At 53.0% G+C, this 57,671-nt stretch carries 51 protein-coding genes (2 of these 51 cut by a window edge); 38 read left to right on the top strand and 13 right to left on the bottom strand.

Annotated features, from left to right (window positions below; genetic code table 11):
- From DYE26_RS08425 to DYE26_RS08400, 7 genes are all read left to right on the top strand, one after another.
- On the top strand, positions 1–739 hold the 3' portion of the coding sequence (locus DYE26_RS08425) for a carbohydrate ABC transporter permease (protein WP_036623586.1). The gene continues 158 nt to the left of window position 1, outside the view; 739 of the gene's 897 nt are visible here — the last part of the coding sequence; the start codon falls outside the window, past its left edge; its stop codon occupies positions 737–739.
- Positions 740–867: 128 nt separating this feature from the next.
- On the top strand, positions 868–2,493 hold the full coding sequence (locus DYE26_RS08420; RefSeq protein ID WP_036623584.1) for an ABC transporter substrate-binding protein: 1,626 nt from the start codon (positions 868–870) through the stop codon (positions 2,491–2,493).
- Positions 2,494–2,516: 23 nt separating this feature from the next.
- Complete coding sequence (locus DYE26_RS08415) at positions 2,517–4,070, top strand: glycoside hydrolase family 32 protein (protein WP_036623582.1); 1,554 nt, start codon at positions 2,517–2,519, stop codon at positions 4,068–4,070.
- Positions 4,067–6,361 (top strand): GH32 C-terminal domain-containing protein, encoded by a 2,295-nt coding sequence (locus DYE26_RS08410; protein ID WP_036623580.1) that lies wholly within the window; start codon positions 4,067–4,069, stop codon positions 6,359–6,361. The genes DYE26_RS08415 and DYE26_RS08410 overlap by 4 nt, the downstream gene beginning before the upstream one ends.
- A 235-nt stretch (positions 6,362–6,596) precedes the next feature.
- Positions 6,597–7,043, top strand: a complete 447-nt coding sequence (locus DYE26_RS08405) for a hypothetical protein (protein WP_051985489.1) — start codon at positions 6,597–6,599, stop codon at positions 7,041–7,043.
- A gap of 57 nt (positions 7,044–7,100) precedes the next feature.
- A complete protein-coding gene (locus tag DYE26_RS34825) occupies positions 7,101–7,196 on the top strand; it encodes a hypothetical protein (protein ID WP_164815198.1) in 96 nt (31 codons plus the stop codon).
- 163 nt (positions 7,197–7,359) lie between these two features.
- Complete coding sequence (locus tag DYE26_RS08400) at positions 7,360–8,226, top strand: DegV family protein (protein ID WP_036623578.1); 867 nt, start codon at positions 7,360–7,362, stop codon at positions 8,224–8,226.
- A gap of 117 nt (positions 8,227–8,343) precedes the next feature.
- On the opposite strand, the gene DYE26_RS08395 is transcribed toward DYE26_RS08400, so the two are convergent.
- The 6 genes from DYE26_RS08395 to DYE26_RS08370 all read right to left on the bottom strand — a co-directional run bounded on the left by DYE26_RS08395 (position 8,344) and on the right by DYE26_RS08370 (position 15,360).
- Positions 8,344–9,342 (bottom strand): LacI family DNA-binding transcriptional regulator, encoded by a 999-nt coding sequence (locus DYE26_RS08395; protein WP_036623576.1) that lies wholly within the window; start codon positions 9,340–9,342, stop codon positions 8,344–8,346.
- Positions 9,343–9,387: 45 nt separating this feature from the next.
- Positions 9,388–10,476, bottom strand: a complete 1,089-nt coding sequence (locus tag DYE26_RS08390) for a glycoside hydrolase family 172 protein (RefSeq protein WP_082207809.1) — start codon at positions 10,474–10,476, stop codon at positions 9,388–9,390.
- 29 nt (positions 10,477–10,505) lie between these two features.
- The gene (locus tag DYE26_RS08385) at positions 10,506–11,339 is read right to left on the bottom strand and encodes a carbohydrate ABC transporter permease (RefSeq protein WP_036623573.1); all 834 of its coding nucleotides are present in this window, start codon (positions 11,337–11,339) and stop codon (positions 10,506–10,508) included.
- Positions 11,340–11,342: 3 nt separating this feature from the next.
- Positions 11,343–12,218 (bottom strand): carbohydrate ABC transporter permease, encoded by an 876-nt coding sequence (locus DYE26_RS08380; protein WP_036623571.1) that lies wholly within the window; start codon positions 12,216–12,218, stop codon positions 11,343–11,345.
- Between the two features lie 103 nt (positions 12,219–12,321).
- Positions 12,322–13,671 carry an ABC transporter substrate-binding protein gene (locus tag DYE26_RS08375; RefSeq protein WP_051985488.1) on the bottom strand — a complete coding sequence of 450 codons (1,350 nt, stop codon included), beginning with the start codon at positions 13,669–13,671 and terminating at the stop codon, positions 12,322–12,324.
- 219 nt (positions 13,672–13,890) lie between these two features.
- Entirely contained in the window at positions 13,891–15,360 is a 1,470-nt protein-coding gene (locus tag DYE26_RS08370; protein ID WP_036623569.1) for a glycoside hydrolase family 32 protein, read from the bottom strand.
- 198 nt (positions 15,361–15,558) lie between these two features.
- On the opposite strand from DYE26_RS08370, the gene DYE26_RS08365 reads away from it, so the two are divergent.
- The 8 genes from DYE26_RS08365 (at position 15,559) to DYE26_RS08330 (ending at position 25,711) form a co-directional block, all read left to right on the top strand.
- Positions 15,559–16,440, top strand: a complete 882-nt coding sequence (locus tag DYE26_RS08365) for an ROK family protein (RefSeq protein ID WP_036623568.1) — start codon at positions 15,559–15,561, stop codon at positions 16,438–16,440.
- Between the two features lie 62 nt (positions 16,441–16,502).
- Positions 16,503–18,110, top strand: coding sequence for a response regulator transcription factor (locus tag DYE26_RS08360; protein WP_036623565.1), 1,608 nt, complete (start codon positions 16,503–16,505; stop codon positions 18,108–18,110).
- Between the two features lie 7 nt (positions 18,111–18,117).
- Positions 18,118–19,899, top strand: coding sequence for a cache domain-containing sensor histidine kinase (locus DYE26_RS08355; RefSeq protein ID WP_036623562.1), 1,782 nt, complete (start codon positions 18,118–18,120; stop codon positions 19,897–19,899).
- A 188-nt stretch (positions 19,900–20,087) separates the two neighbouring features.
- Positions 20,088–21,503: an ABC transporter substrate-binding protein gene (locus DYE26_RS08350; protein WP_036623559.1), complete on the top strand. Its 1,416-nt coding sequence runs from the start codon at positions 20,088–20,090 to the stop codon at positions 21,501–21,503.
- Between the two features lie 91 nt (positions 21,504–21,594).
- Positions 21,595–22,530, top strand: coding sequence for a carbohydrate ABC transporter permease (locus DYE26_RS08345; RefSeq protein ID WP_082207808.1), 936 nt, complete (start codon positions 21,595–21,597; stop codon positions 22,528–22,530).
- Positions 22,527–23,360, top strand: a complete 834-nt coding sequence (locus tag DYE26_RS08340) for a carbohydrate ABC transporter permease (RefSeq protein WP_036623557.1) — start codon at positions 22,527–22,529, stop codon at positions 23,358–23,360. The genes DYE26_RS08345 and DYE26_RS08340 overlap by 4 nt, the downstream gene beginning before the upstream one ends.
- A gap of 30 nt (positions 23,361–23,390) precedes the next feature.
- A complete protein-coding gene (locus tag DYE26_RS08335) occupies positions 23,391–24,548 on the top strand; it encodes a glycoside hydrolase family 172 protein (protein WP_036623555.1) in 1,158 nt (385 codons plus the stop codon).
- Positions 24,549–24,739: 191 nt separating this feature from the next.
- The gene (locus DYE26_RS08330; protein WP_036623553.1) at positions 24,740–25,711 is read left to right on the top strand and encodes an alpha/beta hydrolase fold domain-containing protein; all 972 of its coding nucleotides are present in this window, start codon (positions 24,740–24,742) and stop codon (positions 25,709–25,711) included.
- A gap of 48 nt (positions 25,712–25,759) precedes the next feature.
- Here DYE26_RS08330 and DYE26_RS08325 read toward each other — a convergent pair whose 3' ends face one another.
- On the bottom strand, positions 25,760–26,029 hold the full coding sequence (locus DYE26_RS08325) for a CD3324 family protein (protein ID WP_036623552.1): 270 nt from the start codon (positions 26,027–26,029) through the stop codon (positions 25,760–25,762).
- A 231-nt stretch (positions 26,030–26,260) separates the two neighbouring features.
- Complete coding sequence (locus DYE26_RS08320; RefSeq protein WP_051985487.1) at positions 26,261–28,549, bottom strand: hypothetical protein; 2,289 nt, start codon at positions 28,547–28,549, stop codon at positions 26,261–26,263.
- A gap of 218 nt (positions 28,550–28,767) precedes the next feature.
- Between DYE26_RS08320 and DYE26_RS08315 the strand changes: the two genes are divergently transcribed.
- Both DYE26_RS08315 and DYE26_RS08310 read left to right on the top strand, forming a co-directional pair.
- Positions 28,768–29,610 carry a helix-turn-helix transcriptional regulator gene (locus DYE26_RS08315; protein WP_051985486.1) on the top strand — a complete coding sequence of 281 codons (843 nt, stop codon included), beginning with the start codon at positions 28,768–28,770 and terminating at the stop codon, positions 29,608–29,610.
- Positions 29,611–29,729: 119 nt separating this feature from the next.
- A complete protein-coding gene (locus tag DYE26_RS08310) occupies positions 29,730–30,695 on the top strand; it encodes an aldo/keto reductase (RefSeq protein WP_036623550.1) in 966 nt (321 codons plus the stop codon).
- A 61-nt stretch (positions 30,696–30,756) separates the two neighbouring features.
- Here the strand turns inward: DYE26_RS08310 and DYE26_RS08305 are convergent, their stop codons facing one another.
- Positions 30,757–31,884 carry an ankyrin repeat domain-containing protein gene (locus DYE26_RS08305; protein ID WP_036623547.1) on the bottom strand — a complete coding sequence of 376 codons (1,128 nt, stop codon included), beginning with the start codon at positions 31,882–31,884 and terminating at the stop codon, positions 30,757–30,759.
- Positions 31,885–32,023: 139 nt separating this feature from the next.
- On the opposite strand from DYE26_RS08305, the gene DYE26_RS08300 reads away from it, so the two are divergent.
- The 5 genes from DYE26_RS08300 (at position 32,024) to DYE26_RS08280 (ending at position 38,359) form a co-directional block, all read left to right on the top strand.
- The gene (locus tag DYE26_RS08300; protein ID WP_036623546.1) at positions 32,024–32,740 is read left to right on the top strand and encodes a response regulator transcription factor; all 717 of its coding nucleotides are present in this window, start codon (positions 32,024–32,026) and stop codon (positions 32,738–32,740) included.
- Positions 32,737–33,741, top strand: a complete 1,005-nt coding sequence (locus DYE26_RS08295; protein ID WP_036623544.1) for a sensor histidine kinase — start codon at positions 32,737–32,739, stop codon at positions 33,739–33,741. Before DYE26_RS08300 ends, DYE26_RS08295 begins: the two co-directional genes overlap by 4 nt.
- A gap of 171 nt (positions 33,742–33,912) precedes the next feature.
- On the top strand, positions 33,913–34,683 hold the full coding sequence (locus DYE26_RS08290; RefSeq protein ID WP_036623543.1) for an ABC transporter ATP-binding protein: 771 nt from the start codon (positions 33,913–33,915) through the stop codon (positions 34,681–34,683).
- Positions 34,658–36,592, top strand: coding sequence for an ABC transporter permease (locus DYE26_RS08285; protein WP_036623541.1), 1,935 nt, complete (start codon positions 34,658–34,660; stop codon positions 36,590–36,592). Before DYE26_RS08290 ends, DYE26_RS08285 begins: the two co-directional genes overlap by 26 nt.
- Before the next feature lie 333 nt (positions 36,593–36,925).
- On the top strand, positions 36,926–38,359 hold the full coding sequence (locus DYE26_RS08280; RefSeq protein WP_036623540.1) for a DHA2 family efflux MFS transporter permease subunit: 1,434 nt from the start codon (positions 36,926–36,928) through the stop codon (positions 38,357–38,359).
- Positions 38,360–38,421: 62 nt separating this feature from the next.
- On the opposite strand, the gene DYE26_RS08275 is transcribed toward DYE26_RS08280, so the two are convergent.
- The 4 genes from DYE26_RS08275 to DYE26_RS08260 all read right to left on the bottom strand — a co-directional run bounded on the left by DYE26_RS08275 (position 38,422) and on the right by DYE26_RS08260 (position 42,067).
- Complete coding sequence (locus DYE26_RS08275) at positions 38,422–39,345, bottom strand: copper amine oxidase N-terminal domain-containing protein (RefSeq protein ID WP_036623538.1); 924 nt, start codon at positions 39,343–39,345, stop codon at positions 38,422–38,424.
- A gap of 121 nt (positions 39,346–39,466) precedes the next feature.
- Positions 39,467–40,198, bottom strand: a complete 732-nt coding sequence (locus DYE26_RS08270) for a hypothetical protein (RefSeq protein WP_036623536.1) — start codon at positions 40,196–40,198, stop codon at positions 39,467–39,469.
- Positions 40,195–40,914 carry an ABC transporter ATP-binding protein gene (locus DYE26_RS08265; protein ID WP_051985485.1) on the bottom strand — a complete coding sequence of 240 codons (720 nt, stop codon included), beginning with the start codon at positions 40,912–40,914 and terminating at the stop codon, positions 40,195–40,197. Before DYE26_RS08265 ends, DYE26_RS08270 begins: the two co-directional genes overlap by 4 nt.
- A gap of 568 nt (positions 40,915–41,482) precedes the next feature.
- A complete protein-coding gene (locus DYE26_RS08260) occupies positions 41,483–42,067 on the bottom strand; it encodes a TetR/AcrR family transcriptional regulator (protein WP_036623535.1) in 585 nt (194 codons plus the stop codon).
- A 353-nt stretch (positions 42,068–42,420) separates the two neighbouring features.
- Here DYE26_RS08260 and DYE26_RS08255 point away from each other — a divergent pair, with 353 nt between their 5' ends.
- The 16 genes from DYE26_RS08255 to DYE26_RS08170 all read left to right on the top strand — a co-directional run.
- A complete protein-coding gene (locus DYE26_RS08255; protein ID WP_036623533.1) occupies positions 42,421–43,179 on the top strand; it encodes an SDR family oxidoreductase in 759 nt (252 codons plus the stop codon).
- 24 nt (positions 43,180–43,203) lie between these two features.
- Positions 43,204–44,133: an oxidoreductase gene (locus DYE26_RS08250; protein ID WP_036623532.1), complete on the top strand. Its 930-nt coding sequence runs from the start codon at positions 43,204–43,206 to the stop codon at positions 44,131–44,133.
- Between the two features lie 160 nt (positions 44,134–44,293).
- The gene (locus DYE26_RS08245; protein ID WP_218032574.1) at positions 44,294–45,286 is read left to right on the top strand and encodes an NADP-dependent oxidoreductase; all 993 of its coding nucleotides are present in this window, start codon (positions 44,294–44,296) and stop codon (positions 45,284–45,286) included.
- Positions 45,287–45,752: 466 nt separating this feature from the next.
- Positions 45,753–46,637: a hypothetical protein gene (locus DYE26_RS08235; RefSeq protein ID WP_036623529.1), complete on the top strand. Its 885-nt coding sequence runs from the start codon at positions 45,753–45,755 to the stop codon at positions 46,635–46,637.
- Positions 46,638–47,182: 545 nt separating this feature from the next.
- Complete coding sequence (locus tag DYE26_RS08225; protein ID WP_036623525.1) at positions 47,183–48,010, top strand: ParA family protein; 828 nt, start codon at positions 47,183–47,185, stop codon at positions 48,008–48,010.
- A complete protein-coding gene (locus DYE26_RS08220) occupies positions 47,958–48,905 on the top strand; it encodes a ParB/RepB/Spo0J family partition protein (protein ID WP_425325241.1) in 948 nt (315 codons plus the stop codon). The genes DYE26_RS08225 and DYE26_RS08220 overlap by 53 nt, the downstream gene beginning before the upstream one ends.
- A gap of 73 nt (positions 48,906–48,978) precedes the next feature.
- Positions 48,979–49,191 (top strand): hypothetical protein, encoded by a 213-nt coding sequence (locus DYE26_RS08215; protein ID WP_036623523.1) that lies wholly within the window; start codon positions 48,979–48,981, stop codon positions 49,189–49,191.
- Entirely contained in the window at positions 49,179–49,787 is a 609-nt protein-coding gene (locus DYE26_RS08210; protein WP_036623521.1) for a hypothetical protein, read from the top strand. Before DYE26_RS08215 ends, DYE26_RS08210 begins: the two co-directional genes overlap by 13 nt.
- Positions 49,788–49,834: 47 nt before the next feature.
- Complete coding sequence (locus tag DYE26_RS08205) at positions 49,835–50,956, top strand: SAF domain-containing protein (protein ID WP_036623520.1); 1,122 nt, start codon at positions 49,835–49,837, stop codon at positions 50,954–50,956.
- 11 nt (positions 50,957–50,967) lie between these two features.
- The gene (locus DYE26_RS08200) at positions 50,968–51,675 is read left to right on the top strand and encodes a hypothetical protein (protein WP_036623518.1); all 708 of its coding nucleotides are present in this window, start codon (positions 50,968–50,970) and stop codon (positions 51,673–51,675) included.
- Positions 51,676–51,708: 33 nt separating this feature from the next.
- Entirely contained in the window at positions 51,709–52,554 is an 846-nt protein-coding gene (locus DYE26_RS08195; protein ID WP_036623516.1) for a CpaE/TadZ family protein, read from the top strand.
- Positions 52,551–54,422, top strand: coding sequence for an ATPase, T2SS/T4P/T4SS family (locus DYE26_RS08190; protein WP_036623514.1), 1,872 nt, complete (start codon positions 52,551–52,553; stop codon positions 54,420–54,422). Before DYE26_RS08195 ends, DYE26_RS08190 begins: the two co-directional genes overlap by 4 nt.
- The gene (locus tag DYE26_RS08185) at positions 54,412–56,481 is read left to right on the top strand and encodes a hypothetical protein (RefSeq protein WP_051985484.1); all 2,070 of its coding nucleotides are present in this window, start codon (positions 54,412–54,414) and stop codon (positions 56,479–56,481) included. Before DYE26_RS08190 ends, DYE26_RS08185 begins: the two co-directional genes overlap by 11 nt.
- Positions 56,482–56,557: 76 nt before the next feature.
- Complete coding sequence (locus tag DYE26_RS08180) at positions 56,558–57,037, top strand: hypothetical protein (protein WP_027093301.1); 480 nt, start codon at positions 56,558–56,560, stop codon at positions 57,035–57,037.
- Between the two features lie 81 nt (positions 57,038–57,118).
- Positions 57,119–57,508, top strand: coding sequence for a hypothetical protein (locus DYE26_RS08175; protein WP_036623512.1), 390 nt, complete (start codon positions 57,119–57,121; stop codon positions 57,506–57,508).
- A gap of 10 nt (positions 57,509–57,518) precedes the next feature.
- On the top strand, positions 57,519–57,671 hold the 5' end (the start) of the coding sequence (locus tag DYE26_RS08170; RefSeq protein WP_036623510.1) for a hypothetical protein. 396 nt of this gene lie beyond the right edge of the window; the window shows 153 of its 549 coding nt (coding positions 1–153); it begins with the start codon at positions 57,519–57,521; the stop codon falls past the right edge of the window.

The raw sequence follows: 57,671 nt of genomic DNA, 5'->3' as shown, positions 1-57,671 counted from the left end.
CTGGTTGTACCCGAAGGGATTTACGCTTGATGGCTATGAACGGATATTCAATGATTCCTCCATCTGGATCGGGTATGCCAACTCACTGCTTTACGCAGGGTTGGGAACCTTGATTGGAGTAGCCGTTACCGTGTTTGCGGCTTACCCGTTAGCCCGTAAGGATTTGGTCGGGAGATCGGCCATCATGTGGTTTTTGCTGATCACTATGTTTTTTAGCGGCGGGTTGATTCCTACCTATTTGTTAATCAAAGACCTGCATATGCTGAACACCATCTGGGCGCTGGTCATTCCCGGGGCCGGCGGGATATTTAATGTCATTATCGTAAGAACCTTTTTTCAGTCGACCATTCCGGATGAAATGTGGGAAGCCGCTTCGATCGACGGTTGTTCCAATACCCGATTTTTTTGGAGCATTGTGTTGCCCCTGTCCAAATCCATCATTGCCGTCATGGTGCTATATCATGTTGTCGGTTTCTGGAACGGTTTTTTCGATGCTTTGATTTATTTGAACGACGAGACCAAATACCCGCTACAGCTAGTGCTGCGCAATATTCTCGTACAAAATCAGGTCAATTCCGGGATGATGGTGGACGTGGAATCCTACGCGGCGAAGATGCGGGTGACGGAGTTGATCAAATACGGTGTGATCATTGTATCCAGCCTGCCGCTTTTGATTTTGTATCCTTTCCTGCAAAAGTACTTTGTCAAAGGCGTGATGATCGGCTCGATCAAGGGGTAATGCGGATCCCGGGCTTGAAAGGGGGGATGTGCAGCGAAATCGATGCAAGGCATCATAAGACCAATCCGGGAGACGTTTCATGAAAGAAATTCAATTGGTGAAAGTTCAAAAGGGAGGTTATGTAAACGATGAAATCTTTATTTAAAAGCGCGGGGATTCTTCTGTTGGCCGGAGCGTTTGCATTAAGCGGATGTTCGGGCGGGGGCGGCTCAAAAAACCAAGCGGAGAGTCCGGATCAGGACGCGAATTTCAATAAAACCGGTTTGCCAATTGTGAATGAAACGGTGACTTTAAGGATGGTATCCCCCAAAGCCGCTTTAGCACCAGAGTATTCCGAGATGGAAATTTTCAAGCGTCTCGAAGAGCAAACCAACGTAAAGATCAAGTGGGAGAACATTCCGGACACCGACTACGCCGAGAAGAAAAATTTGCTGCTGGCCAGCGGAAATCTGCCTGACGCCTTTTACGCCGCCGGATTTTCTGATTACGAGTTGATCAACTACGGGAAAGACGGAACAATTATTCCGCTGGAGAATTTAATCGATCAATATGCCCCCAATCTGAAAGCGCTTTTCGAACGACGCCCTGACATCAAATCGGCGATCACGGCGCCGGACGGACACATCTACGGGCTGCCGTCGTGGGAGGAGAATAACCTCGGAACCAACCCTTTCTTCCACGTCATCAATAAAAAATGGCTCGACAAGCTCGGCCTGAACATGCCGCAAACGCTGGATGAATACACGGAAGCCTTGTTTGCCTTTAAAACGCAGGATCCGAACGGCAACGGCAAAGCCGATGAAATTCCTTTAAGCTTCATGCACATGCAGTGGTGTATGGACATTGGCGGCATCTTCGGAGCTTTTGGACTTCCGGATAACATGGAGCATCGGATCGTCCGCGACGGAAAAGTGATCTTTACCGCTACACAACCCGAATATAAGGAAGCTTTGAAATATTTTCACGAGAAGTGGTATAAGCAGGGTTTGATTGACCCCGAGTCTTTCACCCAGGATGCCGCTCAGTATCTGGCCAAAGGCAAAACAACGGACGAAACGCTTGGCTCCTATATTTGGTGGGAAGCCGAAGAGGTCGTCGGATCAGAGAGAAGCCAGGATTATGCTTTACTGTCTCCGCTCAAGGGACCGAAAGGGGATCAATTGATCGGCCGCGGCAATGGAGGCGGTCCGGCACGGGGGGCCTTCGTGATTACCAAGGAGAACCGTTATCCGGAAATCACGATGAGATGGATCGATCAGCAGTATGAACCTTATATGGCAGCGCAGATTCACTGGGGGCCTTTGGATGTGGTGTTTAAGAAAGACGGAAACGGAAAATTGGTGAACCTGCCGCTTCCTGAGGGAACTTCCGCCGGCGAATTTCGGCAAAAAGTGGCTCCCGGCGCAGGCGGCCCCGGCGTTATTACCATTGAAGACTTGGGGAAAGTCGTTGATTTGGAGCCGCGGGCTCAGCAGCGCGTGAAAGATTTGGAGAAGTACTACGATCCCTATATGGAAAAGGAAAACTATCCGAGCATTTTCTTTGAGCCTGATGAACTGGACAGAATTAATCGAATCGAGCCCGAATTGATTAAATATGTAAATACCCAAAGAGGCAAATTCATTGTTGAGGGCGGAGCGGATGAGCAGTGGGACAGCTATGTGAAAACGCTGGAGAAGATGGGCTTGAACGAATTGATGGAGATCTATCAAACGGGGCTGGACCGCTATAACGCACAGTTGCAAAGTAATTAAACAATCGATAGGTGGGGAGAAATATGCCGACGACAGACAAGATGAACGCGATGATCGAGTCAAATAGGCAGCATCATGAGGATAGATTCAGACCGGGGTTTCATTTTTCAACTCCATCCTACTGGATGAACGATCCAAATGGATTGGTCTATTACGAAGGAGAATATCATCTGTTTTATCAGCATCATCCCTTTAGCAACAAATGGGGGCCGATGCATTGGGGACATGCGGTAAGTCCGGATTTGATCCATTGGGAGCATAGGCCGATCGCTTTGTTCCCGGATGAGCACGGGGCTATTTTTTCCGGCTGCTGCGTGGTGGACTGGAACAACAGCAGCGGACTGTTCGAAGGTTCGCATGGATTGGCCGCTATCTTTACCCATGCGGATACCTGTCCAAAGACCGGACAGCCGCGCCAGCGGCAAAGCCTGGCTTACAGCAGCGATAAAGGCCGTACTTGGCACAAGTATGAGGGGAACCCGGTTCTCGCCGAGGATGAACTAATTGACTTTCGAGATCCGAAAGTGTTCTGGCACCCGCAAAGCGAGCGGTGGGTGATGGTGCTTGTGGCGGGAGACCATGCTCGTTTTTATGGGTCGAAAAATTTACTTGAATGGACGCTAACCGGCGAATTCGGCAAAGGGGAAGGATCGCATGACGGTGTATGGGAATGCCCGGATCTCTTTGAATTGCCGATGGGTGACAGCGGGCGGTCCAAATGGGTGCTGATCATCAGCATTGGGGATAATCCTTCCGTTCCGGAAGGATCGCGAACGCAGTATTTTATTGGTGAGTTCGACGGAAATACATTCATCAATGACAATCCTGAGGATCGGATCTTGTGGCTGGATTATGGACGAGACAACTATGCGGGGGTGACCTGGTCGGATATGCCTGAGCAAGACGGGCGCCGCGTGATCATCGGATGGATGAGCAACTGGAAATATGCCAGCGAGACGCCAACCGGGGCCTGGAGAGGCGCGATGACGTTGCCTCGGGTCTTGTCGTTGACGAGCCGTGACGAGGGGGTGGTGCTGACGCAAAGGCCGGTCCGGGAAGTCGAACAGCTGCGCCAAGCATCGATGAGCCGGGAGGATGTCACAGTCATGCCGGAGGCGCCGTTTACGCTGCAGACGAACTACGATTTGCTGGAAATTGAAGCGGACATCGATATCCGGTCCGGGAACGGAGTCCATATCCATTTGAAATCCTCCGGGAAAAGCGAAACAAGGATCGGCTACGATGCTGAGCGCGAATGGCTATTTATTGACCGCTCGCACTCGGGCTTGACCGATTTCCATCCGTCGTTCGCTTGCGAGCATGGGGCCGGACTGGCACCGGACAATGGAAAGATCAAGCTTCATATCTGGCTGGATCGCAATGCGGTTGAAGTGTATGCAAATGGAGGACTGGTTGTACTGACGGATCAGATTTTCCCTGACGCTCCGATCGAGAGTGTTGGGATAAGCACAAATTCGGGACGGGTTATATTGAAATCACTTCATATCCATACGCTGAATTCCGTTCCTTTTCCTAATGGTGCCGTTGAGCAGCCTTCAAGGGGGAATGACGCGTGAGCCAAGTACCCGACAACCAGGGGCTGATGATGTATTGGGCTTTTGACGAAGGAACCGGAGCAAAAGCTTTGGAGAGCGTATCCCAAACCCGGGATGATATTCAATACGTATTTAAGCAAGCGGAGTTTACCGAACCGCGTGACCCACAGTGGAGACAGGGCGTATTGGGCAGTGGACTCCTGTTCGACGGTTACTCGACTTATGTTGCCCATTCGTTAAATGAGGACGATTCCGACGGGGAGCCGGCATATCTTTCAGCGCTGAGCATTGGAGTATGGGTAGCGCCCCGTTCGTATGAATGGGGGGAAGGGGGGAAACTGGCCGCGATCATAAACCGCTACAATGGGGAGAGCAAGCAAGGATATCTGCTTGGCATGTTCCGTCACGGCTCTTGGTCCTTTCAACTTGGGCTCGAAAGCGGCGAATGGAAAGAACTTTGGTCCCCTGACGGCTATGAACTGCCCAAAAATGAATGGTCTTACGTTAGTGCGGTGTTTGATGGAAACCAGGGCGAAATGAAGCTGTATTTGAACGGCAGCGAAATCGCCTCGGCTCCCGTGCCATGCGGTTCCCGCTTGGCCGAGGCTGTGGACATGGACCTGCTCATCGGTAAAAACAATCACAGCAGCCGGCTGGCGAGAGCATTCAGCCTGCACATGTTTAGCGGAATCATCGACGAGCTTAAGATCTATAATCGGGTCCTAAGCGCGGAGGAGGTAGCCGCCGCTTATCGGGAAGTGTTGGATACTACCCACGGAGGAGTCCATCCGTCCTTAAAATACGATGAGATCAAGCTTGACCGGACGCCTTTGCTGGCGGACCGGCACAGACCGCAATATCATGTCAGCCCGCCGGCCCATTGGATGAACGAACCGCATGCACCGATCTATTTTGAAGGGAAATATCATTTATTTTATCAGCATAACCCGCTTGGGCCTTTCTTTCATCAGATCCATTGGGGACATTGGGTAAGTGAAGACCTGGTGCATTGGCGCGACCTTCCTGTGGCGCTCGCGCCGGAGAAGGATGGGCTTGCACCGGACGGGATCTGGTCGGGAAGCGCGGCCTATGATGCGGACGGCCTGCCGGTCTTGTTCTTTACGGCGGGCAATGACAGCGCTTCGCCAAACCAGAGCGTGGCGCTGGCCCGAAGCACCTACTCCCGGGATGGCGACTCGGAACTGGTACGCTGGGTCAAACATCCGGAGCCGCTCATCGTGCAGAAAAAGGGCATGGGCGCATTCGGCGATTTCCGCGATCCCTTTGTTTGGAAGGACGATGACGGCTGGTATGCCCTGGTCGGATCCGGAATCGAAGGTGAAGGCGGAGCGGCCTTGGCGTTTGCTTCAAAGGATATGTTGAATTGGACGTACAAAGGGCCGTTTTATCAAGCGGATCTGCAGAAGTTTCCTTATCTTGGCCCTATATGGGAGCTTCCCGTCTTTCTTCCTCTTGGTGCCGACAAGCAAGGGGTGAATAAACATCTTCTGCTGGTCAGCCCGGTGGGAAAGGGGGCGGATGTCGAGGTGTTCTATTGGATCGGGCAGCTTGACAAGGAAAATCTGACCTTCGTTCCTGATCAAGAGGAGCCGCAGCTGATTGACGTCGGTGATTTCCACTTTACCGGCCCGAGCGGAATGGTGGATCTGAAAACCGGTAGAAGAATCATCTTTACAATCGCCCAAGGCGATCGGACGCCCGAGCTGGAGTATCAGTCAGGTTGGGCCCATAACGGCGGCTTGCCGCTGAGCGTATATTTGCGGGAAGACGGACGGCTGGGAATCGAGCCGATCCAGGAATTGCAATCGCTGCGCGGAGAGAAGCGTCTATCGCTTCGGGACAAGTCACTCGCCGAAGCGAATGCACGGCTCCGGGAGGTTCAAGGCGACATGCTTGAGATTCGATTGGAAATCGAGCCGGGCAGCGCCCGGAAATTCGGAATCAAGGTCCGGCGCACCCCGGACGGAGTAGAGGAAACGCTGCTGTATTATGATGCGAATCAATCGATGCTCTTGGTCGATCGGACGAAAACGACGCAGCATCCGGGGGAAAGTTGCGGAGGGGTCCAGGGCGGCAAGCTGGAGTTGCCGGGCGAGAATCTGAAGCTGCACCTTTATTTGGACCGTTCCATGGTCGAAGCCTATGCCAACGGATTGAAAAGCCTGACGACCCGGGTGTATCCGAGCCGTAAGGATGCCATGGGGCTTGAGGTCTGGGGTGACGACAAGCTGACTGTCACCTCGCTGGAAGTATGGGATATGAAGCCGATCTGGCAAGAAGGGAGCGCCTGACATGAATCCAACGGCGCCTTTTGATCACTTGAAACTTGGGGAGGAAGGAAGATGAGGGAATTTTTCTATCGGCCGGAGAACGCCTGGGTAGGTTTTACCGGATGAGCCGTTCCCTGGAGGGACCGTGGCTGACTCCCCGGATACCTTCGACGGCCGGGCCTTCTATGCGGCGAAATCGGTGTCCGACGGGGAGTAACGCTATCTATTCGGATGGAATCCCACGAAAGACGACGATTTGTTCGGGTGGAATCCTCCGAAATCCCGAGGCAAGGACTACCACACCTGGGATTGGGGCGGGAACCTGATCGTCCATGAAATCGTTCAGCGACCGGACGGTACCCTTGCCGTAAAAGTACCCGACACGGTCGATGCGGCATTCAAGAATCCGCTTCCGGCAAATTTCCAAGGCATTACGGGGGATTGGCTCGCTGCGGATCGCAATCTCTCCTGCGAGTCCCCGTACGGTTTTGCCGGCTGCACGGCTCGGGAGGAATTGCCGGATCAATGCAAGATTTCCGCCAGCGTCTCATTTTCCGGGCAAACGCAAGGTGTAGGGTTAATGCTGCGCACGGAAGATACGTTGGATGCGGCCTATTACGTTACCCTGGAACCGCAGCGGAATCGCCTAACCTTCCGGGGGGCGATTATGCAGTCGGAAGAAGGCGGAAAAACGTTCCCTTAAGAGGTTGAGCTGGAACGTCCGATTGAACTTATTCCCGATCGTCCTTACGAAATCAAAGTGTTCATAGACGGATCGATTTGCGAAATTTACGTAGATGATAACATAGCGTTGAGTGCCAGAATGTATGATATCCCCCGAGGCAAGCTTGGCTGAAGGGAGCATAACATGGATTTTCTGATGGTATATGAGGGACTATTGCCCGAAAGTACGGAATGAGCCTACCCTTTTGGACGATGTATCATTATCCGTCCGAGAGTACAATGAACATACAAGGGTCGAGGAGGGTATGGGCCGAGTATCGAAAGGGGATAACGTAATGAGCGTAAAGAATGTCATAAAATTAATAGCCGACAGCACATCGGATCTTCCAAATCATTGGATCAAACAATACGATATCGGGATCGTCCCGCTTTATGTGACCCTGGGGGGTCAAACCTATAAAGATACCCTGGAGATAACAACAGCCGAATTATACCGTCGCGTTGAGGAAGAAGGAACTATTCCCAAAACTGCTGCTCCGTCCCCTGCGGATTTTTACCGGATTTTCGAGCCAGAGATCAGTGCCGGAAAAAATATTTTATATATCAGCATGTCTTCCAAGGTATCTTCCACCAATCAAAACGCACATATAGCAGCCAGAGAATTCCCGGCCGGACGGGTACACATCGTGGATTCCATGCACCTATCAGCCAGCTATGCCTTGTTGGTTATTCGTGCCGCACGTGCGCTTGAAGCCGGGCAGCCCCTAAATGAAGTAATCGGGGATATAGAGAATGTGAGAGAGAAGGTCAAGATCGAAATCCTGGTGGATAGGTTGGATTATCTGCATAAGGGAGGCCGCGTTACCAGTTTACAACATCTCATCGGCAATGTGCTGAAAGTGCGTCCAGTCTTAAACATCGTTAAGGGCGAGGTTCGTTCCGTTCAAAAATACCGTGGTAAAATGGAAAAGGCGCTGGAGCCGATTTTGCAAAAAGTAGTCAGTCAAAAAAACCGGATTTGTCCGAACCTGGTGATCATCGGTCAAATGCTGGCGGAGAAAATGGCAGAAAGGGTTCGCTCTCATTTGCTCGACCATATTCATTTCAAGGAAGTGGCTGTAATTGAAGGGGGATGTGCGATAGGTTCGCATACCGGCCCGAATACGATCGCGGTCAGTTATTTGCTGAAAGGTTCCGTTTAGCGTTGATTTTGGCAATCGAATATTTGTCGAAATACAATTCTGGTAAAAACCGAGCAGGGGATAACGGTATCCCCTGCTCGGTTTTTTTGAATGATCTGGCCGAGATGTATTCAAATATCAACTGGTGCGCCGAACCATCAGTTCCGTCGGGAACACTTCTTCGACAGGATCGAGGCGCTGGCCGTCGGTTTCAATGGATTCGATCATCAGCTTGGAAGCGGCCTCGGCCAATTCGTTGATGGGGTGCCGGATCGTCGATAGGCTCAGCAGCTCGGAGACGGTCGGCATATCGTCGACGCCCAGCACGGCAAGCTGATCCGGGACGGCCAGGTTCAAATCCTTGCAGGCCTTTAACGCCCCGATGGCGGAGATGTCGTTTAAACAAAACAAAGCTTGCGGCAGCTGGTTGCTTTTGGCCAGGTTCATCACGGTATCGTATCCGAAAGTTTCCGTCATATCGCCGGTGATGACGGTTGGCAGCTTGCCGTTTTGCTGCAAGGTTTCGCTGGCTCCGTTCAGCCGGTCGTCGAAACCGGGAACATGGCCGTGCGGATAAGTCAAAATGACCAGCTTGTCATAGCCGCGGGATAACAAATGGTTTACCCCGGTTTGACCGCTCTGATAGTCGTTGACGCGCAGCACATGCGCTCCGTAGGATAAGTTGTGGCGTCCTACCGTAATGACCGGCACGTTGAGGTCCATTAATTTGGGCATGAATTTTTCCGTGTCCAAGGTCGCTTTGACGATGATTCCGTCGACCATCTGGATATTCATGAATATTTCTTCAAAGTCGAGCAGGATAATTTTATATCCCAAGGCCTTTAACTGCTGCTTGATGACTTTGGCAAAATGGAGGAAGTATAAGTCCTCAAAGTAACCGTCTCCGTCATAGGTGCTGTCGGACAAGACGAGCCCGATCGTGTGCATTCTGCCGGTGATAAGGCTTTTGGCCACCGGGTTCACTTGATAACCTAACTTATTGATCGAGAGACTGATTTTTTCCTTCGTCTCCGCGCCCATCTTCTGAAAGTTACCGTTCAGAAAATGGGAGACCGTCGCGGGCGATACGCCCGCGTCTTTTGCGACTTGAACTAAAGTAACCCTTTTTTTAGCCATTTTTAAACCCCTGCTTCTATATGAATTGCGAAAATTTCGCCCTGATTAGCGCGGACGTCTTTCCAATACGCCGGGCAGGGCGGGAAACGCTTGGTGCGGCTCGGTCTGGTACCAGTAACATACGGAGCTTATGTCATCGCTTCTTTCGAACAACGCTTTTCCGTCATGCCCGATCTGTTGAACGGTGACCCGCAAATCTTCTTCAAACAAAATGGGGTCAAGTATATGCCAACGATAGAAGCCGCGCATCGGACAAGCCGCTCCATCGTAAATATGCGCTCTTGTCGTATCTTTTACCGCAAAATACGGGAAACCCATGAATGGGGTGGAGTACGTCTGCTCTTCAACCGGGTTGCCGTTGTCGTATTTCACGAAACCCCAGGCGCCGCCGAAGTAATCCTCGGTCCCCGTGCCGCAGATCGTCGGCCAATCCCGGTCGCCATCAAGGTAAAATTTCACTTCCCCTTCGCCGTACCAATATCGGGACAGCGAGGTCCAGGCCATATAGGTGCCAATGTATTTCCCTCTTCCTTTAATTCCATCTACAATTGTATAATCCTGCTTGAGCTTGGTCGGATTTTCCCGGCGGAACTGGGCGTGAAAATATTCCGTATCCTCCGCAAGCTCATCGACCAGCATATAATCAAACTGGTAGAAAAACGCCTCGATCTCTTGAGGATGCTCATTCGTTACCGTTACTTTGGCGGATTTTTGGAAAGGCATCGCAAAGTAACTGTTCATGCCGCCGACCGGGTTGACCACAATCGGCATGGAGTTGACGACCGCTCTGGCCCCGAAGCCATTGCAGAAGAAATCGCCCAGCGGAACTTCCACGGACGGCGATTCTTCACCGTCCCAATACATCCGCAGCACCAGGTCGCGCAACACGAACCAGCCGGCTTCGGTCTGGTCGGTCACGGTCATCCAGATGTGCTGGATGATGCCGGGGCCTTCGATATCAACGAGCGTGGCGGTTTCGCCCTGAGCCAGCGGGATAAAGGCTTTGCCCTTCCGGGCGACGCCCAAGGGGCCGGCGGCTTTCCCGCCTTCGCCTTTCAGGCCGCGCGGATTTTCCGCCGTGATCGCTCTGCTTTTTCCGTTCATTCTGCCAAACAATTGGTTCATCGATTGCATGGTTGATCTCTCCTTATCCTACTATCCTCTTATCCTTTAACCGCTCCGTCGGACACGCCGGCCATCACGTATTTGTTCAGGAACAAGTATGTGATGATGATCGGGATGATGCTGATGCTGATGGCCGCAAACGTCTGGCCCCAATCCGTCGCGCCAAACGCCCCGATGAATTCCTGAAGCCCGACGGCGATCGTTTTGTATTGCTTGTCGTTCGTAAAGGTGTTGGAAAAAATAAAATCGTTCCAAATGAAAATGAAGTTGATCGAGGCGACCGTAACCGTCGTGTTGATGGTCAGCGGTGAAATGATTTTATAAAACACTTGATAAATGTTGCATCCGTCGATGACGGCGGCTTCGATCAATTCATTCGGCACATAGCTGTAAAAACTGGTGAAAATCAAAATCGACAACGGCAGGGCAAAGCCGACTTGCGGCAGGATCAGCGCCAGATACGAGTTCAGCAGCCCGAAATCTTTGTACATAATAAACAGCGGGATCAAAGTGACCTGAATCGGAATCATGATCCCGACCGTAAAGAACAACAGCAGCTTCGAATTCAGCTTGAAATTCATTTTGACGAGGGCAAAGCCCGCCGTTGCGCTGAGGAAGATGATCAGCACCAGACAGCTGAAGGTGACGATGGCGGTGTTTTTGATATACAGCAGCAGGTCACTTTCCCGAAATACGTCGGCATAGTTGGCAAACGACCATACCGTCGGCAGCGAAAACGGCTTTGTCGTCAATTCGATGCTCGATTTGAAGCTGGACAACATCAGCCACACCACCGGATAGATTTGCACGATCAGGATTGCGATCACAATAAAATACAGCAGGAAGGACAAAGCCGTTTTTTTGGATTTCATGGGTTACGCTTCTCCTTTCCTGGAATTAAATATGGCCCGGATGATCAGGACGGCAAGCAGGCTTTCGATGACGATAAATACGGCGATCGCGCTGCCGTAGCCGTATTGGATGGTGGAGAACGCTTTTTTGTACATATAAGTTGTGACCAACTCGGTTGTCGAACCCGGGACACCGATGATATACGGGATATCGAAACCCCGCAGCGCCCCGGTGGTGCACATAATGAGAGCCAGGCTCAGCACATGCTTGATGCTCGGCAATTTGATATAACGGATCAACTGCCAGCCGTTCACACCATCGATGGTGGCGGCTTCCTCGACTTCTTTCGGAATCGCGATCAGCGCCGCGTAAAAAATCACCATGTACATCCCCGTAAAGCGCCAGCCTTCGGGAATGGATACGGCGATCAGCGCGGTGTGCGGATCGGATAACCAGGCGTTTTGCAAGTGGCCGAGCCCGATCCATCCCAGGAACATGTTGAGCAGGCCCAGCGGCTGCAGGGAATAGAAGTTGCGGAACATCTGGGCGATGGCGACGGTGACCACAACGGCCGGCAAATAATACAACGTTCTGAAAATGCCGGCTCCTTTTTTGACGTAAGAGAGCAGCAGCGCGAAAAACAGCCCGATGAACACTTGCATCAGCACGACGATGACGACGTACACCAGGTTGTTTTGCACGGAATTCCAGAAATAAGGGTCATGGAACATCTTGATGTAATTGCCCAGCCCAATATACTTGGCGTCCTTGATTCCGTTCCAATCTTGAAACCCGTAGTTCAGCGACTGAATGATCGGGACAAAGACGGTTCCCAAATAAAACAGCAGGGCGGGCGTGATAAATATGAGCCATGCCTTTTTGTCCTTGAGTACATTCATATAGAATCTCCCCGTTAGTTTAGATTGACAAACTTAGGATGAAAGCTGCCCACCCGGACCTTGGGAGGACCGGGCGGGGAGCAGTTTGTCTGAACGCAGGCATCTAGTTGCCGGCGTTTTGAGCGATGGTATCGTCGACTTGTTTGGCGAACTCCTCCGGCGTCATGGCTCCCATGGCCAGTTTCATGATCAAATCGCTCATGACGGAGTTCGTGTTGGCGTCGAGCAGCGTATCCCAAGGCTTGGCAAACTCCGAACCGTAATTGTCCATATCCTTTTTGATCCGCAGGAACAGTTCGGAGAACTTGGACTCGTCTTCAATCGTAAATTTGAGCGGAGACATTTGCTGTTTAGCCACGTAGACGTCGCTGTAGTTTTTCAGGACATAGCTTAAGAAGTCCTTGGCGGTTCCGTCGAACTTGCTGGCCGTGGCGGCCAGGCCGATGCCGCTGTTTCCGAAAAACTCGTTATCCGGCGTTTTGGCGCCCGCCATGGTTGGCAGATAGAAATAGTCGACATTTCCCTTCAGGTTATCCGGCAGATTTTCTTCCACGAAAGACGGAATTTCCCAGGTGCCCATCCGGTACATGGCCGCTTCGCCGCTCAGGAACATGTTTTTGGCGGTCGTGTAATCCGTGGTGGCGAAGCCTTGCTGGAAGTATTGGCCGATATTGGCGACGAAATTCGCCGCTTGCATGCCGGTTTCGTCGCTCATTTTGGCCTTGCCCTGGCTCAGATTCCGGGCAAATTCGTTCCCGGAGGCGCGGAATGGAATCATCGCCGCATAACGCAGTACAGGCCAGACATCGACCCCGTCCACGGCGATCGGGGTAATGCCTTTGTCTTTAAGCGCCTTGCTGACCGCAAGCATATCGTCGATCGTTTTGGGTACGGCCAGGTTATTTTCGGCGAAAATTTTCTTGTTGTACCAAGTCATCTCCAGATGGTATTCCAAGGGGAGAAGGTACAGACGTCCGTCGGGCAGCTCCTGGTATTTCAGCGCCGGTTCGTAGAACTGATCGTACAAGCCTTGCTCCTCCAGAAACTGCTTCATATCGACCAGCATGCCGGCATCCGCCAGTTCCTGGGCGTACGGATCGGCGTCCGTATCGATAAATTCCGGTACTTCACCGGACGCGATGAGCGTTCTCAGCTTGGTCAAGTAGGATGGTCTGTCCGCCGTCACTTGAATGTCCAGTTTGAAGCCGGGATGGTCTTCCGCATAGCGGTCCGCCAGCTCCCGAACGGTTTGAATGATCGCCCCGTTCTCCGGCCGGGCCGTCAGCCAGGTAATCGTTTTGCCTGAACCCGCCTCGGATGAATTTCCCTGATCCTGCGCGCCGCTCCCGGCGTTTTTGCCCGCCGAGCCGCCGCAGCCGGCGAGAGCGGTTGCAAGCAATGCGGAGATGACGATAAGAGAGAAGACCTTTAACCTATTTCTGTTACTTGCCATTTCAATACCCCTCCATTTTTAATTTGGTTCAAAAGTTAATCATCAGTGCTTGACAGTCAAGCTGGCAACAGACCGTGGCCTGGAGCGAGACTCGCCGTTCGGAGGCTTTGCACGATTATCCCGTTTGATCGGGTGACTTGGCTTCCTGAACCAGAGGGATAATCGTGCAAAGTGGTTTGGAAAGACAACACCCCCTTATCTCCGTCATCATTTATTTTGTCAAGCATTGATTTTGGTCTTGAGCCTAACGTTTTGAACTTTAACCGCACCTTCGTTCGCAAAAAAACCGAGATGCCCGGTTTTGAAGTTGTAGATCCGTGTGGTCATTGCGACCATGTCGTTGACGTAAAGGCACAAAATATCGTCCTCCAAAATCAGCTTGATGCTGATCCGGTTGTGCTCCGCGAAGCGGAAAGGACGCTCCAGCTCGATCATTTGCGGTTTGTCGCCGGCAATTTGCCATTGAAAGAAACCGGGCTTGGTTCGCGGCCACATATCGAAGGCGATCCGGTTATGGAACGGATCGAATTTAATGAAGTAACCTTTGTCAAGCAACTTGTCGGTGCGCAGCGCGATGCCGAAATCTTTCGTCTCTTCCCAGCCCGCAAACTCGGCTTCGATCAGGACTTGGGAGGACAGTTCATTGAAAACGCGGTAAGCCAGCCCGTCGGGAGATTCCAGTTCGAAGCCGCTTTGGTTTTCGGCGTGGCGGCAGTTTTTCTCCGCTTCAGGGATGAGATTCGTCTCACTATTAAAATGCTCATAGACCGCTTGCGGCATCCTCACCAGCAAATCGCCGTTATCGCTTTGATACACCTCGTGCACAACCAGGGTACCGGCCCATTCCCAATCGCCGTAATCGCTTGCCCCCCGCTTGGAAGGCACCCAGCCGAAAGCATATCTTTGCCGGCCGTCCGAGGCCGTTTTCGCTGCGTAAAATCCTCTGCCGTCAAAGGTGTCCGGGATCGGAGAAGTATATACGCCTTCGGTAGTTTTGCTTTTTTTGTAATGCGTTACGAACTTTTCGCTGAACGTCGAGTAGACCAAGTAATGCCAGTCTCCCATTTGAAAATAATCGGGACATTCCATGGTAATGTACTTGTCCGGGCTGTAAAACGGCTCCCGATAACACCAATGCACGAGATCATCGGAAGTGAGCAGGGCAATGCACCCTCCTTTCTTTTCCGAGGAATTCACCAGCCTTGAGGTAACCAGCATCCAGTACTCTCGCCGTTTTTCGTTGAAAAATACGAACGGATCGCGCCAATCGAACTTCTCGTAAATCACGCCGTCTCCATAAAGCTTGAAATTCGTGTCCTTGGTCCAGTTGATTCCGTCGGTTCCGGTGGCCTTTAATACAACTTGCAAGGGCTTGCCGTCCACGCAAAACTCAGGGTTGGGATTATGCCCGGTGTAGAAAAGGTGGTACATGCCGTTTTGATCCTTGATTACGGAACCGGTATAGGCGTTACGGTCCGGCTCGGTTTCGCCGCCGTTTGGCAAAGCCACGCCGTGATCCTCAAAATCCAGGCCGTTTTTGGTGGTGATCAGGTTCCACGTTGTATGGTTCCCATAATCGCCGCCGGCTCTTTGGTCATGGAGATAGTAGAGTTTGTACTCTCCATTGTCATAGAACGGGATCACATCGCCGACCCATCCGTCTTGCGGTTTGTAAAATACTTTTTTCATCGTGTCATCTCCATTTAGTAAAACGTTTTACAAAATCATAATAACATAAGTTTTTAAGTTGTCAACGTTTACATTTACTAAATAAATAGTATTTATGTAAATTGATATCACGGTATTAAAATCAGTATGGTAAAACGTTTGTCAAAATAGTAAAATAATTGTGAAAGCACTTGCAGTTTTAAGAGGAGGAGTTTAAGTATGCGAATTGGCGCTATTGAAGCGGGAGGCACGAAATTCATATGCGGGGTCGGGAATGAAAAGGGGGAAATTCTGGACCGGATCAGTTTTCCGACGGAGGCGCCGGAAAAAACGCTGGAGCAAGCGGTTTTATTTTTTCACGGCAAAGGTGTTGAGGCGATCGGAATCGGGTCTTTCGGGCCGATTGATCTGGATCGTACCAGTCCCACTTTCGGACGGGTGACTACGACGCCGAAACCGGGATGGTCAGGCTTTGACATCGTCGGGTACATGAAAGACAATTACCCGGTACCGATCGGTTTCGATACCGACGTGAACGCCGCGGTTTTCGGCGAGGTGAAGTGGGGAGCGGCTAAGGGATTGGATAGCTGCGTTTACTATACGGTAGGGACCGGCGTCGGCGTCGGAGTGTACACGGAAGGCAAGCTGGTCCACGGACTGGTCCATCCGGAAGGGGGACATGTTTTGATCCGGCGGCACCCGGAGGATAGCTTCGGTGGTTTGTGTCCTTATCATGGCGATTGCCTGGAGGGCATGGCCAGCGGACCCGCGCTGGAGAAACGCTGGGGAGTGAAAGGAAGCGAACTGCCGGGCGGTCATCAGGCTTGGGAGATGGAAGCTTATTATCTGGCGCAGGCTCTTTCGGGGGTTATTTTGCTGCTATCACCGAAAAAGGTGATTCTTGGCGGCGGGGTCATGCATCAGAAGCAGTTGTTCTCGCTCATCCGCAAGGAGGTTACTCAAATCTTAAACGGATATGTCGCATCACCGGCGATCCGTGACGGTTTGGACAACTATATCGTACCGCCGGGCCTTAGCGACAATGCCGGATTGTGCGGGGCGCTGGCGCTTGGCATCGAGGCTGCCGGTTTGTCGGCATGAGTTCACGATATTTTCGCCGTAATCAGTTGGTTCTATCTTGACCACGGAAGGGGAGGAATACGATGTTCCATGTGCTGGTAGCGGATGACGAGCCGCGGCATCGCCGCGGGATTGCCGACATGATCAAGACGCTGCGGCCGGACTACCGAATCTTTATGGCCAAGGATGGGGAGGAGGCCTTGCGCGTCGCTCTGGACAACCGGATTGATATGATATTTACGGATATCCGCATGCCCAATATGGATGGTCTGACGATGATCGAGCATTTACAAGCGCGGAGCGAGCCGATGAAAATCGTCATCCTGAGCGTGTACGGACACTTCGATTATGCCAGACAGGCCCTGAAGCTCGGCGCGTTCGATTACCTGCTTAAACCTCTGGAACTGAGTGATATGGCAGAGATGCTGGACAAGCTGGACGCCGCCATCGAGCAAGAGCGGATGCGCCTTCAAGATGGTGCGAGCCTGAAGGAGCAGCTGAGTTCGGCCATTCCAGTGTACGAACAGCATCTGCTTAGCCGCTGGGTGCGGTCGGCGGCGAATGAAGACGAGCTGCGGGAAATTGAACGTTTGGTCCCGCAGGGACAGGTCGGATTTGTATGGATCTCCAAGTTTTCCAAATCCGAGGTCGAACAGATGTATCAAGGCGAGGAATTCGCCGAAGTCAAAACCAGCTTCAAGAGCTGGATGCGCCAGGTCACCGAACCGATCGGCCCGGCCATTTCCTTTTACCTGGAGGGAGACGAGCCTATGCTTGTCTCCGTCATTGCGCCTTCGCATTCCCTGGAATGGCTGATGAAAAAGGAAGTTGAGCGGTTAACTCAATTTATCGAACAGGTTCGTATGGAGTTCGAGCTTACCGTATCCATCGGCGTAGGCGACGGGGTTAATGATCTGCGCCGCGAAGCGCCCCGTTCCTTCGCACAAGCGTTGAATGCGCTGGACTTTACGTTTTATAGCGGGAACGGGAAACTTGTCATCCATAGTGAAATTGCTTACAACCCGCAAAAGCCGTCTTTGCCTTGGGTTCCCGACGATTTCGGCATCGCGGACGCGGTGGCGGGCGGGAATCGGGACAAGGCGCGGGAGGCGTTGGACTTGCTGGTACGGCGGCTTCTGGAAGGCGGCTATCCTGCTCCCGCCCAGTTCAAGCGCAGCATTTTGTATGTGCTGGTCAACCTGGTTAAGGCCAATGGAACGTCATTGCGGAGGGAGGAAGCGGGCAATATCGTGTCCGAGATGGAATTTCGGTTTCCCTCCTGTTCTACGCTGGATGAACTCCAGGTGAAAGCGGCTGATTATGTGAACCGGATTATCGAGGGGATCGCGGACCGGAAAAACCATAAAAACGAGCGGATTATCGAGCTGTGCCGGGCTTATCTGGCGGAGCATTACATGGAGGATCTCGCGCTCGAAACGGTGGCCAGGCGGTTCTTTTTCAGCCCCGCTTATTTCAGCAGCTTCTTTAAAGCGCATACGTCGATGACGTTTACCGAATATTTGCTGCGGCTGAGAATGGAGAAAGCCAAGGAAATGCTCAAGGACGGGAGCCGGAAAATTTCCGAGATCGCCCAAAGCGTGGGCTTCAGGGACGCAGGTTATTTTACCCGGATCTTCAAGCGGGAAACCGGCTTTTCACCGGAGGAATTCCGCAAGAAAGACCTGCTGTAGGTGCGCCATGAGACTGAAAAACAAGCTGATTTTATCCTACATCGTTTTGATTACGCTGCCTCTGGCCACCTTGGGGACGGGCTCCTATTACGCAAGCAAAAATATCATGCTTAAGCTGGCCCGGGATAACGTGACGGAAATCGTGCAAAAAAACAATCAACTCATCGACGAACGGCTGAAAATCATCGAGGACGACAGCCTCTCCCTGATGGTGGAATGCGACTTGTTTCAAATTTTTGACGGCCCCGCCCCGGCCGAAAGCGAACTACTGCAGACGAATAAACGGGTCACGCAAATTTTGAACCGTTATTTTTCGCCATCCCGGGATTTGTATTCGGTGGAGCTTGTGACCCGGGCTTTTGTTTATGGAAGCAAAGCGCGCAATACGTATCCGCCGGATCATTTTTACGAATCCGAGCTGTATAGACGGGCGGCCGAGCAAAAGGGGCGTCTGGCTTGGGTGCCAACCTATGACTATAGCCGGATGCACCAATTGCCGGATTTGGCCGGCGCCGACATCGATTACCGCTATTTATTTTCCGCCGTCCGGCAGATGAATCCTTCCTGCGTTCGTAATGATGCGATCGTGCGGGCTGGGGAAGGAACGGAGAAGCCGATTCTCGTGATGAATTTCCGGGACGGCGTCTATGCCGATATTTTCCGGGATAGCGTTCCGATCGATGGCGCGGTATTTGTGGTGGCCAGCGCAGACGGCACGATCATTTCCCATGCGCAAACGGAGCTCGTCGGACACAAGCTGTCCATTCCCTGGCTAGCCGAGGTGCGGAGCCGCGGCAGCGGAGCTTCCTACGTTACGGTGGACGGGAAACGGATGATCGCCTGTTACGCGGTGTCCGGGATCACGGGCTGGACCTCGGTCGTACTGATTCCCCCCGGCGCGCTGACTAAGGATATCGGACAAACGATCACCTTTTTTATCATCACGTTGGGTGCTTCGCTGCTGCTGCTTTCGCTGTTGTTCGCCTATTTGATATCCATGCGGATTTCTTCGCCGGTCAGCAAGCTGCTGCTTGCGATCAAGCGGGTCGGGGGCGGCGATTTCAACGCCAAAATCAAGGTGGAAGGGAAAGACGAGCTGGGGCATGTGCTGATGAAATTCAACAGCATGAACGAGAAAGTGAAGCAGCTGATCGAAGAAAATTATGTCGTCAAACTGAGGGAGCGCGAAACGGAAATCATGGCGCTGAATGTCCAGCTTAACCCCCACTTTTTGTACAATACGCTGAATATCATCAACTGGATGGCCGTTTACGGGGAGAAAGAGCAGGTCAGCAAAATGCTGGTCAGCTTGTCGCGGATGCTGCATTATACGACGGACAACCGCAAGGATTCGATGCCGCTTTCCGCGGATATCGGCTGGCTGAAGGATTATATCGTCATCATGTCCAACCGTTATGAACACCGTTTCCGGGTCGACTTCGACATCGCGCCGGAGCTGCAGGAAGCCAGCGTGCCGAAACTGTTCCTGCAACCGCTGGTGGAAAATGCGATCATCCACGGGTTCGGGGATATGGAGAGCGGCGGACTGATTACGATCTACGGGCGCCGGCAGGGGGACGATATCGAGTTCTGCGTGGAGGACAACGGCTGCGGGATTATGCCGGAACGCCTCAAGGAGGTGCTGGCCGAAGACTCCGCCAACATTGGGATCAAAAACGTCGATAAGCGGGTCAAGCTGCTCTACGGCAGCCGTTACGGCATCGGCATCGAATCCGTTCCCGAGCTGGGGACGCGGGTAAAGCTGGTTATCCCGTATCGAAAGCCTTAAAGAGGATGTTCAAAAAGCGTCTTCCCATGACGAAGTAGTTTCAGGGAGCGGAATCGACGTCGAATCTTGAATTGATCGAAAAATCGTCCAGGAAACGAAAAAACGTCCCATAGGTTTTCGGGAGCGGCGATTCTACAATAAAAACAAGCGACTGCAGCGCTTACATTTTTAAGCGGGGGGATCAGCACATGCAAGCAAAATCCGGCAAATTAAAAACGCTGTTTGTTTTCCTAACCATTCTGGCGCTTTTTGTAACCGCTTGCGGAACGGGGGGAAGCGGTTCGCCAGCGAACCAGGGACAACAAGGCGGCGAGAACACCAAGGCGGACGGCGGGAAAAACGGAGAAAAAGTAACGCTGAAGTTCACGTTCTGGGGCAGCCCGGAGGAAAAGAAAGCGGTGGAATCGGCGATCAAAGCCTTCGAGCAGAAACATCCGAACATCACCATCAACCCGATCCATATTCCGGGCACGGATTTTCTGCAGAAGCTCAACGCCATGGTCGCCGGCAACGAGGCGCCGGATATCAGCTATTCGGCCGCCTGGAAGCTGAAAATGGGCGAGGAGGGTCTGATTTACAACTTCTTTGATTTAATGAAAGATGATCCGAGCATCAAGAAAGAGGATTACCTGGAGTATGCCTGGTGGAACTGGGACAAGGATAAAAGCGCCGGACCGTATCAGGCGTCCGTCGTCCCTTCCTTGATGTACAACGCGGATATGTTCAAGGAAGCGGGAGTGGAACTGCCGCCTACCAAGGCGGAGGAAGCGTGGACCTGGGACGAGTTCGTGGACGCGGCCAAAAAGCTGACGCTCGACCGGAACGGCAAGCATCCGGACGATCCGGGCTTCGATCCGAAGAACATCAAGCAATACGGCGTTAAACTCAGCCTCGGCTGGTCGTCTTATATGCCGATGGTTCTCTCCAACGGCGGGGATTATCTGACGGCGGACGGCAAGGAATTCGGGTTGTCCAAACCGGAGGCGACCGAAGCGCTGCAGAGAATAGCCGATTTAATTAACGTGCACCACGTCTCGCCATCGCCGGTGCAGGCCAGCAGCATTCCCGCTCCGGCGACCGCGCTGCAGTCCAAAAAAGTGGCGATGGTCATCGACGGCAGCTGGAACCACCTCGATTTGAGCAAAACCAACATTAACTGGGGCGTCGGCGTGCTGCCGGTCATCAAGGACTACAAAACGTTTTTCCTTGGCGGCTCGCTGATCATCTTCAAAAGTTCGCAGCACCCTAAGGAGGCGTGGGAGTTCTCCAAATTCCTCACCGATCCGCAAAACGTACTCGACTTGCACCAAGGTTTGTGGATGCCGCAGCTCAATAAATGGTACGAGGATCCGCAGCTGATCGACGAGTGGGCGAACGAAGAGCTGCCCGGAAGACCGGCTGGTTTCCAGGATGCCGTGATGCGCTCCACCTATGAGCATGCCGAGCCGTCGCCGGAAAACAACGTCAAAAACTTCGTGGAAATCGACGCCGCGGTATCGGCCGCGCTCGATCAAGTGTGGCTTGGCGAGAAAATGGCCGAAGCGGCGATGAAAGAAGTGGAGACGAAAGTGAAGCCGCTGGTACAGGGCACCTACTTGAAATAACGAAGCGCTGTGCGAAAGCGCCGTCGCCGTAAAGCTCGTTGCCAGCGGCGGCGGCCTTCGCCAGGGCGTTTCGACGGAGGGGGACTTGCTTGTGGAAACCATCTCTTCCCGGAGCGGGAATCGGTTGCGGAACAAGCGCTATACAAAGCGAAGAGACCTTTACGGCTGGCTGTTTGCCATGCCGGCGATTCTGGGCCTGCTCATCTTCACGCTGGGCCCGATGATTTACAGCCTGTACATGAGTTTTACCGACTACACCGGATCGAATTCACCGACCTTTACTGGTCTCGATAATTATAGACGAATGTTCAGCGGGGAGGACCAATATTTTTACAAGTCGCTGGCCGTTACTTTTTATTTCGTGATCCTTAGCGTACCGACCGGCATCATCTACTCCTTTTTGCTGGCGATACTGCTGAATCAGAACGTGAAAGGCAAAGCGGTCTTCCGCACGATCTTTTATTTGCCGTCGATCGTGCCGATCATCGCGATCTCGTTTATTTGGCTGTGGCTGCTTAATCCCGATCTCGGCCTCGCCAACGAACTGCTGCGCTCGCTGGGCCTGCCGGGAAGCCAATGGATTTTCGGCGAGAAAACGGTCGTGCCTTCTCTGGCTTTAATGAACCTGTGGACGACGGGCGGGACGATGATTATTTTTCTCGCGGGCCTGCAGGATATTCCCAGATCGCTGTACGAAGCGATCGAGATGGACGGCGGAACGCGGCTCGATAAGCTGCGCCATATTACGATTCCGCTGATGACGCCGACGATTTTTTTCAACCTGATCATGGGCATCATCAACGGCTTTCAAGTGTTCTCGCAGGCTTATGTCATGACCAACGGCGGGCCCAATAACGCCAGCTTGTTCTATGTGTTTTATTTGTACCGGGAAGCGTTTCAGTTCTCGCGGATGGGGAGCGCCAGCGCAATCGCCTGGGTGCTGTTCGCCATCATTATGATTTTGACCTACGTCGTGTTCAGGACATCGAACAAATGGGTTTATTACGAGGGGGATGGCGCGCGATGAGAGCCAAGGCTTGGTTTGAAAAAGGACTGATCTACCTGGTGCTGGCGGCCGGGGGAATCTTTAGCCTGCTGCCGCTGGTATGGCTCGTCCGCAGTTCGCTGATGAATATGGGGCAAATTTTCGAGCTGCCGCCGGTGTGGATTCCCAATCCCGTGCAATTTTCTAATTACAGCGAGGCGCTGACGATCCTGCCTTTTGGCCGGTATTTCGTGAACACCGCGATCATCGTCGTCTTTTCGGTGCTGGGCGTCATCGTAACCAGCTCGATCAGCGCCTACAGCTTCGCGCGGATGGCCTGGAAAGGCAGGAACCTGGTGTTCAGCCTGCTGCTGTCCAGCATGATGCTGCCGTACGCGGTCACCTTGATCCCAACGTTTATCGGCTGGAGCAAAGTGGGTTTAACCAATTCCTTTATCCCGCTGATCGCTCCGGCTTGGTTTGGCGGCGGCGCGTTCAACATTTTTCTGCTGCGCCAGTTCTACCTCAGCATCCCCCGGGATCTGGATGAAGCGGCTTACGTGGACGGTGCCGGCCATTTACGGATATTCTGGTCGATCATCCTGCCGCTCACCAAACCCGCGCTGATTGTCGTCGGTTTGTTTTCGTTTTTGGCGGCGTGGAACGATTTTCTCGGTCCGCTTGTTTATTTGAACGACGAAACCAAATATACGCTGGCTCTCGGTCTGCAGCAGTTTAAAGGCATGTATTCGGCGGAGTGGCATCTGATGATGGCGGCGGCCACCGTGGTGCTGCTGCCGGCGATAATCGTATTTTTCATCGGGCAGCGATATTTCATCGAAGGGATTACGTTAACGGGGATTAAGGCTTGAATTGACTTTAAATGAGTGGGAGGAAGCGGTATGAACCAGTTATACTTGCGCAAGGAAGGGACATCCCGGCGGCTGTCGAGCTGGGATCAAACGGGCGGCAACAGGGACTTCATTGTGATTGGGGCCGGGCAAACGGCGGCGATTGCGGAAATCGCCGGTTCGGGCGTGATTCAGCATATTTGGATGACCATCGCGGCGAAAAACAAATACGCGTTCCGCAAAGTATTGATCCGCATGTTTTGGGATGACGAACAGGAACCAAGCGTGGACTCGCCGGTCGGCGACTTCTTCGGCGTCGGGCACGGCGTGGCCAGCCACTATGTGTCCGCGCCACTCAATATGATTACGACTCAAGGCGTGATTGAAGACAAAGCGGCGATGAACTGCTTTTTTGAAATGCCGTTCCGCAAAGGGGCGCGGATCGAAATCGTCAATGAGTGCGAGGACGAGATGATCTTGTACTTTTACGTGGACTATGTGGAAAAAGAGGTGCCGGACGACAGCTTCTATTTCCACGCCTCGTGGCGCAGGGAGAATCCGACGCAGGGCTTGGTGGACTTGGCCGCGCTGAAAGCGGAACACGATCAGCAGGACAAGGCCAATTATGCCGACCAAAAAGTATATGAGCTGAAAAATCTGACCGGAGACGACAATTACGTGCTGCTGGATGCGGTGGGCGAAGGCCACTATGTGGGCTGCAACTTAAGCATCGACCACCTCAATCCGATGCCGGGCTTTAGTTGGCCGGGGGAGGGAGACGATATGTTCTTTATCGACGGCGAACCGTGGCCGCCCCGCCTGCACGGGACGGGAACGGAGGATTATTTCTGCGCCGCCTGGGGCTATCCCGCCGGAAAGTATTATGCTCCGTACCACGGCTTGTCGCTGTACGCGCCGATCCGGGAAAACGGCGATGCTTGGAAAGAGAGCAACACGATTTCGTTTAACGATTATTCCGGCAAAATGACGCAATACCGCTTTCATATCGTTGATCCGATCATCTTCCGCAAGTCGCTCCGCTTCAGCATCGAGCACGGGCACGGAAACGCTCAATCGAACGACTATGCGTCGGTCGCTTACTGGTATCAGCGCGAGCCGCACAAGGCGTTTCCGCAGATGCTGCCAGTAGCGCAGCGCCTGCCGATTCCGGAGAAGGAAAGCGCCAGGTTGTTTTACCGCACGTTCTAAGTTAAAAGTTAAAAGCAGCGGCAAGCCGGGAAATGCCCGGACTTGCCGCTGTTTTTTTCGCCGGGGTCAAAGCGCTTTACCGAGTCTTTTATGGCAAAAATGATTCTAAGTCAATGTTTATATTTTGGATGCTTTGTGCACGTTTTAAAATAGGAGTGTCTGAAAAGAGGGAAAGCGGGGAGTCATTAACTATGGAAGAGAAAACAAGCAGAAGCAGACATCTGGTTGATCCGGAAATTGTTAGCGCGATTGATTTAATCCCGACAACCAATCTCACTGCATCTACGCTAATGGAGTCGCGAAAGAATCAAGCGCAAATGATGCGGCAACTGGATGTAACGCAGATGTTCCCGGTTACGTTGGAAGAAAAGGCGGTGCCAAGTTATTTTGGCGGTCCGGATATTCGAATAGAAATCATTAAGCCAATCCAGCCAAAGCATCCTAAAATGCCGTTATATTATTCGATTCATGGCGGGGGCATGGTTTTGGGGAGTCCGGCCGGGGATCGTCCGGGGAATGCGGCGCTGGCCGCACAGCATGGTTTTTGCTGCGTATCCGTTTATTATCGATTAGCGCCTGAGCATGTTCAGCCAAGTCAATTGCAGGATTGCTATTCAGGGCTGAAATGGTGTATTGACCATGCGGAGGAATTGGGAATCGATACGCAAAAAGTCGCCCTTGGCGGCAGCAGCGCCGGCGGCGGCTTGGCGGCCGGTCTAGCCTTATACATTCGCGATCGGAAGGAATTCGAGGTCCATCATCTAAGATTATTGCGGCCGATGCTGGATGACCGCACGAGTATTGGGCCGGAGCATCCGTATGCGGGCGAGTTCGTTTGGACCAAACAAAGCAATTATTTTGGCTGGAAATCGGTGTTGGGGCATGAACCGGGTCTGGAGGAGGTAAGCGAGTATTACGTGCCTGCACGGGCCACATCGTTGGCCGGATTACCCCCCACTTATATAAATATAGGCACTATTGATTTATTCATCGATGAGGCCTTGCTTTTTGCAAAACAGCTTGTCTTTGATGGAGTATTAACGGAATTGCATGTCTACCCCGGGTACCATCATTTGTCCCCGATGTTTCCGGATGCGCATTTTTCCAGAGAAGGCGCCGAATCAAGCGAATACGCCTTGCTTAAAGCTCTGGATTTACTTTGAGATAATATGAAAAGCACTGATGAGGAACATTTTCACCAGTGCTTTTTGTTATTTTTTATGCGAGTAAACAATTTTTTTGATCGTTTCTGTTGAAAGGTAATATTCGTCCGCTAGCCGTTCGATACTGCAGCCATTCCTAAAAGCGGCTCTGATGGCGGCATTTCGCCGGTCCAGCCTCCGTCTTCCGCCGCTTAAACTGCCCCAATGTTTATATTCCGTTGTCTGCTTGGGGATGTAAAGAGTTTCCCCTTGGACATATTTTTGGATCTCCACGATCAGCTTTTCGGGTAAAACTTTCGTTGCATTCGTATATTTCATTTTGCCCGCCCCTTATTTTAGTTTTCTAAAAAATAAGGTGCAAAGCCAAAATATTAGAAAAGCTTGTTCGGCGATGAACTAGTTGTTTCGCCCCATGCAAAGTATCGCCTTCCTAATAACAGGCTTTGCATGAGTGGACAAAGTAGCGGACAATCTTAAGAGATTCTCCAATGGTAAGCACCTCCCTTAATATTGTCATTATAGCAAAAATCCGTGCCGCAAATCATCTTATTATCTGAGGGTAATGATAAAGGATTTGCTTTCTCCGGGCTGAATCGTTGCTTTGAAAATGACGGTTGCGCAGCCGTTGTGATAACCGTTTTCCACGCGGTCTCTAGCGGGCTTGCCGTTTATGAACGCCTGGGCACTTGCGGCTTGTTCGCAGGGGAGCTCCACAAGCACGGCCACCGCCCGGGCGCCGATGTTGGCCGCGATCGCTTCCGCAACATTCCCCTCCTGGCGGTAGGAGAGGTTAAACGCGCCGCTTCCTAGCCTTACGCCTTCCCAGGCGAAGGAACCGGCGGCGCGCAGTGGGCGAAAAGACAAGCGGTGCGCGGGAGCATCATAGGCTATTCCCAGAATCTGCGAGACGAACAGGCCGGAAAATACCCCCGATGCCCAGCCGCATTTGCCGCAGTTGTGGTGCCGGACCACATCTCCGTATCGCGCGCCGTTAAGATAAGGCCACCACCAGAGCGAGCCGTCTGCGTCGGTCAGCTTGCGGATTTGCGTAAAATAGCCGTCCGTTCCGGACATGGAGGCGAAGTCGGTAATCATGCCCATACCGCTCATGTAACCGGGAAACGTGCAGGCGGCGTGATCGCCCCACTGAATGCCCCTGGATTCCGGATTATAGGTCGGATTATGGGGGCTTAGCGAAAATTGCATATAATGCCGGTACGCCGGATCGTCATAGGCGGCATACCCGTACAGCGGCATGAGAATCGTATCCGATTCCTCTCCATCATGATGGAACAGGTCGATGGAGCCGCTTTTCGTCAAATGGCCGATGAACTGCATGCCGAAATCCGCGTAACCCCCGGCGTACCTGCTCGCATCGTCTTTTAAGGTGTCGCTTCCGGCGCTGGTTCCTTCCGTATACTGGAGGCCGAAAGGGCCCTCCGCCGTATTGAGCCGCTGCAAATCGTCCTTGATCCGCGCGGCGATGGTCCGGTAATGTTCGGCGGTTTCCGTATCCCCGAACACCTCGCCGACGATGCGGGCGTAATGGCGGAAAGCGGCCCAGGCCACGACGTTGGAGCCCGTGTGGTAGTCGCCGAGCGAATAGGCGTCCGACAGCCAGACCGAGGGAAACAGCCATGGACCGTCTTGCTTGCGGGTCCGAAGCGTCTCCTCCAGCAGCCTGCGAAAGCTTAAATCGATCTCCGGGTGGTCCAGGAAAAAGCGTTTGTCTCCAGTACTTCGGTAGTATAGACCGGCCATGACTACGGAAGACAAAGAGTTGCTAAGCGAATGGGATATACCGCCGGGATAGCGGTTGCCGGGCGGCCGGACTCCGTGCTCCAAAAACCACCGTACGCCTTGCTTGAACAGCTCCGGCTCGGCCGTTTCAAAGGGGAGGAAGGAATAGTACATATCCTTATTCCAAGTGAACTCGGTCGTCGGATATGTTCCCCAGTTCGCTCCAGCGACAGCGCCATGGTGATCCATGGCGATCGAGCCAAAGCATTGCAGCATCGCCCGTTCATGGAATTCCGCCGCGAACGGGTCGTCTCTCATCTCCAGCCGCCCAAGCATGCCGCGGAAATACGCCCAGGTCTCGTTAAGCCAATAGAGTGTGCCTCTTTCTTCGACAAGCCGGAGCGTCCGCTCTCCGGGAGGGGAAATTACGACCGGCACCCAAACGCTCTGCCCTGGAGCAAGATGAAAGGGAACTGCAGCGTTCGCTGCGTCCCAATCGTCCATTTCCACGGGATAAATGCAGAAGTCCGGCCCGGAGAATAACCGCTCCTCTTCGGTATCCGGGCGCGGCAGCGTCACTTCGCCATAAACATCCCGGCCGGACCGATTTTCCACATGCAGGCCGTAAACCGCTCCCCGCAGGCGCGCCGTACCGTCGGCGGAAATGGGGGCGAAGGTGAGCAGCGTAGCCTGAACGTCCCCGAACCGGTATTCGGTAACGGGGAATAAATTATCAAGCAGGGAGGTGGCGTAAGGGAGATCGTCCCGGCCCAGGTCAACCCCCTGCCCGCCCAGCTTCAACCCAAAAGCGTACGGCCCCGTTTTGCGGAAGTCTTTGCACATCCAGACACCGGGAATGTTGTCGCTGGCATATTGGCCGTTATAAACGGTAACATATTTGACCGAACCGTTCATGTTTACGTTGACGAGTATTTTATTATTGGAAATGTCGAAAGTCAGTTCAGGGTCGGGCAGCTTGCGCCCAAAAAAACTCAACTCGTCATTTGCGGCAAACCGCCCGTTCTCGTAGACGACGCCAAAGTAACGGCTTTTGGGCTGCGCCAAAGCTTCGCTGATGGATTGAAACGATTGCGGCATAATCTGCATTCTCCTTTGCACATCCAAATTTAGCGTTCTGCAGCGCTTTCCTTCATTATTTAGGGGCAGACCGCTTAAAGATATAGGAGAATTTTTTGAAAATGGGATTTTTTATAGCGCTTTCATCGCGACATCCCTCTCCTTAACGCTGTTGTCGGTGCACAAAGCCATGATACAATTTGGTTTACGAACCTAGTCAAGAGAAAGAGGCGGATCTCATGCTCGACCAAAACGGGATTAACGGTAATCTCGTAAGCACGGACTTGAACAGCACCCGCGCCAAAACGCTGGGCGATTATTTGAAATCGCGCCGGGCCCGGCTGCAGCCGGAACAGGCGGGTTTGCCAAAATCGCACGGCCAGCGCCGGACGCCGGGCTTGCGGCGTGAAGAGGTTGCGATTTTGGCGGGCGTTAGCGCAACCTATTACACGTGGCTGGAGCAGGGTCGGGAAGTTGCCGTATCCCGGGATGTGATCGAAAGCATCGGCAAGGCGCTTAGGCTGAGCCCGGATGAGCATATGCATTTGCTCAAGCTGTGGAATGCCAACGAGCCCGAAGCGGTGACGAAGATTACGACGGAAGTGAAACCGCAGTGGAAAGAAATTGTAGATGCGATGGCTTTTCCTTGTTTCATCAGCAATGACCGGGCCGAGCTGTTGGTGTGGAACCGGGCGGTCGATGAATGTATAGCGGACTTTTCGGCGCAGCCGCAGGGACAGCGGAATATGATGACCCTGCTGTTCACCGATCCGGAAATGCGAAAGCGCCTGATCAACTGGGAAGAGATGGCGGCGCATTCGGTGGCGATTTTCCGCACTTCCTATGACAAATATGCGCATGACCCGTGGTTTGCACAGTTCGTGGCCGAGCTCTCCAGGGAATCCGCTGAATTTGCGGACCTTTGGCAGCTGCATCGTGTGGAAGTGAAGAGGGTGACCCGGGTTTTTTACCGTGGATCTGACGAAAATCAAGTTTTTGTTTACGATATTAATTCATTAGCGTTTACGACGGATCATCCCGACCTGCACCTTTGCATTTATACCCCGGTGTCAGCCTGTTAATGCCATTACCAGTAAAAGCGTACTGTGGCTGCGCTTTGAACCGCGTTTTAGAATAAGATCATGTTTTAACGATCCATTTTTAAAGCTGCGGAAAAGAGGGGATTAAGCTGGGAAATACGATAACACAAAGGAAACTCGGAAGCCTTGGGCTTGAAGTGTCGGCCCTTGGTCTGGGCACGATGATGATGCCGGACAACGAAGAGTCGGTTCGTACCATACACGGCGCGCTGGATCTTGGCGTTACGCTGTTCGATACGGCGGATATTTACGGCGAGGAATTTATGAAGGGAAAGTTCGGCGGCAATGAGCGGCTGGTCGGCCGCGCCTTGAAAGGACGCCGGGACAAGGCCGTAATTGCGACCAAATTTGGCATTGTATCGCCGGATCTGAAAGCACACGGACACCCCGCCTATGTAAAAAAATCGGTAGACGCGAGCCTGCTGGCGCTTGGCGTGGATTATATCGACCTCTATTACCAGCACCGCATCGATCCGCATACGCCGATCGAGGAGACGGTGGGCGCGATGGCGGAGCTGGTCCAGGTCGGCAAAATACGCTATATCGGCCTATCGGAAGCGACCGCCGAGCAAATTCGCCGCGCGCATGCGGTGCACCCGCTTACCGCGGTGGAGACGGAATATTCGCTGTGGAGCCGCGAAGTGGAGGATGAGGTGCTGCCCGTACTGCGTGAACTCGGCATCGGTTTTGTGCCGTACAGCCCGCTTGGCCGCGGGTTCCTGACCGGACAAATCCGCTCCTTCGACGATCTGCCCGAAGATGATTACCGCCGTTATTACCCGAGATTTCAGGGCGAAAACTTCAATAAAAACCTGGAGGTCGTGGCTCTCATCGAAAAGTTTGCCGCCCGCAAAGGATGTACGGCATCTCAACTGGCGCTCGCCTGGCTGCTTGCGCAGGGAGATCAGATCGTGCCGATTCCCGGCACGAAGCGGCTGGACCGGGTCCGGGAAAATCTCGGCGCCCTGGAGGTGACGCTCAGCGCGGAGGAACTGGCGGAAATCGAACGCATTTCGCCGAAAGGAGCCGCGGCGGGAGCGCGTTACCCGTCATTTTTGCAGTCTTGATAAACACGAGACAGCCGCTTCCGCAAGTCTGGTTTAGATTTGCGGAGCGGCTGTCATTTATTTACTTGGCGCCATGTTCGATCAGCAGTTGCTTGATTTTGAGGCCGTTTGGATCATCTTCGTCGACATTTTGCAGAATCGTAAGTTCTTCTCCAAAGTCCGAATACGTCACGTTGACTTCGGCCCCTTGCCCGATCAGATAGCTGACCATCTCATAATCCGACTGGCTTACAGCCCGGGATAACAAGGGACATCCCAAACCATCCGCCTCATTGACATCAAAGCCGTAATTTCCTTCCAGCAGCAGTTTGGTTAGCGGCAGGTTACCAAATGACACCGCATAATGGAGGACCGATATCCCGCCTTCATCGCCCGGCCGCAGGGACAAATCGGCTCCATGCTGGATCAGATAGGCCGCGACATCCGTCCGGCCAAGCTCCACGGCGGCGAAGAAGGACGGAAATTCATGCTGGCCGAATCCCGCGTTCACATCGGCGTGATCCTGCTCTACCAACCGCTTCACCTCTTTCAAGGTCAGGTTGCCAAGTTCCGTATACAATTTTGCCGTGGCGCGTTCTTCACTGGTTGCATAGGGCTCCAATCTCTCTACGTTTCGCTGATCTTGATTCGCATAAGCGACCGTATAGGCGGTTTGGCCGGCTTTCGATTTGGCATTTACGTTCACCTTCTGCTCCAGCAAATAATCCACAACCACGTCATACTTGGTCGCTTCCTGACTATCAGATGCATACGCTTTGCTTCCGACAGCCAGCAGCAAGGCTGTCTCTCCTTGAGCGTCCGGCGTATTCAAGTCCACTCCGCAGGCCTTAAGCTTCATCAACGCCTCCACGCTTGCGTTCATCGCCGCGCCGGATAGTCCATATTCCGTTCGCATCCCATCCTCGGCTGCCAATATCACCGTCGGCCCCTCGTCATCCACCACGATATCGGCAGCGGACGCCCCGCCGCCATGCGGATAAAAAGACTCGCATTTTTCTTGAGCAACGCTTGGTTCTTTAGTATCGGCAGCCCCTTTAGTATCGGAAGAGGCGGCATTGGTTGCAGTCTCCTTCGCGGCAGCTTTGTCCACCTGGGGGTTGTTCCCGGACATATCCCCACGGCTGCCGCACGCTCCCAGCAGCACGCCGGCGATCAGCAATGCGGCTCCTGCTCCCAGCAACTGTTTCATGGTAGTCTCACTCCAGCATTCTATTTTTCCACCTATAACATGTCGGCATTTTTGGCTTTATTTTATATAGAAGCCAGGAAAAAAGTTCGGTATAGTGAATAAGACAGAGTTGCTCGGCGGGAAAGGAGAGGGATTAAAAGTGTATACGATCCTCATTGTCGAGGATGACATGAAAATCGCGGACAAGCTGGGCTCGTCCATGATGAAATATGATTTTGACGCCCGGGTTGTGGAGGATTTCAGCCGGGTCCTGGACTCGTTCCTGGAAACGCAGCCCGATTTGGTGCTGCTGGACGTGAACCTGCCGAAATTCGACGGCTTCTATTGGTGCCGGCAAATCCGGGCGAAGTCGCTTTGCCCGATCATCTTCATCTCCGCGCGCGACGGTCAGATGGATCAGGTCATGGCGCTAGAAAACGGGGCGGACGATTACATAACGAAACCGTTCGACATGGAGATTGTGATGGCCAAAATCCGCAGCCAGCTTCGCCGCGCCGTGGGGGCTTACGCCTCCGGCCGGGGGCAGGAACGGACGCTCGAATACGCAGGGATCGTGCTGTACCCGGAACGTTATATGGCCTCTTACGAAGGGAACACGATTGATTTTACGCAAAAAGAAGCCGACCTGCTGGCCATGCTGATGGAAAAAGGCGGCCGGGTCGTCAGCCGGGAGCGGCTGCTGGATATGATGTGGGAGGATCAGCATTTTATCGACGACAATACGCTGAACGTCTATATTACGAGGGTGCGCCGGAAACTGAGGGAGCTGGGAGCGGGAGACCTCATCGAAACGGTCCGGGGCGCCGGCTACCGGATCGCGGCGGACAAGGAGCCGCCCAAGGAGCCTCCGGCATGAGGCTGTTTTGGAGAGATCAGCTCTCGCTCATCCTGTTTTTTACCGTGCAAATGCTGCTTGTCCCTTTCGTCTACTGGCTGACGGGCGAAGGGCGGCCGGTGCTGGTCGTCCTGTACGGCGTTCTGCTTAGCGGATCGGTGTTGGCCGTCTACCTGGGGTTCCGGTATGTTACGCACCGGGCGATGTACAAGGAGCTTTCGGCGGAGGAGCCGTCCGGGGAGTTTCTCAATCCGCCGCTGGGGGAGGCTCCGCTGCCGGAAGCCTTCCATGAGCGGACCGCCCATTACGAGCGGTTGTACCGTGAACAGCTGCACCGGCAGCAAAGCCGGACCGAGCAGCACCTGACCTTTATGAACCGTTGGGTCCATCAGATGAAAACGCCGCTCTCGGTAATTCAGCTGACGCTCTCCGAAGTGGAGAACGAGCCGGCCGAAAGCATCCGCGAGGAGCTGGACCGGATCCGCAAAGGACTAGACATGGTTCTCTATACCGCACGGCTGGAGCATTTTGAGCAGGATTTCGCCGTCCAAGCCATCGGACTGCGCGCGGCGGCCGGCGAAGCCGTCGCCGAGAACCGCACGCTGTTCATCCGCAAGGGCATCACGCCCAAATTCGAGATCGGCAGCGAGGTGCGCGTGTATACGGATGCCAAGTGGTTTCGCTTCATGCTGGGCCAGATTTTAACCAATGCGGTGAACTATTCGGGCGGTCCCGGCAAAGCGGTGCATTTAACCGCGGAAGACGCCGGTGAGTACATCAAGCTCCGCATACGCGACGAAGGGATTGGGATTGCCCCGGAAGACATAGGCCGGGTGTTCCATCCGTATTTTACGGGAGAGCGGGGCAGGCAGTACCGCGAATCAACCGGCATGGGGCTGTATCTCGTGCGGGAAATCGCCGGCAAGCTGGGCCATGAGGTGGAGCTGAAATCCGCGCCCGGCGAAGGCACCACGATTAGCTTGACCCTGCGCAAAGCGCACGCCAATGAAGGCACATCCTAATGGGGGTGTGTCTTCTTCCGTTATGATGGACGGCCATCCGAACAAAAAGGCGAACACAACCTTATCGCAAATGTAAGGTTCGGTTCACCTAAACCGATGGCAGCCTAATGCGGAACTGGCGTAAAGTTAGGATATAATTTGCACACAGCACAGAAAGGAGCTGCTTTAAGTTTGGATATTCTTGAAGTCAAAGCGTTAAACAAAGTTTACAGCGGTAAAGTGGCCACGCAGGCCCTTACCGATATTCATCTGAGTATCCGTAAGGGGGAGTTTGTCGGCATCATGGGGCCGTCGGGCAGCGGGAAAACCACGCTGCTGAACATGGTATCGACCATCGACCGGCCGAGCTCGGGCGAAGTCAGAATCGGGGGAATCAACCCGTACAATATGAAAAAACGAGAGTTGGCGCATTTTCGGCGCAAACAGCTTGGCTTCGTGTTTCAGGATTTCAATCTGCTCGATACGCTCACCGTGGCGGAAAATATCGTCCTGCCGCTGACGCTGGACAGACGTCCGCTGAAAGAAGCGGAGGCGCTGCTGGCCCGGACGGCCTCCAAACTTGGCATTGGCGGGATTCTGAACAAACGCGTCTACGAAATCTCGGGCGGACAGCGGCAGCGGACGGCGATTGCCCGCGCCATTATCGGGTCTCCCGTGCTGCTGCTGGCGGACGAGCCGACCGGGGCGCTGGATTCCCAATCCTCGCGGGCGGTCATGGAGTCGCTGGCCGAAATTAACGAACAGGACGGGACGACGCTGATGCTAGTGACGCATGATCCGGTGGCCGCAAGCTACTGCAACCGCATCGTCTTCATCAAAGACGGCAAGTTGGCGGCGGAAATTCACCGCGGCGAGAACCGCCAGTCTTTTTTCCAAAAAATCATCGATACGCTGTCGTTCTGGGGAGGGGATACGCGTGAACTTTCCTCAATTCGCGTTTAACAACGTTCGCCGCAATGCCCGCGCTTATGTTGCCTATTTGCTGAGCAGCGCGTTTATGGTCATGATTTTTTTCACGTACGCCGTCTTTATTAATCACCCGAACATCGCCGGCTCCCCCATGGGCAACATGACCCGGACCGGCATGACGATCGCCACCGTCATCGTTTATGTGTTCGCCTTCTTTTTCGTGTTGTATTCCATCAGCGCTTTTCTGAAGTCGCGGAACCGCGAGTTCGGCATCCTGACGATCCTGGGCGCAGAATCCCGGCAGATTAACCTGCTGATTTTCCTGGAAAATATGCTGATCGGCGCCGTGGCCATCGTAACGGGGATCGCGGCGGGACTAATGTTGTCCAAAGTGTTTCTGCTCGTCAGCACCAGGATGATCGATATGGACGACTTGCCCTTTTACTGGCCCGCAAAAGCGATCCTGCTGACCGCCGGCGCGTTTGTGCTGTTGTATCTGTTTATCTCTCTGTTCACGCTGATGTTTATTCGGAAACGTCAAGTTCTGGATTTGCTCACGGGCAGCAGCAAGCCGAAAAAAGAACCGAAAGCGAACGTTTTTATTTCCCTGTTCGGCATCGCCCTGCTGATGATCGGGTATTGGGCTCTTCATGGGAAAAAGCTCGATGAGACCGGACTGTTGATCGCGGCCGTAAGCGGCATCGCCGGTACGTACTTTTTCTATTCCCAGCTGTCCGTCTGGATCATCCGAAGACTGCAGCGCAGCCGGGCGACGGCCTGGAAGGGCACGAATCTGCTGTGGATCTCCGAAATGAGCTATAAATTGAAGGATAACGCGCGCATGCTGTTTCTGGTTTCCGTCGTTGTCGCATTGGCCTGCATGAGCACCGGATTTGTTCTGGCTTCCCAGCAGGCGATCAGGGATTCTTTTATGGGGAACCCGTTCAATTTTAGATACACGGCTTACAGCGACGGGGATAAAACGAAGGCCGAGGAAGATCTTGCGTACATCGAAACAGCGCTCCGTGCGGCAGGCTTGGAATATCGCCTCGCGAAGGCGGATTTGATCGCAAACAACAGCTACACGGCGGGGGAAGAGGAGACTATGCTGATTTCGCAAACGCAGTTTAACCGCCTGGCATCGGTCATGAATATCGACGCGGTGGAACAGCTCGGCGAAAGCGAAGCGGTGCTGGTGCAAACGCCGGAAACTAAGCGTGATTATCCCCCGCAAGGGAACACGATGGATGTACGGATTGCGGAATCGGCGTACCCGTTCCATTTTGTTGCCCGGACGGACCCGGCTGCCTTTCTATCCTATAAGGGGAAGCTGCTGGTTGTCCAGGATGGGGTATTCGAGCGGCTGGAGCAGGAACATCGGGCCGGGGGAGGTTACGTGCAAAATAACACCGTCTTTATGGTTCCCGGTTCCGGCAAGCTGCCAAGCAAGGAGGACCCGGAAACGAAACTGGGCCTTGAACTGACCGAGTGGAGCCGAAGCGGACATCATGAAGGTTTCTTGCAATCGCGGGCGGAAGATTATTACACCTATAAACAAACCTTCTCTCTTTTTAGTTTTATCGGTGTATTTATCGCGCTGATTTTCTCGGTCTCCTCGGCGAGCTTTCTCTATTTCAAATTGCACACGGAGCTGACCGCCGACGCGGCGCTGTATCGCTCCCTGTCCAAAATCGGGCTCAGCAGCCGGGAGATGAACGTCTCGGCGACCATTCAGATTGCCGTTTTGTTTTTTATCCCGATCGCGGTGGCGGCGCTTCAGTCGCTGGTGGTGCTCGGGCCGGTCATGGAGATGATGAATTCGCAGAGTCCTGTTTATGTCCCTGTGCTGACCGCCTCGGCGGCTTTTCTCGCCGTCCAGATCGTGTATTTTCTGATCGTAAGAGCCCGCTATATCAGAGCGGTCAATAAAACGATGGTTTAAATTCGGCTCACGACGAAAATCAGTGCTTGACAAAATAAATGATGACGGAGATGGGGGGTCTCTCCAAACCACTTTGCACGATTATCCCTTTGGTTCAGAAAGCCAAGTCACATGATCAAACGGGATAATTGTGCAAAGCCTCCGGATAGCTAGTCTCGCTCCAGGCCACGGTCTGTTGTGGGCTTGACTGTCAAGCACTGATGATTAGGTTGAACCTTAAATTCAGCAATCCATAAGAAATGTTATCTGCGCTTTTATGTATAATAAGCAGATAGCGGGGGCACCAAACTCCTCGTGTATAAAGACACCTACGTATAGTGAAGAGGAGGAGTTATGAAGCAGTATAATACACGCGCCATCATGGCGTCCTTGCTTATCTGCGGTTTTATCGGCATGTTCAGTGAGACGGCGCTCAACATCGCCATCAGCAATCTGATGGAAGTGTTCCAAATTTCGGCGGCGACGGCGCAGTGGTTAACGACGGGCTTTCTGCTGACGCTGGGCATTCTCATGCCGCTGTCCGGTTTGCTGCTGCAATGGTTCACGACGCGGCAACTGTTTGTCGGCTCGGTGACGAGCTCGATTATCGGCACCTTGATCGCGGCGCTTGCGTTCAATTTCGAGATGCTGATGGTCGCGCGCGTCCTGCAGGCGATCGGCATGGGACTATTGATTCCGCTCATGTTCAATACGATTCTGGTCGTTTATCCGCCGGAAAAACGCGGCGCGGCGATGGGTTTTGTCGGCCTCGTCATTATGTTTGCTCCGGCGACCGGGCCAACCGTGGCGGGCCTTTTGATCGAATATTTGACGTGGCATTTCATTTTCTGGTTGTCGCTGCCGTTCCTGGTACTCGGCTTGCTCGTCGGTTTGAAGTACCTGGAAAATGTCACCGAAGTGACGAAACCGCGCATCGACCTGCTCTCCGTCATCCTGTCAACGCTTGGCTTTGGGGGCGTCGTGTTTGGCTTCAGCAAGGCGGGGGAAGGGGACGCTGGATGGACCAGCCCGATCGTTATCGCCTCGATCGCCATCGGTCTCGTTGCGCTCGCGCTGTTCGTGCTTCGCCAGCTGTTCATGCGCGAGCCGATGATGAATTTGCGCGTGTTTAAGTACCCGATGTTTATCGTCGGGCTGCTGCTGGTGCTCACTTGTATGATGATCATCTTGTCCAGCATGATTGTTTTGCCGATGTACTTGCAGCAGGGCATGAAGCTTTCGCCGTTTACCGCCGGCTTGATGCTGCTGCCGGGCAGCGCGCTGAACGGCTTCCTGTCGCCGCGGATGGGCAAGCTGTTCGACAAGTACGGTCCGAAGTGGCTTGTCCTGCCCGGGCTTGTCGTCGTGGCAGCCGCGTTATGGTTTTTCTCCGGCGTCACCCCGGTGACCTCGGTATTCTTCATCGTCGCGCTGCATATTTGCCTGATGATCGGCATCTCGATGGTGTTCATGCCGGCCCAGACGAACGGCTTGAACCAGCTGCCGCCGGAACTTTACCCGCACGGCACTGCGGTCATGAACACGCTGCAGCAGGTGGCGGGCGCGGTCGGCACCGCGGTTGCGATCAGCATCCTGACGCACGGTATGGAGCGCTATCTCGGTGCGTCCGCGGCCCCGAACGAGGTCACCGAGGTGGCGAAAGCAATGACATTGGGCTCGCACGGTGTATTCCAATTCGCCATGATCGTGACGCTGATCGGGTTGGCGCTGGCGCTGTTCATCCGCCGCGTCATCGTGTCGCACGGAGCGGCGCATCCGTCGCATTAAGCGATAAATCAAAAAAACGCTGCTGACAAATGAATGTCAGCAGCGTTTTATTAGCATTTTTATTAAAGCGCATCCAAGGCGTCTTTTACTTTTGATTCTACGGATGTATCCACATATTGTATGTTCATGACGTATCCGGCGTCTGCCGGTTTCAAGAACAGAGTGATTTTTGTGCCTCCGATGATCCACTCGCTCATAAAGTAACCTCCGTCAGCCAGAGGTATTGGCTGATTGTTCTTATCGGCAGCCGCGATATTGGTTTCCGGTTCCCCGTATTTGTCAACTAAGCTTTCGAGCATGCCATCGTAATAACTGATTAACCCGGCCTCGTCATAGTTGGGAACTGGCAGGTCATACATCCATTTGGCCAGTTTATTTTTATAAAACACGTATATTTCATCCGTGTAATCGGGCGCTTCCTGGTACCATAGGGCATAAATATCGCCCTCTTGTCCTTCCTCGATCAGCTGCTTATGGCTGAAGATCGCCTTCATTTGTTTCGGGGTTGCTCCCCACGGCGGAAGCGCGACGGTTTTCGCCGGCTTGTCCCCGATCCAGGCTATGGCCTTTGAGGCGTCCAGTCCGATCGGTTTTCCGGTTAACTGCTTGATAGCCGATAAAGGAAGATACGTAGTTCCGTTCATCGTCTTGACCACGGCAGGGAGGGTGGCATCTGACCCGTTGATTTGGGCTTTTTTGCTTCCCGTCTTCACGGTGATAGACGAGCCGTCTGAATTCGTGGCCGTAACGGCTTTCGTCTTGCTATCGACGGTCGTGGTATAACCTAGATTGGTAAGCACCGGTTTCAACGGAATGAGGGTGACATTTTTTTCTACAACCGTCGGGAATTTGGCCGATGAAAGTTTGCCGTCCACATAAAGCGTGTAAGAAGCGGGGGCGGCGGCGGAAGTTGGGGCTGTGAAAGAGAAAAGACCGATAAATGCAGCGAGGAACCCCGTAAGCGTTAAGTAAACTATTTTTTTCATAACGTCTCCTTTTATGTATTTGGTTTCAAAATCATAGGACTATTCTCTTAAATATAACATAGGCGGATTGAATGGGGGAGGAAAAAGTTGCCTGATAGACGATATTATTTTATAACCAAACCTACTGTTTATATGATAGAATAACGATTTCATTGCTTAGCTTTTTAGTCAGGAATATGCGTACGGAGGCACAAATCAATGCCAGAACGAGCAGAGTGCTGCCGGCAAACCAAATAATGGTGCCGCCATTGATAATGAAACCAAATTTTTTAATGAAAGTAGCGGGAAGCGTAGCGGCAAAAATAAACAAAAACGAACTGGCCGAAAGATAGGTTCGGATCCGCTCCGGGGATTTAGAAAGCATGGAGATTAAGGTCAATGTACTGGTAGCGAGATAAGTAAAGAGAAGGTATGTTGCCGCAAACCAAACAAAAGAAACATCTTGGAACAAATGAAGCAGCACAGTCTCATTGCTGGCCATAGCGAAACCTGCCATAAGGATGTCGAGCAAAAGGATGGGGCCGATGTTTAAACTATAGGAGGAGCGGCTGTATATGCCGGTAAGCCGGCGAACATCCACTTGGTTGGCCAGGTAATATTCACAGCGCCCCGAGCTTTTTTCCGAAATCACAATCAGACTGATGGTCAGCATATTCAAAAAGAAATAGACGGAGACATTCAACATCAAAAAAACATAGACAACGATAAACTCCATCAGGCCGGTGTTCGTTTTCAGAATTTGCAGCATGGAATTTAACGGTACGATCAACATGATGTTGAGCATGACCAGGTAGGAAGGACTTTTTAGGATATCTCTGAAATTGAGCTTATTGATCGGGTGAATGCCCATCATTTGATCCCCTCCAGCACATCAAAAAATCTTTGCTCAAGGTCTCCCTCGAACACTTGATTATTCATCGTTTCCACGATGGAACCGGCTTTCATAATTACAATCCAGTCGCTGATCTTCTGAACCTCGGCCAGATCGTGCGAGGTAAGGATGACCGTTCGGCCTTCTTCCTTTAGTTGGCTCAACACGCTGCGCATCACTCGTCTGGATTCGGGATCAACGCCGGAAGTCAACTCATCCAGCATGAGAATCGGTGTATTTCTAAGCAATGTAATCAACAGGGAGAGCTTTCTTCTCATACCCTTTGAGTAGGCAGCGACCTTATTGCCGAGCGCTGAGTCCAATTGCAGTATGGCGGAGTAACGTTGCAGCGACGCGGAAATTTGTGCGGGGTCAAGCGAAAAATAGATGCCAAAATCGCTGATGTTCTCGCGTCCGGTTTTGGCTTCGAATAGATAGTCGTTCTCCAGCAGCACAGCAATTTGATGCTCATTATTAGCATAACGGATTGTACCTTCATCCAAGGTCAACAATCCGTTCATGAGGCGAAGCAGAGTCGTTTTCCCTGCTCCGTTCGGGCCGATGATGGCGTATATGCTGTTGCGGGGCACGGCCAGAGAAACGTTATTTATAATCTTTTGGCCATTTAAAGTTTTGCCTGCGCCGGATACGAGAATAGCGTATCTTTCAATTGCTGAGGCACTTTGTGGGTGTACCATTTGCATTTCGCTCCTAGTTCCTGTGATTTGATATTTCCCCATAACAGACAATTACCACAAAAGAATCTGTTAGTGCAATGAACACATCCATTAGAATTGCCCGAAGGGAAAGCTATTCCCGGTTTTCGAGGTGACTTTGTGGATCAGTTCCGGCAGTTGTAGGAAAGCGATCGCTCCATCCGAGCGTACCTGCTTCGTACTCAAGCTTTCTTGGTCCATTGTTGAATGGAATAGTTGCAGAATGTACAGTTACTTATCCGGAAATACCGCCACAGCACTTGATTAAGTGTAAAACCTGCAATTACTCCGCTATATTTCGATTAAGAGGCAATGAGACGAGGAGTAGCTGTATGAAATGCAATTAAACGAATCATTGGGTAAATGGATATAAAGTTAGTTGTATGATCTGCAATTAATGGTGAAGAGTTTAAACGCCTACACTGGTATAAGAACTAAGAAGTATCGCCCGGACCAAGTATCATCGGTCCCGGGCGTTTTTTCGATTATATGGAAACCTATCTTATTCGGCGTTCTAATTCAACCGCGCCGCCTGTACGCGACACAACTATTACCCTATTACGGGGGCTAAACCAGCAGCAACGACCTCCAAAACATCCCGCGCCATGTCTTCCGCCGATCTATCTTGCGGATGTCTGCTCCATTCGACGGCCGATCCAAATATGCCCCAGCTTGCTATCAGAGCGGTAGTCTCCACCGTCTCTCGTGAAACGGAAGGTTCCGCTTGTTCGCTTAACCAGGTAAATAATAGGTCATTTAGTTCCTTTTGCATGGCGACCTCAAACAGCGTTTCATATTGACGATCAGCAAATGTCATATACGGACGGGTACAGAAAAGAAAATCGAAAACGATTAAAATAAGCGTTCGGAGGCTCCCTATATCGGATAAAGCAGCATTAGGCAGCTCATCCTTTAGCTTCTTTTGAAATTTATCTCTCATCCAGCTCTCAAGAAATGCGAATTTGTCTTCAAAATGCGCATAGAACGTGGAGCGGTTTACGGTCGCGTAGGACGTAATATCTTGTACGGTAATGGAAGAGACATTCTTCTTCCTCTGCTCAAGCAATTCCATAAAAGCTTGCATCAACAGTTGACGCGTCCGTTTTACACGGGGATCGTTTGTATTAGTGGGCATGTTACGCTTCTCCCTCTCCCTCAGATTATATTGGTTAACGTGCGTTTATTGGAAAGCAAAAGGACAACAAATAAGCTCGTGTGTTGTATAAGCCACAAATGCGGTTGTTTATTGGTTGTGCAGCCCAAACCGCTAAGCTAAGATTAGCACAGACAGTGCAGATTTTACTACACTGTCGGGTCAATCGCCCGTCAAAAGCAATACAAGAAAACTAGAAAGAATGGGTTCTGTGAAAGCAGTAAATACCCATTATGGTGATTGCTTGTGCAATTTATCTACGGGCTTCTTATCCAACAATTGACCGTTAGTTTAGCAAGATTATATACCGGATAAACCAAGGGAGGAAGATGAAAATGGAAAACAATCCAGTAAGTAAATACGCAGGCAAGAAAGTAGTGATCACGGGAGGCAGCAGCGGGCTTGGCCTCGCGACAGCGAAGCTGCTGGCGGATGAAGGAGCACGCGTTCTGATCACCGGCCGTGCCCAGGCTAAGCTTGACTCAGCTCGTGAACAACTTGGCAACAACGCGGTCGCAGTGCAAAGCGACGCCGCGTCGTTAACGGATATCGACGAGTTGGCCGACCGGGTAAAGGCCGAGTTCGGAACGATCGATGCCCTGTTCGTAAACGCCGGCATCACGCGCTTTGTCCCCTTCGAGTCGATGACCGAAGAAGTGTACGACGAGTTACTTACAGTCAACGCCAAAGGTCCGTACTTCACCGTGCAGAAACTTGCCCCATTGCTAAACGCAGGCAGCGGCGTGGTGCTCACCACCTCTATCACGAACGTAGTGGGTATCCCGATGATCAGTGCGTACGCGTCCAGTAAAGCAGCGCTGCGCTCCATGACTCGTAGTTTGGCCCGCGAGCTGTTGCCGCGGAAGATTCGTGTCAACGCGGTCAGCCCCGGCCCCATCGACACCGGCATCATGGAGAAGTCGATGCCGAAGGAAGCTGCAGAACAGACCAAGGAACAGATGAGACAGCAGATCCCAATGCTGCGTTTCGGTGACCCCCTCGAGGTTGCCAAAGCAGTCGCATTCCTTGCGTTCGACGCGACTTACACAACCGGAGCCGAGTTCCCTGTGGACGGAGGCGGCTCTCAGATCTAAGTTCGGGAGGAAGGACGAAACCACATGACAACACCATGGACAGAAGACCACATGCCAGATCAGACCGGACGAGTGGCCATTGTAACCGGATCTAACAGCGGGATTGGTTGGGAAGCGGCGCGGGCGCTAGCCAACAAAGGGGCGACGGTCATTATGGCCTGCCGCAGTATCGCTAATGCCAACCTTGCCGCTGACCGAATTAAAGCACTTAAGCCGTCGGGCAAGGTCGTAGGAATGGCGCTCGATCTGGGCGATCTGGCGAGCGTCCGCGCTTTTGCGGCGGCCTTTCGCCAGGACTACCATCGGCTTGATCTCCTGATCAACAACGGCGGCGTGGCGAAGCCGCCTTACGGGAAGACAGCGCAGGGCTTCGAGCAGCAATTTGGAATCAATCACCTGGGGCACTTTGCGCTGACCGGTTTGCTGCTGGAGCGGCTCGACGCGACACCGGGCGCACGCATTGTGACGGTAAGCAGCTTGTCGCATCGGTCGGGAATCGTTCACTTTAATGACCTGAACTTGGAGCGGAATTACACGCCAGCGCGCGCCTATGCTCAGAGCAAGCTGGCGAATCTGCTGTTCACCTACGAGCTGCAGCGCCGGCTTGTTGCGGCAGGCCGATCAACGCTGGCAGTAGCTGTGCATCCGGGCTGGACAGCGACCAATGCGCTGCGGCATTCCAGCATGATGCGGCGCTTGAATCCGATTTTTGCCCAGACCTCGAAAATGGGTGTCTTGCCGACCCTTTATGCGGCCACTGCGTCAGACGTGCGAGGTGGAGATTACTTTGGGCCAAGCAGTCTCGAATTACGCGGCTACCCCAAGAAGGTCGAATCGAGTGCGCGCTCGCATGACGAAGCAGTCGCGCGGCGGTTGTGGACGATTTCCGAGGAACTGACACAAGTGAAGTATGCGCTCGCGCCGGCCCCGGTATTTGCTGAAGATTTACCGTGAGGAAGGCTTCCTGATTTCGATCATATGGCCAACATACGGTTAGTCAGGCCATCACCTTTGAACAGAATTTATGAACGGCCTTCATGCATCAATCCCTAGAAACACCGTTTGAATTGATGTAAAAAACATTATTTTCCAAAACAAAATGGAGGTTATCGAAATGGAGAATTTAGATACGTCGAGCAATGATGTGAACTATCAAGCATCCAGCCCTGCTACTATGCGGACGATCCGCTTCCACGACTACGGCGAACCGGCCGAAGTCCTGCGCATGGAACAGGTCGCGGTCCCTGACCCAGGCCCGGGACGCATTCGCGTGACGGTGCGAGCTTGCGGGCTGAATCCGGTCGACTGGGCCATATGCAAAGGGCTATTTCCCGGTAATCTGCCCCGCGGTATCGGGCTGGAACTGTCCGGGATTGTGGAGGCGGTCGGTGAGGACGTCACCGATGTCGTCATCGGTGACGCCGTTCTGGGCACCACCGACTTTGCCGGCGCCCCGAGCGCCGGCGCGTCGGATCGGGCGATCATCGACCATTGGGTCCGCATCCCTGCAGGACTCGAGTTCGTGCAAGCTGCGGCGCTTCCAATGGCGGTCACGATTGCATACAACCACCTTAAAGCACTAGGTGTTAAACCGGGCCACACCCTGCTGGTGCACGGAGCAGGCACAATGATGGGCTTTGCAGCCGTCCAGATCGCCCTCATGCGCGGCGCCAGCGTGATCGCTACCGCCGGTAACACTTACGCCGACCGGCTCCGTTCGCTGGGAGCGGCAGTGACTTCGTACGGTGACGGAATGGTCGAGCGGGTAACCGAGCTCGCCGGACAGCCGGTGGACCTGGTCCTGGACACTGCACCGGTCAGCGGCGTAATACCCGATCTTATCCGGATCGCCGGTGGTGATCCGCGCCGTGTTCTAACCATCAGCGACTTCGCCGCAGCCGCCGAACTCGGCGTCCGCGCCAGCACCGGAGAAGACCAGACCTTCCGCTATGATGTTCTCAGGGAGTTCGCCCAGTACGCCGCAGACGGCAAGTTCACCGTTCCGGTCGCCCAGACTTTCGCCCTCGAGGACTGGCGTAGAGCACTCAACATTAGCCAGAGCGGGCAAGCCCGCGGCAAACTGATCCTCCTGCCTGCAGGCGCCTGATGTAGAGACTTGCTCTTCCGCGAGCGGGTCCTGCACGGTGGTCCGGTGTGACGTATGCCGTAACAATTGGTTCACGAGGCGATGTATATAAATGACCCATACAAGTCATGTGGAGTGCGTAATAGGAATGCAACGAATCGATACGTAGAAATCCTTTGTTTTCAACACTTTGCGCGTTTTATGACTTTCACGGCAGACGGCAACGACTTCAAAAATAAGTTGCTCAAAGACAAAATCGAGGTTTCGGTCGTTTTGGACCTGGATTTGGACGTCGGGTGTGTAGACATGTGAGATGGTTGTGCCAAGCTAATAATTTCAAAAGTTTGAGTGTTTAAGAGAGCGTCCTTAGTGGATGTTCTCTTTTTATATAGATATTTTTCAATTGGGGAAAAACCGTTGACAAAAGTAATACCTCTATTGTCCGGCTCACTCAATTTGGAGGGCATTCTTAATAAGGCTTGGGTTTATGTTAAAATTAGGTTGTTATTTTATAAAGCATGATGGAAGGGAATTAGTTGATGAAGGGACGGTTGCATTGAATATATTTAAACAGATACGAATATGGAATAATGAAAATTGTCCCTGTGGAAGTGGCAAAAAATACGGTTTCTGTTGCAAAAATAAGAAGATTTCTTCTGAGAAAAAATCCCAAAAGCCGCCCGAGGTTCAATTAATGGAACTGATGAGAAAGTCTATGAAAAAAATTTGTATGCATCCTGAACAAGCGCAATGCAAAGGGAGAATCAAGGGTGCACATGCTTTACAGAACAATAAAATTATTACTTTGCTTGCGGGCGAAGGACGACATGTCTACATGTTAGATTCCAAAAAGAAACCTCTCATAGTTCCAATGTTGAACGGAAAATCAGAAGTAATTGTTGAGGTAAGTAGAACAAGTGCAAACGATGCGACTACTGAAACTTGTTTTTGCGATTTACATGATAATACTGTATTCGCAGCCATAGAAAAAGGAGCGCCGGATTTTGAAGAAACGAATGAGAAAATGAAATTCATATATGCATATAAGGCCTTTATCTTCGAGTATTACAAGCAACGGATGTCGATAGATATTTTTAGATCGATGTTTGTGAAACAACCTGTTGCATTTAAAGCTCCTACGATGGTGGGCTTTTATAGAATGCTTCAATTGAAAATGAAGGAATTCGAACCAGTGAAAGCTCATTTCGATGAACAAATACTATCGAAAACGTATGGAGGTATCGAAACCTGCGTCATTAAAATACCTGAGCAGATTAAATTTGCTGTTTACTCTTATATAGCTCTTGATTATGATTTAGATGGAAAAAAATTAAACACACTGTTAAGGGAATTATGCATCGGCTTGCTGTGACTGTTTTTCCTGAAATAAATCAGTCGTACATTTTATTAAGTTGTTTGGAAGGCGAAAAGCATATATATGAAATGCTATTCCATCAATTGAAAAATGCTTCAATTGATAGAATTAAATTTTATTTGTCGACGATTTTACCATTATATTCAGAAAACATGGTTCTGAGTGCAGATTTGTGGAATGCTTGGGACGATGAGACTAAGATGGCGTATACTTTCTATGCAAATTTAAAAGGGCCGGATTTCATTAGATTCAGCAAAGTTATTGGGATGGTACTTCGAAAAGCAAACCGTAAAAGTACAGAAATTGACTTTAGCAAACGAGGGAAAATCGATTTATTTCCGATTTGAAATTGCTCTCCAAGATGTTTTTACAGACTCCAAAAAATCAAAAATAACAACAGAAGTTAACGATATGGATTGAGATATTAGTTCAAGAGAACGCTCTTTATACGGCGTTCTCTTTTTATATAGATACTCTCAAAAAGCCGGTTGTCCTGAAATATCAGCGCAACCGGCTTTTTTGCGTGAAAGGAGAAGTGTAGGATGACCAAGGTGATCGCCCTCGCCAATCAGAAAGGCGGCGTTGGCAAGACCACAACGGCGGTCAATCTGGGGATCGGTTTGGCAGCCGAGGGGAAAAAGGTTTTACTGGTTGATGCGGACGCGCAAGGCAACCTGACGGATTCGTTAGGTTTCCACGAGCCGGATAATTTGTCGGTATCTTTGGCGACATTGCTGGCGAAGACGATGCTGGAAGAATCCTATAAAGCGCGGGAAGGTATTTTGCATCACCATGAAGGCGTTGACCTGATGCCAGGCAATATTGAATTGTCCGCTGTTGAGGTATCGCTCGTCAATACGATGAGCAGAGAAACGATTTTGCGTTCGTACATCGATTCGGTTAAAGCCGATTACGACTACGTGCTGATCGATTGCATGCCGAGTTTGGGCATGTTGACCATCAATGCGTTGGCGGCAGCAGACAGCGTCATTATCCCCGTTCAAGCACACTATTTGCCCGCCAAGGGAATGACACAGCTCTTGCAGACCATTGCCCGTGTGCGCAGGCAAATCAATCCGAAGCTGGTTTTGAACGGCGTGCTGCTCACGATGGTCGACAGCCGGACGAAATTTGCCAAAGACATTTCCTTTATTCTTCGGCGCGACTACGGCGACAAGCTGCGCGTGTTCAACACCGAAATTCCCTTATCCGTTCGCGCGGCGGAAACAAGCGCCAAGGGGAAAAGCATCTACGTCCATGATCCGGATGGGAAAGCTGCGGAGGCTTATGCCGCCTTTACGAAGGAGGTGCAGAGCATTGGCAGCGAAAGACGACATGCGCGCCAGCATCAAACTGACCACAGTCGCTGATTTATTCTCCACCGAGGAGAGCCGCGCCGATGAAAAGCGGGAAAAAGTGTTGGACATCCCTTTATCTGCAATCAGCGATTTTCCCGGCCATCCGTTCAAGGTGAAGGCGGACGAAGCGATGTTGGAAATGGCGGATAGCGTGAAGCAATACGGCGTTCTCGTTCCCGGACTGGTACGTCCGAAAGGTGATGGCGGCTACGAAATGGTAGCCGGGCATCGGCGCAAAAAAGCGAGCGAACTGGCAGGCAAAGAAACGCTGCCCTGCATCGTTCGCGAACTGGACGACGATCAGGCGACGATCATCATGGTGGACAGCAACCTGCAACGGGAAAATATTGCGCCAAGCGAGAAAGCATTTGCCTATAAGATGAAGTTGGAGGCGATGAAGAGACAGGCGGGCAGACCGAGTAAAGAAAATTCTACCCAAGTTGGGCAGGATTTACGAGGAAAATATTCAGTTGAAATTTTGGCAGATCAGGCAGGCGAAAGCCGTAATCAAATCCAGCGCTATATCCGCCTTACCGAACTGACCCCCTCCATTCTCGAAATGGTGGATGATAAACGAATCGCCTTCAATCCGGCCGTAGAGATTTCTTACTTGGCCGAAGAAGAACAGCATGCCCTGTACGAAACGATGCAGTCCGAAGACTGCACGCCTTCGCTGGCGCAGGCGCAGCGCATGAAAAAACTGAGCCAGGACGGGCGGCTTAACGTGGATGTCATCTTCTCGATTCTCACGGAGGAGAAGCCGAACCAGAAAGAAAAAATGACCATTCGGCGCGAGCGGATCGACCGTTTCTTCCCGAGGGACTTTACCGAAAAGCAAAAGGAAGATCTGATCGTACAACTGCTGGAAAGCTGGTATAAAAAACGGCAACGGGAACTGGAACGTTAACCTGAATCCAGTTCGGCAGGCACTCTCCCCTAGACGGAGAGCTTTTTTATACCCATTTTTGGGGAGGCGATTCATGATGTATTTCACGAAAGGGAGGCGTCGTCAATATGAGCGCCTGATGCAAGAAAAGCCGGGTTTCAACCGCTTCGAAGTTCTGGAGGATGAGATCGAACAACCGCGCACGCGAAACAAGAACTCTCGTAATGTCGGCCTATCAAAGCAAAACCGGGGAACGAGGAATGACAGCAATTTTCCAGGAAATGAGGACGGACAATGGAAGAAATAAAGCGAATGGTGGACAACTATGAAGTCGTTCAGGCCATCTCCATCGGGAAGGTGGAAGTGCTGCTTGGTGTAGACGAAACCAATGCCGAACGGCCGTACATGGTTTGTACCTGCACCCGAAACAATTCTTTGGGTGTCGAGCAATTTTACGCGATTGCGGCCGGCGCGGATTATCTTGAGGCCATGCATGACTTTGTTTCCCGCGTGCAATGGGAACTGGAGGATCTCAAAGAAGAAAGGGCCAGTGTCAAGGTGCCCCTATCTCCCCTTACCCAAGTCCAATGCCAGCCGATTCGCGAAGAGATGCGCATTGACCACCAGGTTGTTGTCATCCGGCCGGAACGGTTGCGACCTGAATACCGCACCGCTGTTAACCAGCTTGTGCTGGCGCTAAGCGGTTTTGGCACCTCTGCCAATTCCCGAGGTCGCGCCGTCTACGTGATCAATCTGTATACCGGAGAAGAGGCTCGCTGGAATCGGGAGGATTTTATGGGTCTGATAAAACCGGAGCATATGCCTGCATGGGCGCAAGAAAAATTGGAGCAGCATCAGATTGGAACTCAGCAAAAGCCGAAGCAACGTGACGAAGCCCGGTAAAGTCAATCGACAGCACTTCAATTTTGGTTTGAAAGGAGACGTGAGCGATGTCGTGGACGTATCGGCACCGCAAGGCGCTTATCATCGCGGCGATTGCCGTAAGCGTTTGTTTACTGGCTGCTGCGGCCATTTATTCTCTGATTAAGCAATCAGAGCAAGAGCAGAAACAACAGCAAATGAAGGAACATTATGAAAGGCAAATCGAAGAATTGAAAACGATAGAGGAACAATCGCGCAGAAGCGTTTGGACTGTGGCGCACGCTGTTCCGGCCGGCGGCATCGTGAAGGCGGAAGACCTCAAGTCTGTTCCGCTGCCTGCGAATCTGGTGCCGCAAGGAATGATTACTGATCAGAACGCGGTCATTGGCAAAAGCGCCAAAATCGAATTAGAGCCAGGCACGCCGTTGATGCCTTCCATGCTGTACGAGGGCGCGCCAATCCCAAAGGATTTGCGGGTGCAGGAGTTTCAAGTCATTCAGCTTCCCTCCAATCTGCAAAAGGGACAGTACATCGACGTGCGAATCAACTTCCCGACTGGCGAGGATTTTGTCTTGCTGGCGAAGAAGAAGGCGCGGGAGTTGTCCGGCAATGTCATCTGGCTGGAAATGAACGAGCTGGATCTATTACGGACTTCAAGCGCGATCATCGATGCCTACTTGCAAGGCGCGCGGCTGTATGCCCTGCCCTACATCGAGCCGGGCTTGCAGGAATCGGCAGTAGTCAATTATCCCGCCAATCCGAAGGTGCTCGACTTGATGGATCATGATCCGAACCTGCTAGAAAAAGCGACAACCGAGCTTGCCCGCCAACTGCGAACGACACTGGATGACAATCTGAAGGCGATGAGCGAGTCGGACAAACTGCGCGTAACGAGCGGCAGCGTAACGGTTCAGCAGCAACTGCAAAACGAACGGATTGTCACGCAGCAAGGCAATGCCATGCATGAGGCGACCCCATCGCCGCCGCCGGCAGGCGCAACGGCTACGGTCGATCAGGAACCGCCAGCTGCGCAGCCGCTGCCCACCTCTTCCGTTCCGACAACGACGAGTGAGAATCGGCCGGAAACGTCAGCGGAGTCTACATCATCTGTTTCAACAGAACCGGCGCCAGCTTCGTCGTCTGGAGAGCCTGCAAAAGTGGATAAATTGGAGCAAATTTTTAATCAGTGAAGGAGGCCGTTATGAAAAAAGTCGTGTTTTTCGGCGCGCCGGACAAAAGCCACTTGCTCCTTGTGCTGGGCAAGCTGCTCACGGCGATGGAGCGAAAGGTGCTGATCGTGGATTCCACCCTTGCCCAGTCCATGCAAGGCTATTTGCCGCGAGGGGAATTCGGCGATTCGCTGCGGGAGTTTGAAGGCATCGATGTGGCGACCGGGCTCATCACGCCAGCGCAATTGGAACGCTCCCTGCTTCAAGCCGAAGGCGAAGCGGCCTACGATGTCATGCTGCTCGACACCGATCACACCGAACTTGTGAAGGGACGAGAGTTGCCGGGCTATGACAAGCGGGTTTGGTGCAGCAATTGGAGCCGGCTCGGCATGCATAAAAACGCGGAGTTGATGCAGCGGCTGTGCCTTCACGAAGCGGAAGGCCAGCCGCTCACGTTTTACAAACTGATTGCTCCCACTCTGCAGATCGCCATGCCTGAGACCTATTTCGATTCGCTGCTGCCGCAGCAGGCTGTACGCTGGGAGGAAGCGATATTCCGCTTTCCGCTGGACGAACGGGATATGTCGGTCGAACTGGACAACCAGCATCATGGCCGCATTGACATCAGGCGGCTGTCCGGGGCGTATCGCCGGAACGTGCTGGACATGCTGCAACAGTTGTTTGATTGCGATGCCAAAACGGCCCGGCGTGCATGGGCGCGTGCGCGAAAGCGTGCGTGAACCCGGTAAAGTCGCATGAAAGGAGATGAAGGAATGGGTTTTACCGTGGTGTTTTGGAGTCCGGTTTCGGGACAGGCCGGTACGACGAGCAACCTGATCGCCGCCGCGGCGCTGCTCGGATTGGAATACTCCTCGCGCCTTTTGCTGCTTGGGCATTTGCAAAGTGAATACGCGGCCATCGAACGCAGCTTTTACCCGAGACGGGGCTGGATGAGCAAAGCGGACACCCCGCCTGACGCGGGCATCGACTCGCTGCTCAGGCTCTTGCAGAACCGCAAGCTGGAACCGAACAGGTTGCGGGATTACACGCTGCCGCTGCTCGCCGACCGACTCGACATCCTTCCGGGATCGAACAAGCCGGATGCATCGTTTGTTTCCGCCGCACAGGAATGGCTTGCGCCTCTTTTGGAACTGACAAGGCGCGCTTACGATCTGGTATTGCTGGACGGCGGAAGCGGCAACCTGTCGGCGTGGACACAGGCGCTGCTGCGTCAGGCGGATTTGCTGGTCGTCTGTTTGCCGCAAAACGCGCTCAAGCTGGAGCAGGTCTTTCCGCTGGTGGAGGCGCAGCTTCAGCCCGACCGGAAGCATTTGCTTGTATTCGGACAATACGATCCTCGCTCCGCTTTGACCGTTAAGAATATCAAGCGCCAGTTCCATCGGCGGGAGCCAGCGTACCCGATTGTCCATAATACGGGCTGGCTGGACGCGACCCAACAAGGAGAAGCCGTCCGTTTTTTATTTCGCAACCGGCAGGTGCCGCGCGGTCATGAAAACTCACTGTTTATGCAGCAAGTGCGGACATTGGCGCAGGCGCTCATCAACAACGCCGGACTGGACAAGCCTCTTTTCGGAGGGAAGGAGGACGATGACCGATGATGTTCGCGCTGAACGGTTTGCTTCTGGCGGGCATCCTCGTTGCGATCGGCGTCTTGCTCTATTTGCGTATGAGCCGCCGCTTGCCGGAGCAGCCGGACGAAAAGCCGGTCTATACGCTGGAAGCGATGACCGTGTTTGTGAAAGAGGCGCTGCACGAGATGACGAGCAGCAACCTGATTGACTTCGGCTTGTCGGAAGAAGAATACCGCCGCCGCAAAAACAAGCGCGCAGAACTGAAGAAGGCGCTGCGGGGCTGCACGTCCGGAGATTTGCGGGACAAGGCGTATATGAAGCAGGTCATCTCCGATTTGCTCGAACAGCGTTATACCTTGGACGATAATAACCTGAATCGCCTCCTGCCGTTTGACGACCCGCAGGCGCTCACATCGCAAGATCAATTTGACATCCTGCTCTATCTCTATAAAAAACAACATCGTTTGAAAGCGCTGGACGAACTGATCCGCAAATATGAACTGGACTGCCCCAAACGGAGCTTGGAAGACGAAGAGACTGAGTCGTACCGGATTACCGCCGACGAAATTCGCGATATTTACAAGCAGGAAGCGCGCAGGCTGTCTGTCGAGGACAAAACCCAGATCGTTGTGCAGCGGATCTACCAGCAGTACAAAGGGTTTAGCGTCATCGACGAAATCCGCGACATGAAAATCGACGGCGTATCGGGCGGCGTCTCCGGCATCCCGCCCTCGATGTGGGAAGGCGAGTGGGGCCTGGAGGAAGAAGCGCTGCTGCGCGAAGTGCCAAGGTCGCATGACAGCGTGTGGCTGTTTTATAAAGGGAAATCCATTCATTTGAGCTTCCTGTCCTTCGGCTCGGAGCAAGAACTGAGGCGCGTGTGCCAGAACGTGTACAAACATAATTTTCCCGGCCAATTGTCCGAGGCGAACGGCTTTAAGGTGAACGAAATGGCCGATGGCTCCCGCGTCGTCGTGCTGCGCCCCCGGTTCAGCGAATCGTGGGCTTTTTTTGTGCGCAAATTCGATGTGCAAAACGCCGCGCTGGAACAATTGATTCAGGACGACAATGCGGAGTTGCCCATTGGGCTGATCCGATATCTCGTCATGGGCGAGCGCATTACGGCCATCACCGGTGCGCAGGGCAGCGGCAAAACGACGCTCTTGATGGCGATGGTGCGCTACATTCCGGCCATCTTGCCGATTCGGGTGCAGGAAATGAGCTTTGAGCTTCAGCTTCGGAAAATATACCGGGATCGCAACATTTTAAGCCTGCGGGAAACGGAAACGATCTCCGGGCAGGACGGGCTGGACATTCAGAAAAAAACGGACGGCTCGGTCAATATTTTGGGAGAAGTGGCGACCGACCCGGTTGCCGCCTGGATGGTGCAGATGGCGCAGGTCGCTTCGCTGTTCACCTTGTTTACGCATCATGCCAAAACGTTCCGCGATCTCGTCTATTCGCTGCGCAACTCGCTGCTGAAGACAGGGGTGTTTACGAACGAAAAAGTGGCCGAGCAGCAGGTCGTCAGCGTCATCAACTTCGACATTCACCTCAGGCGGGACGCGGACGGACATCGCTACATTGAACGAATTACCGAATGCGTCCCGGTGGAGCAGGAAGAGGGCTACCCGGAGACGTTCCGCCACAAAACGACGACCGAGGAGAAAATGACGGCGTTCATGGAGACGATGCTGGAATATTTCCGCCGATCGACGGACCGACCGCTTTACGTCGCGCGGAACGTCATCGAATACCGGGACGGACGCTATGTCGCCGTTCATCCGTTGTCCGAGCGAAGCCGCAAGGAAATCGCTGCATGCCTCGCCGGGCCGGACCAGGCGGCGTTCGAGGCGTTTTTGGCGGTTCACTGGGGGGATAGCGATGAAAATTGAATGGCTGTCCCTGTTGCTGGGCGCCTCGACGTTATTGTTTCTCGCGATGGTGGCGGCGTTTCAATGGGTATCCCGTCACGGTTCGGACGTGGAGGCCGTTCGGCGGTATGAAGCGCTGCGCAAACCGGGCAAAGCCCGCAAGAAGCAAGCGCTGCACAGCGTGTTGCAGCAGTTGTATCGCCTATGCGAACGCGTACCGATTCTACGCGCTTATTTGTACCAACTTCGCAAACGAATGACCATTCTCCAGCTTGGCGACGAATGGAAGCTGCGGCTGGAAACGATGAGGACGGCGCTCCTCATTTGGGGCGTGCTGCTCGCGGCGGCTGTTCCGCTGGCGATCGGCGTGCGCGACCCGGCCACGCTCGGCATGATTGGCATCGGCTTCTGGGTTGGCCACGGAATCCTTTCGGACAATCTGGTGCATCGGCTGGAGACGCGACTGCTTCGGCAACTCCGGCATTTCTTTTCGGATGTGCGCCATCATTATCATCGGCACGGCATGGTGGAAGAAGCCGTTTATGAAGCGGCGGACGGCGCGTCGTATGAGATGGCGCTGCACGGACACGAAATATACGAAGTGCTCACGGCAAGCGACGCCGAGCAGCGGCTGGCGCAGTATATCGAGAGCGCGCCGAACCGCTATTTGCAGGGCTTGGCCGGGCTGTCGCATCTGGTGAAGGAATACGGCGACAAACGAACCGCAACCGGTTCCGTGTACTTGAAGGCGCTTGGGAAGCTTGCGACCGAACTGAATCTGGAACTGCTGCGCCGCGAGCGCCTCAGTTTCCTGTTGCAAGGACTGACCGCCATCGCGCTGTTGCCACTGCTGTTTACCCGGCCGATCGAAGCTTGGGCCAGCCATTACTTTCCGGCCATGGACGCCTTTTATGCGAGCACGACCGGCTGGATCGTGAAAATCGGCCTGATGGCGGTCGTATGGCTGTCCTACGTTCTGCTGCGGAACATCCAGGAGCTGGACGTGAGTCCAAAACCAACCGGCCGAAAAAGATGGGAGAAACGGGTTTACGAATGGCCGTGGATGCGCTGGCTTGTGCATCGTTTCGGTCCCGCCCCCGGTTCCCGTGAAGCTGACCGCATGGTCAAGCTGCTGAAAGACACCGCGTCGCCGCTTCGGCTGGAATGGCTCTATGTGCAGCGCATCGTGGCGGGGGGCATGGCTTTTCTGGCTGTGCTCGGGATGTTTATGGCGCTTCATGCCGCAAGCCGGCATCAAATCTTGTATGCGCCGGTAAAGCAGGGCATCCTGTTCGGTCAACTTTCGCCGGAAGAGGAAGCCAAGGCGCGCGAGGCGGCGGCGCTCGATCGCCGCATCATCGATCGCGTAAAGGAGGTGAAGCATCGCACCGAAGAAACGGTGATGGCCCTGCTCCGCAGCGAATCGCCAGCAACAAACAAGGACGATCAGCTTCGCGCCGCGGCTCGGCGCATTATGGGCAAGCTCACGAAGCTGGACAATCAGTATGTGAAGTGGTGGGAAGCGCTCCTCGCCGCTCTCGCGGGATGGGGCGGCTACGCCATGCCGGTCGGCGTTCGGATGTTCCAGCGGCGCATGCGGCAGATGGAGATGAAGCATGAAGTGGACCAACTGCATGCCGTCATCGCCATGCTGGCGGATCTGGACCGGATGTCGGTCGAGCATCTGCTCATCTGGATGGAACAGTTTGCCCGCGTGTTCAAGGAACCGCTGCAAACGTGCTTGCTCCATTTCGAACAGGGCGCAGATCAGGCGCTGGCGCAGCTGAAAGAGGATGCGCCGTTTGTGCCGTTCGTCCGCACGGTCGAAAAGCTGGAACTGGCGGTGCAAAGTTTGCCGATTCGGGAAGCGTTCGACGACCTGGAGTCGGAACAGGCTTACGCGCAGGAGCAGCGCAAACAGGAGTACGAGCAATTGATTGAGCAAAAGGCAGGCTGGGGAAAATGGATCGGATTTGCGCCAATGATGGCCCTCATTTTCGGCTATCTGGTCATTCCGCTCGTCATCGTCAGCTTGCACCAGATGTCCGTTTACTACGAACAGCTTCAGCGCATTCAGTAAGCGGACATGTTGCGGCGCTTTCCAAACGGGAAGCGTCTTTTTTATTTCGAATTTCATTTGAAGGAGAGATCGGTTCATGTCCAACGCGCAAAAAGCACTTGTGATGGCGGCAGGCATTTTTCTTGCCATCGCGCTCATTACCCTTGCCGTCGTATTGTTTATTTCCGCGCAAGACTCCACCAAGGCGGCGCAAAGCAATTTCAGCAATATCCAGACGGAGCTGTCGCAAACGGCGTTTACGGTGTACGACAACACGACGTTGTCGGGCAGTCAGGTGGTCAACGCGCTGCGCAAGTTCAGCGATCAGGACCAGTTCGGCATCCAGATTGTCACCGGGAAAAATCCGGCGGGTCAGTGGTATGGCAAGGTGATCAACACGGGTGTTCCGATCGACAGCGTGACCTACGGCTCAGTGGTTGGTGAAGCGCCGGGGCAACTGAGCCATGCGCTCGATGAAGCGAATATCAACTACGTCAATCCGAGCGGCAAATTTCGGGCGCAACTGGTGCATGACAGCAGCAACGTCATTCGCGGCATTGTGTTTCGGCAGCAGTAAGCGTCCTTACAGACATCACAACGCTGATGGGGCGTCCTTTCGGGTATAGACGGACGCCCAGTTTTTCCAAGGAGGAAGCCGATGGAACATGCCCCCAGAACGATGCTGGAAATGAGCGTGGCCTGTCTTCTCTTTCTGATGGCCGCAACGAGCGGACTCATGCTCTTTCAAACCGGGGCCGCGCTGAACGCCACCGCCTATGTGTCGGGAAAGACGCTGGATCGCAACATGCAGATGACGTTTTCGCCGATTGCCGGCGACGGTACCGTATCCGGCGCAGAGGTAGCGCAATCCATTGCCCGGCTGGAGACGGGAGACGCGGAAATTGTGGTGGACGGCGTTCGATACGTGCCGCCGCTCGATCGGGACCCGTTCGTCCCCGCCGGCATTCGCCTGAATGCCCGGTATACGGCAGTCGCCCAGCGAGATGCGTCCGGACAACTGGTGCGTCTCATTTTCGCTTTACGCTAAGGAGAATGCCATGAACAGTATCTCGAAAGTTTTCGCGGCGCTCATTGCCGTTCTTTTGCTCTACCTCTACCCCATTTCCGCAGCCTTCGACCAGCAGGACGATATTTCGGAACTGGTCGTCCTGAAAGCGACGACAACGTTTGTGGATGCAGTGCGGGACAAG

Source organism: Paenibacillus macerans (assembly GCF_900454495.1).
Classification (GTDB): Bacteria; Bacillota; Bacilli; order Paenibacillales; family Paenibacillaceae; genus Fontibacillus; species Fontibacillus macerans.
The sequence above is the reverse complement of the archived record's forward strand: the minus strand, read 5'-3'. Positions and strand labels throughout refer to the sequence as shown.

Excerpts from the sequence above, each read along its gene's own strand:
- DYE26_RS08420 (WP_036623584.1), top strand. The coding sequence starts at position 868 with ATGAAATCTTTATTTAAAAGCGCGGGGATTCTTCTGTTGGCCGGAGCG.
- DYE26_RS08415 (WP_036623582.1), top strand. The coding sequence starts at position 2,517 with ATGCCGACGACAGACAAGATGAACGCGATGATCGAGTCAAATAGGCAG.
- DYE26_RS08400 (WP_036623578.1), top strand. The coding sequence starts at position 7,360 with ATGAGCGTAAAGAATGTCATAAAATTAATAGCCGACAGCACATCGGAT.
- DYE26_RS08395 (WP_036623576.1), bottom strand. The coding sequence starts at position 9,342 with ATGGCTAAAAAAAGGGTTACTTTAGTTCAAGTCGCAAAAGACGCGGGC.
- DYE26_RS08390 (WP_082207809.1), bottom strand. The coding sequence starts at position 10,476 with ATGCAATCGATGAACCAATTGTTTGGCAGAATGAACGGAAAAAGCAGA.
- DYE26_RS08385 (WP_036623573.1), bottom strand. The coding sequence starts at position 11,339 with ATGAAATCCAAAAAAACGGCTTTGTCCTTCCTGCTGTATTTTATTGTG.
- DYE26_RS08380 (WP_036623571.1), bottom strand. The coding sequence starts at position 12,218 with ATGAATGTACTCAAGGACAAAAAGGCATGGCTCATATTTATCACGCCC.
- DYE26_RS08375 (WP_051985488.1), bottom strand. The coding sequence starts at position 13,671 with ATGGCAAGTAACAGAAATAGGTTAAAGGTCTTCTCTCTTATCGTCATC.
- DYE26_RS08370 (WP_036623569.1), bottom strand. The coding sequence starts at position 15,360 with ATGAAAAAAGTATTTTACAAACCGCAAGACGGATGGGTCGGCGATGTG.
- DYE26_RS08365 (WP_036623568.1), top strand. The coding sequence starts at position 15,559 with ATGCGAATTGGCGCTATTGAAGCGGGAGGCACGAAATTCATATGCGGG.
- DYE26_RS08360 (WP_036623565.1), top strand. The coding sequence starts at position 16,503 with ATGTTCCATGTGCTGGTAGCGGATGACGAGCCGCGGCATCGCCGCGGG.
- DYE26_RS08355 (WP_036623562.1), top strand. The coding sequence starts at position 18,118 with ATGAGACTGAAAAACAAGCTGATTTTATCCTACATCGTTTTGATTACG.
- DYE26_RS08350 (WP_036623559.1), top strand. The coding sequence starts at position 20,088 with ATGCAAGCAAAATCCGGCAAATTAAAAACGCTGTTTGTTTTCCTAACC.
- DYE26_RS08340 (WP_036623557.1), top strand. The coding sequence starts at position 22,527 with ATGAGAGCCAAGGCTTGGTTTGAAAAAGGACTGATCTACCTGGTGCTG.
- DYE26_RS08335 (WP_036623555.1), top strand. The coding sequence starts at position 23,391 with ATGAACCAGTTATACTTGCGCAAGGAAGGGACATCCCGGCGGCTGTCG.
- DYE26_RS08330 (WP_036623553.1), top strand. The coding sequence starts at position 24,740 with ATGGAAGAGAAAACAAGCAGAAGCAGACATCTGGTTGATCCGGAAATT.
- DYE26_RS08325 (WP_036623552.1), bottom strand. The coding sequence starts at position 26,029 with ATGAAATATACGAATGCAACGAAAGTTTTACCCGAAAAGCTGATCGTG.
- DYE26_RS08320 (WP_051985487.1), bottom strand. The coding sequence starts at position 28,549 with ATGCCGCAATCGTTTCAATCCATCAGCGAAGCTTTGGCGCAGCCCAAA.
- DYE26_RS08315 (WP_051985486.1), top strand. The coding sequence starts at position 28,768 with ATGCTCGACCAAAACGGGATTAACGGTAATCTCGTAAGCACGGACTTG.
- DYE26_RS08305 (WP_036623547.1), bottom strand. The coding sequence starts at position 31,884 with ATGAAACAGTTGCTGGGAGCAGGAGCCGCATTGCTGATCGCCGGCGTG.
- DYE26_RS08295 (WP_036623544.1), top strand. The coding sequence starts at position 32,737 with ATGAGGCTGTTTTGGAGAGATCAGCTCTCGCTCATCCTGTTTTTTACC.
- DYE26_RS08280 (WP_036623540.1), top strand. The coding sequence starts at position 36,926 with ATGAAGCAGTATAATACACGCGCCATCATGGCGTCCTTGCTTATCTGC.
- DYE26_RS08275 (WP_036623538.1), bottom strand. The coding sequence starts at position 39,345 with ATGAAAAAAATAGTTTACTTAACGCTTACGGGGTTCCTCGCTGCATTT.
- DYE26_RS08270 (WP_036623536.1), bottom strand. The coding sequence starts at position 40,198 with ATGATGGGCATTCACCCGATCAATAAGCTCAATTTCAGAGATATCCTA.
- DYE26_RS08265 (WP_051985485.1), bottom strand. The coding sequence starts at position 40,914 with ATGGTACACCCACAAAGTGCCTCAGCAATTGAAAGATACGCTATTCTC.
- DYE26_RS08260 (WP_036623535.1), bottom strand. The coding sequence starts at position 42,067 with ATGCCCACTAATACAAACGATCCCCGTGTAAAACGGACGCGTCAACTG.
- DYE26_RS08255 (WP_036623533.1), top strand. The coding sequence starts at position 42,421 with ATGGAAAACAATCCAGTAAGTAAATACGCAGGCAAGAAAGTAGTGATC.
- DYE26_RS08250 (WP_036623532.1), top strand. The coding sequence starts at position 43,204 with ATGACAACACCATGGACAGAAGACCACATGCCAGATCAGACCGGACGA.
- DYE26_RS08245 (WP_218032574.1), top strand. The coding sequence starts at position 44,294 with ATGGAGAATTTAGATACGTCGAGCAATGATGTGAACTATCAAGCATCC.
- DYE26_RS08235 (WP_036623529.1), top strand. The coding sequence starts at position 45,753 with ATGTTAAAATTAGGTTGTTATTTTATAAAGCATGATGGAAGGGAATTA.
- DYE26_RS08225 (WP_036623525.1), top strand. The coding sequence starts at position 47,183 with ATGACCAAGGTGATCGCCCTCGCCAATCAGAAAGGCGGCGTTGGCAAG.
- DYE26_RS08215 (WP_036623523.1), top strand. The coding sequence starts at position 48,979 with ATGATGTATTTCACGAAAGGGAGGCGTCGTCAATATGAGCGCCTGATG.
- DYE26_RS08210 (WP_036623521.1), top strand. The coding sequence starts at position 49,179 with ATGGAAGAAATAAAGCGAATGGTGGACAACTATGAAGTCGTTCAGGCC.
- DYE26_RS08205 (WP_036623520.1), top strand. The coding sequence starts at position 49,835 with ATGTCGTGGACGTATCGGCACCGCAAGGCGCTTATCATCGCGGCGATT.
- DYE26_RS08200 (WP_036623518.1), top strand. The coding sequence starts at position 50,968 with ATGAAAAAAGTCGTGTTTTTCGGCGCGCCGGACAAAAGCCACTTGCTC.
- DYE26_RS08195 (WP_036623516.1), top strand. The coding sequence starts at position 51,709 with ATGGGTTTTACCGTGGTGTTTTGGAGTCCGGTTTCGGGACAGGCCGGT.
- DYE26_RS08190 (WP_036623514.1), top strand. The coding sequence starts at position 52,551 with ATGATGTTCGCGCTGAACGGTTTGCTTCTGGCGGGCATCCTCGTTGCG.
- DYE26_RS08185 (WP_051985484.1), top strand. The coding sequence starts at position 54,412 with ATGAAAATTGAATGGCTGTCCCTGTTGCTGGGCGCCTCGACGTTATTG.
- DYE26_RS08180 (WP_027093301.1), top strand. The coding sequence starts at position 56,558 with ATGTCCAACGCGCAAAAAGCACTTGTGATGGCGGCAGGCATTTTTCTT.
- DYE26_RS08175 (WP_036623512.1), top strand. The coding sequence starts at position 57,119 with ATGGAACATGCCCCCAGAACGATGCTGGAAATGAGCGTGGCCTGTCTT.